Here is a 55,876-nt window from a genome sequence, read left to right as displayed (position 1 = left end):
TTGATGCGGTACTGGTAAGGGCTGGGAGCAGTAAAACCGCAGGGAGAATGAGCTTATATATGGACATCGCGCCTCCTTTTTACATCCCGTTAAGGGTAATAGGCCTTCCAATGGTATAGGATGAGATATAATAAGGCATATAAGATTAACTGTTAGGAAATAGGGTTCCAATTTAAGAAGAAAATGGAGATATATAAGGAATATCTTATAGAGAGATAGGTTTTTATTATCTTAAAAATTAATCGTGAGCTATATTTTTAATCATTTTTTAATGTGCCTTCTCTATATAGGCTTTGCTGGCCTTATGATGAATGGGTCAATTATTATTTTTAGGTCTTTATACCGTATAAGAGGCAATAGAGGCCAAAAGCTCGCTAGAGAGACTGTTTTGAGAAGGATTACCTGATGCAGCGTAGCGTTGTTTCGTCTTGCTCTGGAGCGGTAGGGGACCGGTTGCAGGATTTCATGACAGATATGCGCGCGCTTGCCGCAGGGGCGGCGGCTTTGTCATCGCAAGTGCAGCATGATGAGCGCGGTGAGGCACTTCGTACAGCCTCTTATAAGCGGGATAAGCTTATCTATCAGCAATCGCGAGAAATAGGGATGGGGATTGCTGCTATGGTGGCGTGCAGCATTGATAGTATGACGTGAGAGCCATGCGTTACGCTCTGGGTTATCGTGTGAGGCTTGTTGGCATCTGTCAGCAAGCCTTCTTTTTTAAAGGCTATTTCCATGAAAAAGACAAAAATAGCCATTTTTTCGTCTTTTTCGATTTGTATAGTCCTCCTCATAAAATCTTATAACGGTTCTTTTAAAAAGAGAGTTATTGACCAAATGTGAGAGCTGGTTATTAAAAGCACTTGCCGTGTGGTTTGTAACAATCTTTTAATAAGACGGGTAAGATAGGCTAAGCTAGAGTCGGACATAGGAGGGGGACAAATGACAGTGCAGACAACAAGTAATTTTATTGAGAAGGGGATTGGGCGACTTCTTGCACGCTTCCAGCAGGAGTTTTCATCATCTCAAACATTAAGTGATATTGTCGGTCAGGCAGAGCATTTGCGTGGCATGACGGAGACGCTACTAAGCCTTGCTCAACATTACCCAGAGCGGGCAAGCATCGTGCTGAATGTCCTCTCAGAGCTTGTGGATCTTGGGGTTATCCACGATATGACGAGCGCATCAGATGAGATTGTGCGTCTCGCACAGAAGATGACGGCCGTTCTGCCTACGGGGAAAAATGAAGGTAGGGACGCTTTTGCAGGTTTGGCGGCATTGGCAAGCCAGCAAGGCCGTGGGTTTACGGGCTCTCTGGGGAGCCATTTTGTACAAGGTATGTCCCCTGAGGTAAAAGAAAAGCCGGGCCAGTGGATTGCAAACCGCGATGAGCCTTATTGCGCGCCTGAAGAATCTATCTTCCGTGATGAAATTATTTGTCTGCATTGTGGTGGGGCGTTTAGCATGCTCAAACGTCATATTGAGCGGCAACATCGCCAAAGCCCCGAGGGGTATCGCCTTTATTGGGGTTTAGCAGCAGATTATCCCATGGCGTGTGAGAGTTATTCCACAATGAAGAAGCTAGAGGCTTCTCGTACCGGGCTTGGTCATTATGACCGCAAGAAGAAGAATCACCCTCACATCAAGGCCTAAAGGGTCCCTCCTCTTGAGAGTAAGATGTGCTGGCTAGCCAAGAAAAAGGGCGCGAGGTGGTAAAACACCCGCGCCCTTTTTATGGCCTATATGAGACGGTTTATTGCTTCATAGCGATTGTTTGCTGGAGCAATGTATCGGCTGTTGTGACGATTTTCGTGTTCGCACTGTAAGCTTCTTGCGCCACAATGAGGGCGGAGAGATCGCCTGTTAGGTTGGTTGTGGAGGCTTCCACAAAGCCTACAGCGAGGGAGCCTGTGCCATTCTCACCGACAAGGCCCGTTTGAGGGGTGCCAGAGCGTGATGTGGCAAGGTAAGCTTGGCCATCTACGGCTTGAAGGCCATTGACGTTGTTAAAGTTTGTCAAAGCGACTTTGCCGATAAGCTGCGTATAGCCGTTGTCAAATTGCGCCATGACAGAGCCATCGCTTTCAATCTCGGCACCGGTATAGGTGCCAGAGGTAATGCTATCATTTGTAAGAGTAGTAGCATCGCCGCCAAGGGATGTCCCAGTTGTGAGGGAGGCATTGCTGAGGTCAAGCGTGTAATTTGTACCATTGATGCTTAGAGACGTGGTAACGGGGCTGCCTTTGCTGACAGCTTGACCATCAAAGCTTTGGATGCTGCCATCTTTATTGAAGATGACAGAATGAGCCTGATCCATTTTTACAGGAGAGGTGGTGGTGGCATCATAAGGGTCCACCGCTTGGACAGACCATGTTTGTGGAGACGCTGAGGTTTGCGTCCATTTTACAGCCACAGGGACCTGCGAGGTGGTACTAGCATTAGTTTGCCCGTTTGTGCCGCCTGTGGTGGAGGCAGCTGTGCTGGCAACCATGAGGGGGGAGCTCATATAGCTTTGCATACTATCGGTTGTTGTCCCGATTGTTGTCGGGCTCATAGATAGTGTCGTGCCAGAGAGGCTAAGCGGGTTTGCCTGGTTGGTAGAGGCGGAGTTATTGGTTGTTACCATAGTGGTTCCGCTCGTCCCACCAATGGTGCCGAGGGCGAGATTGATGGTTTGTTCCACATTGTTGCCGTAGTGGGCCGTAATGGGGATTTCCGCCTTTGAGCCTACTGTTGATGAGCCAACCTCTTTACCTGTTTTCATATCGGTAATTGAGGCAAGAGAGCCGGAATGGTCGAATGTGACTTGATAATTATTGGGCGCGATGGTGCCTGTCCCATCTGCATCATAAGCAGAGACATTCCAAACAAGTGGGTTAGTGTCGCTTTGCTGCCATTGGATGGCTATTTTATGGGGGTTAGAGCTTGCATCATAGGTTGTGGTGGCAGCAGTTGTATAGCTTTGCGGTGTGTAGTTGGCGGGGTCCGCAGGGAGCTTACCTACCGCAGCGTTAAGGGTCATGGTTGTTGTCGCGGTTGGCTTAAAGCCAACATTGCTGACATTAAGTGGGCTGATAACATTGGTGAGCGAGCCAGTGGAATCAGTCATATAGCCGTCTAAATAATAGCCGGCAGGGTTAACAAGATACCCTTTTTTATCCTGCTGGAAGTCACCATTGCGCGTATAGAATTTTTGCTCGGAGAAATTGGTAACTCCGGCATTTGCTGCGCCTGCCCCGGTGGGTTTGGAGGTTACAAACATCCCCTTACCGGAAATATCTAAAGCCATGCCATTGGTGCTGTTGGTCGCCGTCCCGGCATTATCAACATGTTGCACTGTGATGGCCTGCACTGTGTTGGATTGCGCTTGGGAAGCGGAGTTCCCTGTGATGCTCCCTGCTACGAAATCCGCAAAGGAGGTTGTGTCCGCCTTATAGCCAACGGTCTGGCTGTTGGCGATGTTGTTACTAAGGTTGGTAAAGGCATCTGACTGGGCATTGATGCCGCTGACAGCCGTTGTGAGTGCATTAAACACACCAGACATGATTCTATCCTTGGTTCTGACGCATGAATTAAGGTTATTCTATGGCATAAATTAGACATGTCTTTCTATTCAAATCAAATATAACATGCTTATTTCATGAATAAGGCGTTACATAAAGGTTTTTTAAAGAGATGATGATGTCTCTGTAGGAAGCTGCGCGCGTGCGCCGGGGGTTTTAAGGCGCATCACATAGGCAATAATTGTAGCAACGGGCTTCCAAAACTCCTCGGGGATTTCACTATCAAGAGGGAGGCTGTGCAAAGAGCGTGCTAAAGGCGGGTTGGAGATAACGGGGATTCGCGCTTTGCGGGCAATATCGCGGATGCGAAAAGCCAGATCATCCATACCTTTAGCAACAATATGCGGGGCTGTGTTGCTGTTTTGGTCGTAAAGAATCGCTACGGCATAATGGGTAGGGTTGACGACAATAACGGTGGCCTCTTTCACAGCCTTCATCATCTGTCGGCGGGAGCGGCTTTGGCGTAGCTGCCTAAGGCGGGCCTTAATTTGCGGGTCCCCCTCCGTTTGTTTCATTTCATCTTTAATATCTTGCAAGCTCATCCGTAATTTGGCGAAGCGATGATAGCGCGTCCAGACCTCATCGAGCCCTGTGATGACGCATTGTATGGCCAGCACCATAAAACCCGCATAGACGAACCAAGATTTCATGGCATCAATAAGTTGATACGGCGTCCAGCGTTCTGTTTGTGGGGCTAAATCAACCGTTTGTAAGGCAACCTTGTAAAGGATAACGCCAAAGACGGCGAATTTAGCGATGGTTTTTAGCAACTCGATCAGATTATTCACACTGACGATTCGCTTGAGGCCTTTGAGCGGGGAGAGGCGGCTTATATCAGGCTGCAAACTTTGGGGGCGAAAGAGGAAACCCGTTTGTAACAACCCGCCGATTAAAATAGCACAGGCCCCTGTGCCCATAAGAGGGCCAATGAGGTGGAGGCCTGCTGTAAGAGCATGGAGGGTAAAGCCATAGAGGGCCGCGGGGTCCTGACCTACAAAGTCAAAATGAAGGAAGATGCCATTCATCTCCCGGATAAATTGCCGTGCTGCGTTAGGAATGGTCAGCGCAAAAACGAGCAAAAACGTGCCTAAGGCAACGAGGATGAGCAGCTCTTTCGATTGAGCAATATTGCCATCTTCGCGTGCTTTTTGGAGGCGTTTTTCTGTTGGGTCTTGGGTCTTTTCACCCCCGCCGCTGCCATTTTCTTCTGCCATATGATGTTAGGGGGTGGTTAGCCCAAGGCCGGGCAGGGTGGAGAGATAGAGCTGCATTTTCTCTGCCCATGTGCTGGTAAGGATTTGTATGAGTAAGGCTAGGAGCAAAATCCCCCCTAGAATCTGTGCGGGGATGGCAAGGGAATAGACTTGTATGGAGGGCATTAGCCGGTTAAGCACCCCCAGCATGGCAGGCCATAATGTCCCTATTAGAATATAAGGGGCGGCAAGTTGCATCCCGATGAGGAAGCTAACACTGACAATATGGGTTATATCTTTTGTCATATCCCCCACAAGGAGGGCGGTAAGATGCCCTGCTGGAAAGAGTGTATAAGAGCCAGAAATCGCAAAAAGAGGGAGGGCGTAGAGCCCTGTTGCAAAAAGGATGATGGGGGCCAAAGCATTGGTCATATGGCTGACGGCTGTGCTGGAAGCTCCTAATTGGCTATCAGTTTGGATGACGCTTGCCATCCCGGTAAAGACGGCGATAATTTGCCCCGCAATAGCGAGGGAAAGGCTCAGAAGCCGCGCCATCATGCCGAGGAAAAACCCACAAAGAAGTTCCCCTGCAATGAGCTTGAGCAACATAGAGGGCATACGCAACGCCTCGCCAGAGACGGCGATGAGTCGTTGCTGAATGACGGGTAAAAGGGCGATGGTTATCCCTAAGCATAGCCCTGCTCGGATACGGGCGGGGGCTCCCATTTCTCCAAGGCCAGGGGCGAGCATAACTACGGCACTAACACGGCAGAGGATGATGACAAATATGCCTGTTAGGATGGCGATAGAGCCATGAGGTGCGGCAAGGTCAGGCGAGCCAAAGAAATCGGCTAGGCTGTTCATTTAGATGCCCCCAGCCTTGATGAGTTGATCAAAAATCAGCTCTGCATAGGCATGGATGGTGGCGTGCATGAAGGAGGCTGTGAGTATCAGCGTTGCTGTTGCCGCAATGAATTTTGGTACAAAGGAGAGTGTAGCTTCGCTAATTTGTGTCATCGCTTGAAAGAGTGAGACACATAGCCCCGCTAATAGGGATGCCAATAGGGAGGGGGCCCCAAGTTTGACGGCAACAAGAAGTGTTTGACGCAGTATTTCCTGCACATCAACCGCGTGCCCCATTGGGTGCTCCCCTCGTAATTGGCTGTTATTGCCTAATAAGGCTTAAATGGACATCCGCATAACGTCTTGATAGGCGCTCACAAAGCGATCCCGTAATGTTGTGACGGTTTGCAAGGTGAGTTTTGCTTCTTCAACAGAGGCCACAACATCGGACATATTGCCTTTGCCAGAGAGGGCAAGGGCCGTTTGGCTCTCCGCTACTTTGCCTGTGTTAATGGCCCCTTTAATGGCAGTGCTTAAAACAGAGCTGAAGCTAGAGACAGCATCGCTTGTGTCGGCATCTGTCATGGGGGCAGCATTTTCTAAGCGGGTTGCTTGAGTAAGCTGTTGGGCACGACCATAGGCCTGCCCGGCATCAAAGCTTTGTGCTGTGGTGCTGGCAATGCTGGAAAGGGACATGGCCTTGGGAACACTCCTATAAATGAGAGAGGCTGCACCGTGAGGTACAAGGACTTCATGGGCTTTTGTAATGCTTGCTTAAAAATAATTCCATAATTTTCTCAAAAAATAAGGCAATTTTATGGCTTGTTAAAAGTTATATGCTTAATTGGCTTTGTTTTTGGGTTTTGATTCGCTATCAAAAGCCAATAGATGTGGTTCTAAACCCTAATGTAAGGATAAAATGATGTCAGAAGCGTCACTAGCCTCTCAGTTAGCGTCTTCTATGAAGATGCATACGGTTCAACAAGCGCGTGAGGCGCGTAAGGCGGTGCGGCCGCAAAATGCGGGGCGCGTACAAATCTCCTCCCAGCGTAGCAATGGGGCGCAAGCGTCTATGCAGCTTGATGCGACAGGGCAGGTGGTTCCCAGCGCAAAAGGCGTGCGTAAAAACTCCGCTACAGCCAGCTTTGCCAGCTTGTTGGGTTAAGGGCCTGTGAGGGCCGTGCGGACCGAATCGCGGCCGGGCGGGGAGAGGAATGCGTGAGCGGAATGATATGATGGGGGATTGCAGCACGATGATGCGCGCTGTTCGTAAGGCTGTGCGGCGGCTGCCCGTATTGGGATGGCGGACAGCTTGTTATGGTGCTGTGGGTATGCTCCTCATCGGGGGGTATGACGGTGGGAGCCGGAGGGTGCTGTTGGCATCATCGGCTTTTGCTGTGCCATCGTCCCCTCATGCACATTCGGCGCGCATCACTCGTGGGGCGAAGCATCAACGCAAAGCGGCTGCATCGCACCATGCTGAAAATGTCGCTAATAGTGAAACATTAGGGCAAATGCACATTAAGCCGGGGGATCCTTTATTGGATGAATTGCCCGCTGGCTGGGGTGTGCATGTGCTTGGCGTTGGTGGTCCACAGGGAGGAAAAGCTCCTAAAGAGAGTTCTACTCATTCTGTGAAGAAAGTGGCGCGTCCACCTCATACGATACAGCCAGCGGAGGTGACTGCCACCAAACCGGAGGGTCACCCAGCTGCTGCGGGAGCGGTGGGGCTTGCCGCAGGGGTAGGGGATGCGTCTGTTCCCTCTCAGGCAGTGGGGCATATACCGGCTGCAACAGCATCTTCACGCAATCGGATTCTTATCCCTGTACCGGGGCAGATGGGGATAGCGGCGTATCAAAGTGGGGACCGTCTCATCATTTTGGTGGATGGCCGCCACCTTATGGACATAGCGGCCCTGCGTGGGGATGGCATGTTTGCACAGTTGAGTGTGACGGCTTTACCCGATGTAACGATGATTACTCTGCCTGTGCCAGATACACGGGCTTTATATCTCTCGCAGCAAAGTAATGGCTGGGTGTTAGGTGATCAACCACCGCCTGCTGTTGATTATACCGATAGGCGTGAAATCAGCCCAACATTGCGTGAGGATGGTCTTTACTTCCCTATGCGGAAGCCGGGACGTGTTTTCTCGGTTGAAGACCCCGTCTCAAATACGCCCTTATTAGTAGGGACAACGGTTTTAGATGATGGTGGGATGCTCTCTTTACGGCGGGGAGTGGATTATGACGTATGGCCCTCTCTGGAGGGGATCGTCATTGCTCAGCATGATCCGCCACAGGTGACGATGAAGGCCGTTGCTAAAGGGGACCTCCTCCAACGTGCGGATGGTCGTCCTTTGTCGGATTTGGATCGTGCGATTTATGCCAGTGATGTAGATTTAAATTGGTTAGGGCTTAAAAATCTCACCCCAGCCCAAGCACGAGAGCGTTATCGCCATGCCTTAATCGCGGCGGCTGATTCCACACCGGGAGAGCGGTTTAAAAAACGGTTTGAGGCAGCACAAGCGGCGTTAGGGGTTGGAATCTTCCCCGAGGCACGGGCGATTATGGATGTCGCTTTGGAGGATGACCCGGAGGAAGCCTTTCGCCCGGATGTGCGCTTCTTTCTGGCAGCGACGGATTTGCTGACAGGCCAGATGAAAGGGGCCTCACAGCTCATGCAGCAATGGCCGGAGCAGGCTATACGCGCAACGAAGCTCTGGCAGGGGCTTTATGAAGCTCTAGCAGGGGGGAAGGATAGCGAGGCGGCTCATCTTCTTGCCCGCGATATGCCCCGTTTGATGAATTATCCAGAGCCGTTGCGGTCCTTCTTGCTGCCCATCGCGGCAGAAACCATCGCCCGCCATGGCGGCTCAGCAGAATGGCATGCTTTGGACCATCTGCCGGAGGGGAGTGCGTATCAATTTGCGAAGGCGGTGCGTGCGTTACGCTCTGGGCGTGAGGATGAGGCGATCCATCTCTTGGAGGATTTGTCTGTTGATAAAGACCCTATCGTGGCGGAAAAAGCGATGGAGGAAGGCATAGCCCTCAGCGTGCGTGATGGGCATATCGACTCTGAGAAAGCGGCGCGGCAATATGCTTCTCTCCTGCCTGATGCTCGCCTTGCAGGGCGTGATGGTGTGGTGAATATGTTGCGGGCTGGGGCGAATATTCGTGCAAAAAAATGGGAAGCCGCTTTGCAAGCCCTTAATCAAGTGGAGGATACACCACTTCAACAAGACCCGGCGCGTATACAGGCTCTTTTAGGCAAGGCTTTAACAGGCTTAATGCAGGACTTGCCTCATGGGGCATCGGCTGGGCAATCCCCACAGGATGAAGCGGCGTTGGTGCGTGGGGCTGCGCTCATGCGGGCTTATTTGCCAGACCTTTTGCCAAGTGACCAAAAAGGGACTTTGCAGCTTTCTTATGGCCAGCTTTTGGGGCGGTTAGGGTTAGCTGATAAAGCTGGTGAGGCCATGACAACGGCCATCCCTATGATAACTGACCCACAAAAGCGGGCAGCCGGTGGGGATATGTTGGCAGAGAATGAAATTAAGCGCGGCTTGTTTGATGAAGCCTCTGCCACATTAGCGCAAACGGCTCCTAACCCCATGCCCCCGCAGGAAGCGGCTGAGCGGAATCGCATTATGGCGCGTATGGCTGCGGCGTCTGGCAAGCCAGAAATCGCCCTTTATTTGCTCAGTGCCGACCAATCTTCTCAAGGGGCCGATATGCGGGCACGCTTGCATGAAAATCGGGAGGAGTGGCCTGCTGCAATAGCGGATTTGCGCGGCATGGTAGAGCATGACTTGCCAGAGCAAGGGGCCTTGGACGTATCGCAGCAGCTTTTGGCCTTACGTTTTGCCTCTGATGCGTCCCGTGCGGGGGATGTGGGTATGCTGAATTGGATTAAAAACCGCGTAGGTGAACGTCCTTTTGAGGGCGATGCAGGGCGTATGTTCCAACTGCTTGTCTCGCCAGAACAAGATTAGGAATGGCCTAAAGCGGATGGGGAAAGGATAGAGCGCGATGAGTAATATGATAACAGGGCCGGGGCAGGGCACGGATCTTCTCCACCTTGCGGAGCGGCGGATGAGTTGGCTGCAAAATCGTGAATCCGTGTTGGCAGGGAATGTCGCTAATGCCAACACGCCGCATTATAGCCCTAAAGATGTTACGCCGTTTCAGGGTGTGGTGAATGCGGCACATATGGTGGCGTTAAAGCGTACACAGCCGGGGCATATGCTAGGGCCAGCAGGGGAGAGCCACGCTAAGCGAGAAGGGGGGCGTGCCTCTTTGGATGGTAACCGTGTGGTTTTGGAAGATGAGCTAGGCAAAATTGCGCAAACAAGTGACCAGCAGCGTTTCGCGACAACCGTTTATGGCCGTTATATGGGCATGTACGGCATGGCTTTGGGCAGTTCTGGCGGGCAATAAGCCTTGCTTTATGGTTTTGTTTTGAGTGTGAGAGGGATGAGAGATGGATTTTTCTGATACAATTGGTGTTTCAGCCGCTGGGATGCGGGCACAAACAGCACGTTTGCGTGTTGCGGCGGAGAATCTTGCAAATGCTGAGACGACAGGAGCATCGCCGGGAGCGGACCCGTATCGCCGTAAAATTGTAACCTTTAAAGAATCGTTGGATCGTGCCAGTGGCGTTTCCAGCGTTGCGATACGTTCGGTTGGGGAGGATCAATCCGACTTCCAAATGCGGTACGACCCGGCCCATCCTGCGGCTAATGAGCAAGGCTATGTGAAGATGCCGAATGTGAGTTCCATTGTAGAGATTATGGATAGTCATGACGCTCAACATTCATATGAGGCTAATTTGAATGCCTTGCAGGTAACACGCGCTATGTTGACGCGCGCTATTAATGTCATGCGGGATTGAGGAAGCGGTGTTGTTTGCACTGCGCCGGGTATGAGGACGGATATTATGAGAGGACGTGCTAGGGCTGTGAAAAAACCGGGCTTTTCCCTTAGTAAGATTACAAATCTTGCCTCCTGTTTGATGACGGTCCTTTTGGCGTTGAATCTTCATTCTCTCGCGGCGCAGATTAGCCAGCCTAATACGGAGAAGGAGCCCCCAAAGAATGGTGCAGAGCTGGAGAAGAAGGGGGTAATAGCAGCCCGGAGTGATGGCGAGAAAACGCCCCTTCAGCCTACAGCAACGGGTGCAGTGCCGAAAAAGACGCATCCGACTACAGTGCGCGTTTATGTCAATAAATTACAGGGATGGACGCCGCTTAATGGTTTGGCAGAAGGGGACCCGGCCTCTGGAGAGAAAGATGAGGATGCGTTGGAGCCGCGTGTTAAAACGGCAGAGCAGGGGTTAAATGAGGAAATCTTGGCTCATCGTCAGGCGATGCAAGGGCAGGCAGAGGCTTTAAAGCAGCAACAAAAAAGCCTTGAAGCTGAGCAAAAAGAACTTGATGAGAAGTTGCAAGCGTTAGGGCGTAATGCTTCGGAACTATCTGCTGAGCAAGACCAACGCCGCCAAGATGTGGAGCATAGTATTGACCGGCTCGCGCGCATTTATGAGCAAATGTCCCCGCGTGATGCTGCCGCTATGTTTGATGTATTGGATATGCGCGTCATGGTCCCGGTAGCACAACATATGATACCGCGCCGTATTTCTGAAGTTATTGGAAATATGACGCCAGACCGGGCTAATGTTTTGTCACAATATTTAGCAGGTATTCGTAAATTAAGCCCTGATGCGATGAATCGTCTTAATAGTCCGGTGGATTGTAATATTGCTAAATGAGCTGTATTCTCCACAAATTAACAGGATCAAATAAAGTTAAAATGAGCTAATGGAAGGTAAATGGAAGCCTATATTATGTCTATTTTTTGATAAATAGCCTTCTTTTTGCTGATATTCTGCCTTATTTAAGGTTAAATTGTGGCATGGTCATAATTCATATGGCTATAATAAGGCTTATGTCTTGTAATTTCGCAGCCCGTTGGGGGATATTGGCCATGCTGAACGGGGATGAATCTTCTGGAGGGAAGGGAGGAGTCTGATGTTCAAATGGCTTTACAGAGATGCTTTGTTCCGCGTGCAAGTGCGTGTAGCGATGTTGGCGATTGAGTTTTATCTAGCGGTGCAGCTGCTTGTGGAGGGGGTGGGTTATCTCCAAAAGAAGCAGTTTGATAGTGTTGCATTTATTAATGTCGGTACGCTTGTTTTTGGCATGTTGCTAGTATGGGGCGTATGGCTTTTTCTTACAAAAGCTTTAACAGAGCCTGTAGAGCGTTTGATGGGTATGGGTGCCGCTTTAGATGAGGGCTACACACCAGATATTAGCCAATATGAAGGCCGTAAGAATTGTGTAGGGCGGCTTGGTAAGCTGCTTGCCTCTTTAGCGGTGAGTTTGCAGGAGCAAAAAGCGGCAGAAAAAGCGCATGGTGAAGCGGCTAATAAAGCCATGGAGGCCATGGAGGAGCTGCGTGAACGTGAGGTGCGAACTCATTCTGTTGTAGAGGAGCTAAACCGTGCTTTGCAACGATTAGCGCAAGGGGATCTCTCCATCCGCATCATGAGCGAGTTATTTAGTGGGGAGTTTGGCCCAGTGCGGGAGGCTTTTAATGGTTCTTTAGCGGGGTTAGGGGCGGCACTTTCGGCTGTGGCAGAAAGCTCCAATATGATTGCTAATGGGGCGAGCGAAATCTCCACAGCCTCTGATGACCTTGCAAAACGGACAGAGCGTCAGGCGGCGAGCCTTGGGCAGGTTACATCCTTTGTAAAATCTATCTCAGCGGGGTTTCAAACCACAGTGAGCAACTGCTCTTATGCTAGTAATGAGACTAGAGAGACGTTGCAGAAGGTTAAGACAGCCTCTACGGGGATGGAGCAGACTCGTGAGGCGATGAACTCTATCAAAACATCATCAGATGATATTGTGCAGATTACGCGCTCGGTGAGTGATATTGCGTTTAAAACCAATGTTCTTGCGTTGAATGCGAGCGTAGAGGCGGCGCGTGCTGGTGAGGCGGGCCGTGGTTTTGCAGTGGTTGCAAAAGAGGTGCAATCCCTAGCGGAGCAATCTGCCAAAGCGGCTGATATGATTCGTGATGTGTTAGAGACCGCTACAGCCCATGTGCAAGAGGGTGTACGCCTTGTTGCGCGGACAAGTGGGTTGCTTCAGGATGTTGAAGAAGGCACCGAGGCTCTGGCAGAGCGTGTTGAAGTGGTGACCCAAGCCACCGATGAGCAAGCGCGTAGTTTGGCGGAGGTTTCTGACGCGGTAAGCAGTATGGATGGCATGACCCAGCAAAATGCGGCGATGGTCGAGCAATCCACAGCGGCAAGCCATAATTTGACGACACAAGCCCTTAAATTGCGTGAAACATTAGCAACTTTCACAATCGGGGGGGGCACGGAGCATAGTGCGTTGTTAGGCCGCAGCCAGCTAAAGGCCTTGCCGCAAGAAGGAGCACCGGTCTTCTCGGCGGGAACGAAGCAAAAGGCAGCATCGCCTTTGTTGGCCAGCCGTCATGGTGAGATTCAGCAGGATGGAAAAATCTTACCAACACATTCTGATGATGAAGATGGTTGGGAACATTTCTAATGGTCGCGCTTATGGAGGGAGCTAGTCCCATAATCACCCTGCCGTCACGATTGGATACAAAAGCAGCGGATGGTTTAAAGCAGTTGCTTTTGGAGGGGCTGGCAGAGCATCAGGGGGGAGAAGCCCTCAGGCTGGATGCATCGCATGTGGAATATGTTGGCGGATTATGCGTGCGATTACTGCTCGCGAGTGGGCTGAAGGTTAGCGCGTGGTCTGACAAAGCAGAGGAAGCCTTCACGCTCTTTGGCGTCCGCGGCCAGCTTTTGGCGCATGAGGGGGCAGAGGAGGCTCATTATGGTGGATAATCAAGCTATCAGGGTGCTGACGGTTGATGATTCGCGCACTATGCAAGGCATGTTGCGGAAAGTCTTGGGGGATGCGGGGTATGATGTCATCCAAGGTGGTGATGGTGTGGAAGGGCTAGAGGCCCTCCAGCAGGCTAATCCAGCCCCACAAGCGATTATTACCGATATTAATATGCCGCGGATGGATGGTTTCCAATTTATCGAGGCGGTACGCGGGATAGAGGCATTTGCGCATCTTCCTATCATCTGCCTTACGACCGAAATTGATGAAGAAAAGAAACAGCGGGCGCGCTCCCTTGGGGCAACCGGGTGGATAGCAAAGCCGTTTAGTGCCGAGAAACTCGTCTGGGCTATAAAGCGTGTCACAGCGTAAGGGAGCATGGTTATGAGTGATGTCATGGATGATATCCTTAAAATCTTCTTTGAGGAATGTGATGAGCTCCTTCCTGAATTGGAAAGAGGCCTTAGCGAACTCTCAGAGGATGATGCTGACCCGGAGACAATTAACGCTATTTTCCGGGCGGTTCATTCCATTAAAGGCGGGGCGGCTTCATTTGGATTGGAGCGTCTTGTACGTTTTGCTCATGTTTATGAGAGCGCGTTAGATTGTTTGCGCTCCGGGCAGGTGAGGCCCGATTCTGCAACAGTGAAGACATTCTTCATAGCGATGGATGTGTTGAGCGATCTTGTTTCTGAATCAAAACAAACTGGCGAGAGAGTCGATAATCACCGTGTTGATGAGAATATCCATAAATTAGAGGAGATTATTGGGGCGCGACCAGAGGAGGAGCCTGTTGTAGAGCTGGAGGATTCTGCAGCTCTGGAAGGGTTTGTCCCCGTCACGGTAGATTTAGAGGCGTTTGATTTTGACGATCCTGCGGAGGAAGCCACCCCCCTAACAGAGACATTGCGAGTGAGTTTTCGTCCCCATGGGGAGCTGTATGAGCGCGGTGATGATGCGCGTAACTTATTATTAGGGTTAAAGAGCCTTTTGCCATCAGAGCAAGCGGCGGCTATGGTGGTGAGCTGTCAGCAACAAGATCTCCCCCCTTTAGCGGACCTTCCCGTAGATGAAGGTTGCCTTGGGTGGGAGGTGCATCTCCCTATTGGAGCTGAAGGTCCAACAGAGGCTGATGTGCATAATGTGTTCGACTGGGTGAGTGATGTATGTGACCTCACCATCAGCCGAGGAGAACAGCCTGTAGAAGATGAAATCTCTGATGAGGCTGAGTGTGTTGCGCCGATAGTCTTAGAGCCAGATTGTGCAAAGCCCCCCAAGGAGGAGCCTCATCCTGTACAGCCCGTACAAGAGGAAGGTCCTTCTACTTCACCCTCATCCAAACAGGGGCGTAAACAAGAGCAGCATGCGTCCATCCGTGTTGATACAGGTCGGATTGGTATGTTGATGGATATGGTAGGGGAGATGGTGATTGGTCAGGCCTCCCTAGAATCCGCCTTATCACAGCAAGGTGTTACACAAGATCAAGAGCTGGTGAAGCGACTAGCAGTTTTGAAGACCCTTACGCGGGATATTCAAGAGGCTGTTATGGCGATTCGCGCTCAGCCTGTTCGGCATGTCTTTCAGCGGATGCAACGTGTTGTACGGGAGGGAAGTGGCCTCGCGGGGAAAGATGTCCGTCTGATTTTGGAGGGTGAGGAGACGGAAATTGATCGGACGTTGATCGAAAATCTCACAGATCCACTAACCCACATGCTGCGTAATGCGATTGACCATGGGATTGAAGATAAAGAGACCCGGCAGGCGGCGGGTAAGCCAGCCCAAGGGACCATTAGGCTTTCAGCCCGTCATCGCTCTGGTCGGATTTTGATAGAGATTCAAGATGATGGGGGTGGGATTAATAGCCAGCGTGTTTTGCAGACAGCGATTAAACGCGGCATTGTTTCAGCACAGGCTGTTTTGGATGAGCATGAGATTAACGAGCTTATCTTTGCCCCCGGCTTCTCTACGGCTGATGCTGTTTCGGACCTTTCCGGCCGTGGGGTGGGGATGGATGTGGTTCGCCAAGCGATTCAGACCCTAGGAGGGCGGGTGATGATTAAAAGTACACCCGGGCAGGGGACGCTATTTACTTTGAGCCTACCGCTTACCCTCGCTGTATTGGATGGGATGTTGATAGAGTGTCGTGGTGCGGTGATGGTGGTGCCAGTCTCCTCCGTGGTGGAGCTCGTCACAGTGGATGTGAAGGAGGATATTTATCATCTGCCAGATGGGAGCCATGTTGTCTCGATTAGAACACGCTGTATCCCTCTGATTTATCTGGGTGATGAACTGACTCTCCCGCAGGATTATAGCGATGTGACTGGTCCTAACCATATGGGGCGGGCTGGTGAGGGTGATCAACTCATGGTCCTTGTGGTGGAAAATGAGGCCGGGGCCCGGGCAGCTTTGGTGGTAGATGGCGTGCGTGACCAAGCGCAAGTCGTCATCAAAAGCATCGAGAAGAATTACCGTCCCATCAAGGGGGTTTCTGCAGCAACAATCCTTGGGGATGGAAGTGTGGCGTTGATTTTAGACGTATCGACCTTAATTGTTTCTGCTACGAAACGTATTGATACGCGCGCCTTAGAAGTACTTGCTGAACATAATGCGTGAAGAATGACGCATCGGAAGAAAGGTGGAGAAAGATGCCCGTAACGACTAATAGACAAGCCCCCTCAAAAGAGACCGGGGTTGTGGCGCATGCTCCTACGGGAAAAGAGCAGATGATTATCTTCACTGTGGGGGAGCAGCGTTATTGTATTCCTATCCTCCGCATTCGCGAGATAAGGGAGTTTGAAGCCCCAACGTATTTGCCGCATTGCCCTGCTTATGTAGAGGGGGCCATTAATATTCGCGGGAATATCGTAACTGTTGTTAATCTCGCTCGTTATTTAGGGACAGAGATGCAAGAGGGGAATGAGCGGCGGGTTGTTATCATTATTGAGGATAGTACAAGCCGAACGACCTGCGGGCTGTTGGTTGATAGTGTAATTGGCATTACAGATATTATCTTAGATGAGATACAGCCCATCTCTGTTGATGGTGGTGCTGCGGAATTAAGCGGTCTTGTGAGTATTGATGAGCGTGTCATCCGTATTCTGCAATTAGATACATTATTAGCGCGCTTATTGGGGGCTAATCTTATCCATACAGATGGGGTGTCATGAGCGTCATGGACGTTCCAGATAGCTTTGCGTACTCCGCAACGGACTTTCACCGTGTGCAGGAGATTGCGCGTTTGGAGGCGGGGATTCATCTTCCTCATTCTAAGCGGAGCCTTGTGTTCTCCCGTGTGTCCCGCCGCATCCGTGCCACTGGCGGGGAGTCATTTCGCGATTATCTGGACTATGTGACCTCCCAAGCGGGTCGGGCAGAGCTACAAGAGTTAATCTGTGTTCTTACAACAAATGTGACGCAGTTCTTCCGGGAGAAGGCTCATTTTGAGCATCTGGAAACAGAGCTTTTGCCAAAATTAGGGGCTTCTTTACGCCAAGGGGGGCGGGGGCGGTTGTGGTCTGCGGCCTGCTCTACCGGGCAAGAGCCTTGGAGCATGGCTATGTCGGTCATGGCGCGTGTCCCTGATGCACCACGTTGGGATATGCGGATTCTTGCAACAGATATTAATCATGCTGTTGTGGAGACAGGACGTAAGGGAGAATACAGGGCAGAGGACCTCCAAGCTGTACCACAGCGTTGGCGGGAGACCTATATGCAGCAAGCCGGGGATGACACCTTCACTATGGGGGCAGATATTCGCCGGCTTGTGACGTTTCGGTCGCTTAATTTGAATCGAGCTTGGCCGTTTCATGGTCAGTTTGATGCTATTTTCTGCCGAAATGTAGTGATTTATTTTGATGACGAAACGCGCAATGCGCTTTGGAAACGTCTTGCCGAGCGGCTTGTTCCCGGTGGCTTTCTTTATGTGGGTCATTCCGAGCGGGTGGATTGTACAACCGCATGTCAGTTGGATGTTGTAGCCCCAACCATCTATAGAAAGAGGAATTAAGAGCATGAAGGAGCGCATCAAGGTCCTTATTGTTGATGATTCGCGGACCGCACGGGAGCTGATAAAACGCTCTTTTCTCAAATATCCAGAAATTGAGGTCATCGGCCTTGCGTCTAATCCGCTTGAGGCACGGGATATGATTATTGAGAATCAACCCGATGTTATTACGCTAGATATTGAAATGCCGGGGATGAATGGCCTTCAATTTTTAGAAAAGATTATGCGTCTGCGGCCTATTCCTGTTGTTATGGTCTCTAGCATGACGACAAAAGGGGCGAATACAGCGATTACGGCGTTACAAATGGGCGCGTTTGAATGTTTCCCCAAGCAAGATTGTGCTGGGGAGTCCTTTGCGGGGCTGGGGCAAATTGTTTTAGAGGCTGCACAGTCTCGCCCCGGTTTGTGGCATCAACGGGCTGAGAATCCTCTCTCGGCAAAACCGAGCATGGTAAAAATGCCGTTGCCTAAGGCGTGGCGTTTAAGCTTTGGCCTTGTGGGGATTGGTTCTTCCACCGGTGGGGTGGAAGCGGTGGAGGAGGTGTTAAAAGACCTCCCCGCGCATAGTCCGCCGCTTGTGGTATGCCAGCATATGCCGTCTCTTTACACAGCAAGCTTTGCCCAACGCTTAGACAGCATCATTCCTCAGCTCTCTATTGCAGAGGCGAAAGATGGCGAAGCCTTAACGCCAGGGATGGTGCGTATTGCCCCCGGTGGGAGCAAGCATCTCATTGTGGGGAAGGAAGGTACTCAATATGTAACGCGCTTAAGAGATGGTGCGCCGGTGGGCGGGCATCGTCCAGCGGTGGATAGTTTGTTTCATTCCATAGCGCAGGTTGTGGGGAAGAAAGCCTTGGGGATTATCCTTACAGGGATGGGGCGTGATGGGGCTGATGGCCTTTTAGCTATGCGTAAAGCGGGGGCTAGGACAATAGGGCAGGATAAGGCATCTTCTGTCGTTTATGGCATGCCGCGTGTTGCGGCAGAGTTGGGAGCTGTAGAGCATGAAGTGGCTTTGGGAGAGATTGCACGCTTTGCGATGGGGTTACAGTGAGGCTGTAAACCGGGCACGCTAAGGCATAATGCTATAGTTGCTTTTATGATTGATGATTTAATGGGCAGAAAGGGTTAGAAAATGCCGTCCGCATCTCAGATTCGAGCCTTAATTGTAGATGATCAAGCCTCTATTCGGCAGGTATTGGCCAGCCATATGGCAGAGATTGGCTTTAAAGGTGTTGTGCAACGTAAAGATGGCAAAGAAGCCTTAGAGTATTTAGAGGGCCACCCGGTTCATCTTGTTATTTCTGATTTTAACATGCCGGGTATGGATGGTTTAGCCTTATTAGAGGCTGTGCGCGCTAACCCGAAGACGTCTAAATTAGCTTTTATTATCCTTACAGGGGAGGCTAATGCGGGCCTAGTACAAAAGGCTGTGTCGGCAGGGGTCAATAACTTTCTAGCAAAGCCTTATACATTGGCAAAGCTGAAGGAAACGTTGGAAAAAGTCTTTGGGCCTATCAGGTGACATCGCCACTGAATATCATGACCTTGATACAAGGGGAGCTAGCGGTTTCGGATGATTCATCTGTCGTGTTTAGCACCTTGCTTGGTTCATGTATTTCGGTGTGCATGTATGACCCATATGCGGGGGTAGGAGGGATGAATCATTTTCTCTTACCGGGGGAGGATTGTGTCGGGTCAAGCTCTAGCACAGCGTATCTTTATGGGGTTAATGCCATGAATCACCTTATAGAGCGTCTGATAAAAGCGGGCTGTGTAAGAGAACGTCTTGAATGTAAGGCGTTTGGTGGGGCGTCGGTTTTGTCCGTAGCCAGTGATATCGGGCAAAAGAATGTTGATTTCTTATGGGATTATGTAAAGCGGACGCATCTGCACTGCGTTGCTTATAGTCTTGGCGGGCATAAAGTACGCCGTATCCGGTTTTGGCCTACAACGGGAAAAGTATTGCAGCATAAATGCTGATGTAAAATGAGCATATGGAGGCACGAGTATGAACAAAGGGACTATCATACAGGCAGCTGCCTTAGTGCAACGTCTAGCCATGGTGTTGGATGATAGTTGTCATAAACTATCTGATGTACAAGAGGCGGTCGCTCGTTACATTGCAACTGGGAACTTAAATGCAGAGCAAATGGAACGCCTGCAAGAACTTGACGCGTTAACGCAAGAGATAGAAGCCGTACGCTCTGTATTAAAGCGCATGGGATGTTCGATGGCTAATTTAGATAATTTAAATTATTCATCTGATTCTATTCTTAAAGATGTTCATCTTTCGCAGGTAAGACATATTTTAAATCATGGTAAAGCTTTGAATGATAAGGAAATTCATGGTGATGTTACACTCTTTTAACGCTATTTTATAGCATTATGTTTTAGGTGGGTACAGTATGTGTTTATGAAGGGATGAATAGGTCGAGGATTTCCTTCATCATTTCTCCTTAAAGCCGTTTGGTTGGGAGGGGATAGAGAGAGTGACGTGATTGGCATCATTGTAGCAACAGCTGATGGGGCTGTGTTTCAACAACAAGGCTATATGAGTGATGAGGCTGCGCGCTTTTTAGTGGGGTATCGCGAGGCTGCGGCGTTAGTAGGGTTTGGGGTGCGGATGCTGCCTGTTATTCTTACAGGGGCTTGGTCTTTCCCGGGGACAGAGCAGTTAGGGGAGGAGAAGCGATGCCTTGTAGGGCTGCATGATGGGAGCGGTAATGATGATATTTACCGGTCTGTGTTGCAGTATTACCCTATGGCATTGGATAGTGATGATGAGGTGGTTGTTTCCTTCATCGCGGTGGATAATTTTCAGCATTGCCCGGTAGAAGAAGCTTTTGATACAGGGCGATTGGCTGCGTGTTTTGATATTGCTGCATGGGCTGTTGATTCATTACCATACCGTCCAAGTACTGGTATTTATGATCTAACAAAGCATGATGTTAAAGCATTGTCACTTGGTGTTTGGGTTAATATTTTAGCGACATGGTTATCGCGTATAGGTATTTTCTCTAATGAGTTTTTAGAGAAAATACGTTTGGTTATTTGCAGATTTGTTATTGAGAAACTTGCTTGTATAAAAAAAGGGGCCACAGCTAATGTGGAAGCCTATATAAAAGAGCAGCCGGGTATTATGGCGCGATTGGTTGATATGATGGGACATTGTTCGGATGAGCGATTATCTTATTTGCCGATGGACCCAGAGGCATTATGCCGAGCTATTCTGGTGCGTTCGTTACGGTTTTTCCAAGCGGAGGGGGAGGAAAACGGTAAGGAAGGGCAGTAGTTTTTCCCACACTGTGACAAAGTAGTGACAAGTTATTCTTGATTATCTGCTCATATAGACGTGATTAATATTCTTTCATAAAATGCGCCTATCTTTTTAATGAGGCTGGCCGATAGGGAAGCGTTGACTATATGAGCGTATCTTTCTCAGCGTTATATCGTTGTTTTACTGCGACTTTTTGCTTCTGTGCGACTGCTTCGCCTTTATGGGCTGCGGGGGAGCCAGCAGCGTATGAGCATGCGCTTTCTTACTCTGCTCCCAAAGGTGTGTCGCCCGTGATGAAGGTAGCAGGTAAAACCATTCAGCCTGAGACAAAAGCGGGGCAAATGGAATATCTCTTTAAAAAAGGCGGTCAACATACCTCTCCGCCCTTGCATACAGCTCCCCCTCTGGCATCGGCTCAAGCACAGCGGGAAACGGCAGAGCATACAGCGCAGATTTTTATGCGTCATATGGGGATGAAGACGCAGCCTTATTCCAATTACCCTAAGGAGGAGTTTGGGGTTTTTGGGGAAAATGGAAAAGAATTGCTAGAGCGGGTGAATATCCCGTTGCATGAAGGTGACCCGGAGAGCAAATCTGGCCCACCTTTGCCCCACCCAGAGGCCTTGCTACCACAGATGAAGTGGAACCATTGGCTGCGGGATCGTGGCGTTGCTATTATGGTTGATACAACGAACGAGTTTGCCGGGGCGATTACCAGCCCGACTAAAGGATTGGGCTTAAAGCAGGGTTCCTCCAATGCGGGGCAATATAGTTTTGAAAATGATATTGATTGGTACAAATTAGCCGGTATTCGTGGCTTTGAGACGCATATTATTGGCGTGGGCCGTTATGGCATTTCCGCAAGTAAGATGTTTGGGGATAATACAAACCCCAGTCAGGAAATCTATGGCGGTGGCGGTAATGTCGTGTTCCATCTTGTCCATTTTTATGGGGAGGAAACATTATGGGGTGGGCGTCTGAATATTGCTATGGGGCGGATGTCTAGCAATACAGACTTTGCCAATAGCCCACTTTACTGTAACTTTATGAATAATGCCTTCTGCGGTAACCCGAAGGCTGTGACGGATAACTATGTGCGTTCCTCTTATCCGGGGACAAACTGGGCGGCGCGTATTCGGGCACGGCCAACAAATAGTACTTATATTCAGGTTGGTGTGTATTTCCCAGAGCGCGGCATTTACGGTGTGCAGGAGAACCGAACCGGTTTTAAGTTCAATGGCGCGATGATTAGTGGTGTCTTGACGCCTATTGAGTTCGGTTGGGAGCCAGAGTTCGGTAAAGCGCATTTATCTGGCCATTATAAAGTTGGTTTTGCGCCTGATACATCAGACCATTATCTCGGTGTGTATAATCCCCCTAACCGCCGTAATGCTGGACAAACGATGATGAGAATCCCGAATTGCCCGACCTGCAATGGCGTTGGGGATGCGGTGCCGGGGACAGGGATTCGCCGTAACTTCAACTGGGGTATGTGGTTCTTGGCCGACCAGATGATTATCCGCCATCCTACCAAAGATACGGTGGAAGGGGGTTTGATTGCCTTCTTTGATGCGTATTGGAACAAGCCAGATGTTGCCATGCGCGGTAAATTATACGCTTTTGGGTTGGTTGATACTGGCTTTTGGCGTGCGCGCCCGCTTGATACCGTGGGTGTATCTTTCTCTTATACAGGTTCTAGCCATTCCACACGGGCGGCGCAGCGTTTCCAGGTGGAGCATGGCATGGCTCCAGCGGCGGGCAGCCCTTATTATTCCTCTGGCGGGGCCCCGCTTATGTGGGGGTCTTATGGGGTGCAGCGTTGGGGGAGTACGCTGGAGGCCACATACCGTATCCATGTCATGCGGGGTGTGACCTTCGCGCCGGACTTCCAATATTACTTTAACCCCGGCATGCAGCGCGTTTTAAAAGACGCGGCGATGCTTGGCTTTAAATCACACGTTCAGTTCTTCTGAGGTTGCGTGTCTTGGCTTGTCTGTGAGGGTGGAGGGGTTGTGGCATCAACACGTGCCATCGCCTTACCCCGGACAAGCCAATAAGCTGCAGAAAGTGATAAAACAGCAGCGGAGAGGGCGAGCAGTTCGCGGACATTGACACCGTTAAGGTCCAGCACGATGAACTTACGTACCGCGGCCATCATGCCGATGAGCAAGACCGAACGCATACGAATCATTCCTTGGGATTCTGAACCCGGCAAGACGAGGATGGAGTGGCGGAACTCCAAAGCGATTAGCACTGTGAAAAAGAGGCCGAAGACTTCCTGCAATATAGCGGGGTCTGTAGGTTGTAAGCCTGCATGAAGCACCAGCTTTACAACGGCCACTACGACATGCAGCAACCCTAAGCAGGCGACAATGGTGATGCAGAGGGAGAGGATGAGCATAGCTCCCCCCTCAAAGAGATCAAATAAACGGGCAAGCCCGATGAAACCGGGGAAGGTGTTTTTCATGAAACGGCAAAAGCCTTTAATCTGTGTAGGGATGACGCCTATATTGGGCGATTATGTCATGTCATAACCATCATATTATGGCGAGGAAAGGCTTTATATCACAAGCAGAGGGAGCAAAATATGTTGGTTTGCTCTTTATTGCTGCTTTTAGAAAGAGCTAGATAGTGTGCGTGAAATAACGTAACGCTTATCGGGTATGTTTTTGGAGGTTAAGAGAATGAAACGTCTTTTACTATGTGCCACTCTGCTTCTGCCTTTATCTGCCCCGGTAGCGGCACACGCTGCGGATGTACAGCAGGTGGATATACAACATGCTGAAACGCAGCATCTTGTTGTGGGTATTGGTCTGAAACATTGTAAGTTCCACTTAAACAGCAAAGACCCTATGGCAAAGCCTTTGGTGTATAGCTGGGTGCAGGGTGCAATAACTGGCATTGATAACGCTATGGCCGCTGCAACGGGGAAAGAGCTGCTTATCAATAAGGTGACATCTAGCGATGTTATTATCTCTGTGTTTGATAGCGTCTGTCGCTCTAATCCCACAATGACGATTGAGGCCGCAGCGAATGAGACATATGGCAAATTGCTAAAGCGGTAACAGCATTAGTACGGCACAAACGGCACCTGTCTCCCCTATTTTTAAGGGGGGAGGCAGGTGCCAAGCGACTCTGATAAAATTGGCTTCTCGAAAAGTATGTTGGCTTTTATCCGGCCTTAGATACGCTTTATACGTTCCATAGGTCCTACGCGCTTAGCGCGATGCCATAAAAACCAGCAGAATGGTGGGGAATCATGGTGCCGGATGAGAGATTCGAACTCCCGGCCTTCGGTTTACAAAACCGCTGCACTACCACTGTGCTAATCCGGCGACGGAGGCTTCATCTCATTTTTGGAGAGTGAAATCAAGAGGGAAAATGCAAAAACGGAGAAATAGCCGCAGCTTTAAGGCAAAGCTTAATGTGCGGCGGGGCCTTGATGCTGGGTGAGATGCTCTGGCGGGGCGAGGACGGGGCCATTGGCGACAAAGCCGTACCCATCTGAGGAGAGGCCGCGATGAGCGACCTCTTGATGGGTGGTGCAGGCCGTAAGGCTAACGCACATCATAGTAAGGCTGATAACGAGGAGCCATTTATGAGGGGAATAAAGAGAGGCCATAAACTATGCTTTCAGAAGATGATGGGCGTTTTATACCAAAAAATGGATAACAACATCACGCCGCGTCATGGTGGCTGAGCTGATCCTTTAGGTGGCGGGCGATGGCTGTATAAGCCTGCGAGGCGGGGTTGTCAGGCTCGCGCAGGACGAGGGGGGTGCCTTCATCGGCACTGCATCGGATGTCGCGCAGCAAAGGAATCTCACCTAAAAAGGGGATGTTAAGGGCGTTTGCTTCTTCCTTTGCGCCCCCATGGCCAAAGAGGTCTGTTCGCTCATGGCAATGAGGGCAGCAGAAATAGGACATATTCTCAATCAACCCTAAAAGGGGCGTGCCTATTTTCTCAAATAATGTCACGCCACGGCGGGCATCTAGCAGGGCAATATCTTGGGGGGTTGAGACAATCACAGCCCCGCCCTTTTGTAGTTTGTCAGATAATTTCCGTGTGAGGGTGAGTTGCGCATCACCCGTACCGGGGGGGAGGTCCACAATGAGAACGTCTAACGCCCCCCACGAGACGTCGCTCATTAATTGAGTGAGGGCCCCCATGACCATGGGGCCACGCCAAATCATCGCTTGTTCTTTCTCAACAAGATAGCCGATGGACATGGTCTTAAGCCCCCAACGCTCAAGCGGGAGGAGCTTGCCATGGTCCACTATGGGTTTTTGGGTTTCACCTAACATATGCGGGAGGGAGGGGCCGTAAATATCGGCATCAAGCAAGCCGGTTTTCAGGCCCAGCCGCGCAAGGCTGCAAGCGAGATTGACGGCCGTGGTGGATTTACCAACTCCCCCTTTGCCAGAGGCCACAGCGATGACGGCTTTTACCTCTGGCAAGTATGCCTCTGGTGGGGCGGCATGATTTGTAGAGTCGGGTTTAGGGCGTTCACCTAAAGCGAGTGGGCGATGGCCACCTGTAGAAGGGGCCGCTTGTGATGGGCTGGTGGACGGTGAACGATGGGCTGTCAGAGATAATGTGAGTCGCTCGATAGCCGGATGATGCGTAATAGCGTCCTCAAAAGCTTGACGGTTTTTATGTAAAAGAGGCACGCCTTTTGCGGTGATGCGTAGAATGAGATGAGCATGGCCATGCTCTAAGGTTAGGGCCTCGATTGTGGCATGAGGGGCTAAATGATGGGCCTCAAGCAGTGTTGTGATGTGCTGCGTGAGGGTGGTTGTGTCGTCTTGAGCAGTCATGGGGCAAGGTCTCTCGTGCATAAAACTGCCTCATGAGGCAAAAAAACATAAACAAACGCGTTGGAAGGATGACGGCCAGCGCGTGGTGGGGTAGTTTCTATCACATGAGCCGATTCATGTATTCTTCTCTTCTTTCATCTTCGCGTGCATGGCTGTCTTGCATGGTGTCATGCGCACTCCTCTCTGGTGTGATGGTGCCGTCTCATAGGGCATGGGCACAAGGGGAGGCAGGGACGGAGGCCCCCGCTGCTACAGGGCCTATGACGACCGCGCAGGAGGCCGGGGCGGCACGCGCAGCGCATGAGGCGGCGATGATGCCCGGCTTTGCAGCCTTAACGGATAGGCTTTTGCCTGCGGTGGTGAATATTTCCGTCTCCAGCGTTATCCATGCTGATGAGCATCAGCCAGAAGGCCCCGATGGGAGTGCCCCCGCCGGGCCGCAATCCTCGCCTTTCCCCCTCGGTTCGCCCTTGGAGAAGTTTTTTCATGATTATCTCCATCATCGGCATGAGGATGGTAAGCCGGAGCGGCAGGTGCAGGCTTTAGGCTCAGGCTTTATTATCGACCCTTCCGGTGTGGTCGTGACGAATAATCATGTGATTGAGAATGCACAGCAAGTTAGCGTGACCCTCTCCGATGGGACGGAATATCCTGCGCGGATTGTAGGGCGGGATAGTAAAGAGGACCTCGCGGTGTTGCAGGTCACGGCGGATCGTCCTTTACCCTCTGTCCCGTTAGGCCGTAGTGATGAGGCCCGGATTGGTGATTGGGTCTTAGCCATTGGTAATCCTTTTGGGTTGAGCGGTACGGTGACAGCGGGGATTATCTCCTCGCGTAAGCGCAATGTGGACCATGGTTTGTATGATGATTTCATCCAGACTGATGCGGCTATTAACCATGGTAATTCTGGTGGGCCACTCTTTAACCTGAAAGGGGAAGTGATTGGCATTAATACGCTGATTTATGGGGGATCAGGCGGGGATTCGATTGGTATTGGCTTTGCCATCCCCGCTGATGATGCGCGTGGGATTATCGCCCAATTACGGCAGAGGGGTTATGTACGCCGGGGCTGGTTGGGCGTGCGGTATCAGGATGTTACGCGGACGATGGCAGAGGACCTCTCCTTCCATAAAGAGGGGGATTCAACGGGGAAGATGTGGGGAACAGGGGCCATTGTGGCAGAGGTTATGAAGGATGGCCCTGCTCAAAAGGCAGGGTTACAGGTTGGTGATATTCTCACCGCTCTAAACGGCCAACCTGTGACAGGCCAAACATTGCCACGCCTTGTTGCAGGGCATGAGCCGGAGGAGCATGTTCGTTTCACTCTATGGCGGCGTGGGGCGTATCAGGTGGTGGACTTCACGTTAGGGAAAAACCCGGAGGAGAAAGACCCGCTCCCCTCCGATACGCACCCGCCTGAGCATGCTGTAAAAACACTGCATGACCTCGGCTTGAAGCTCGGGGTTATCGACCAGACAGCCCGTACACAATATGAGCTGAGTGATAGTCAGCGCGGTGTATTGGTGTTGCGTGTGTTTGATGGCAGCCCTGCTGCGAGCCGTATGATGGCAGAGGGGAATGTGATTCTCCAAGTGGGGGAACAAGAGGTGAATACGCCAGATGCGTTACAACACGCCCTTGACCGCGCACGGGAGCTGAAACGGACGGATATTCTGCTGCTTGTGCAGGATAAAGAGGGCCTGCGCTGGGTGCCGCTCCCGCTGGGAGTCACGCCGTAACGTCGTGGCGGTTATAGACCGCGATCGCGTTTAATTTGGTCCCATGCGGCATTGATGCGCGCGATGCGCTCTTGCGCGGCTTTGCGCTGAGCGTCGGTCATGGGTTGTTGGGCGAGGCGGTCAGGGTGATATTCACGGATTAAGACGCGCCAACGGGTGCGGACCTCGCTATCACTGGCTTGTGCGCTAATGCCGAGGATGCGGTAACAATCCGCCGCGGAGGAGGTCGATGCAGCACGGGCTTGGCCTGTCTCTGCGCGTTCCCATACACGGGCGGAAAGGCGAAAGGCCCGATGAGTCCGGCGGAGAAAGTCTTGCTCTAAGGGGTGAAGTTCCGCCCCAGCGGGGAGGTCAGCTTTCGCAATCCGAAAGAGGACGGTCAGCAGGCTTTCTAGCGGTTCGGGCCTATCGGCAAAGGCACGGCCAAGCTCTTGGGCGTATAGTTCAAAATCATCTGTCCGTTCGCGGGCGCGGTCAAAAAGGAGGCCGACTTCCTTTTGATTCTCCGCTGGGAAGCGAAATGCCGCTTTAAATGCGTTAATTTCTGCCCGATTTACGGGGCCGTCAATTTTGGCCAATTTGGCCGAGAGGGTGACGACCCCCAGCCCGTAAAGCTGGTCTGTTTTACCAAAAAGAGCCGCGAGTTTTGCCGCTGTAAAAAAGGCAGCATTATGGGGGTCTGGCCGCCCTTGGGTGGGGAAGCGATCCCCCCATGTGCCAGAAGGCGGGGTGAGAATCTTATCCGTATCGGTAAGGTGCCCTAAAATCATCCCAAGAAGGCCACCGACCGGCCCGCCAGCGGCAAAACCGGCTACCCCACCAAACATCTTTCCCCAGAAAGCCATCGCCGCCTCCGTGATTCGAGCCAGGTCAGCTTATCATGGAGATTAGAGCAGCGGGAATAGGTAAGAGCGTATAATAGGCGTGATGAAAGCGCAGCGCGTTAGGGGGGTGTATGATGCTGGTGTTGGGCAAAACGTAAGGCGGAAAGGCGCAAGAGCGAGGCCAGTGATTGTTCTGGTGGGCGGTCTGTATCAAGCTTAGCGATAAAGGTAGCCAAGGGGCATTGGGCGTGGCGGGCCATGCTCTCCAGCACTTGCCAAAACTCTGCTTCTAAAGCGATGGAGGTCCTATGCCCATATAGGCTGAGGCTGCGTTTTTGGAGGCGATACGCTGTTGGGTTGTGCTGCATAAGAGGAGATAGTGACAGGTCGTGCCGTATGGGGGAAGGGGATTTTCTTGTCAGTTACGCGTAGGGACGCCATGATAGGGCTATGAGAGTCTTACAGCTTTTATCCTGCCTTATTATTATGATGGTTCACCCAGCTTATGCGGCGGCGGGTGTGCTCTCGGTCCCCGCATTATTTGAGTCGCTTAAAAGTGACCCTGTGCGGCTGGAGCTTTTCTTACGAGCCTTCCCCAAAGGGGCGGATTTGCATAATCATCTCTCTGGTGCGGTATATGCGGAGAGCTTTTTAAAATGGGCCGCGCAGGATGGGCTTTGTGTTTCGCTTACAGAGCAAACGATTCTATCTAAACCATGCCCCCATCCGGCAGCGGGGCAGATACAGGCGGCTTTGTTAGCGGATAATGCCGCAGCGTGGGATAAGATGGTCAATGCGCTTTCCATGCGGCATTATGTGCCAACGGGGGAGGATCGCTCCGGTCATGACCACTTCTTTGCGACCTTTTTGCGGTTTGCTGTGGTGGATCAGGCTCATCAAGGCGATATGTTGGCCGAGGCAGCCAATCAAGCCGCCCGTGACCATGTGCATTATGTAGAGCTACAAATTGCCCCGCTCTCCTTCCCCCTTTTAGGGGAGATGATGCACAAGGCCTCCTTACCGCCCCTTAAAAATACTGCTGATTTAAAAGCCGCTTATGAGGCTCTGCGTCCTGCGTTGGGCCAGATGGGCGCGCTCTCGCGTCAGGCTGTGGATGCGATGGAGGCCCGCGCCCATGCTGTGATGCAATGTGGCACCAGCCATGCCGCAGCTGGGTGTGGCGTGACGATACGTTATCATTATTCCATTTTACGCATTTTCCCTGCGCCTTTTGTATGGACGCAGCTTGTGGCTGCTTATGAGAGCGTTAAGCAGGATGCGCGTTTTGTGGGGGTGAATATCGTAGCCCCAGAGGATGACCCCATCGCCCTGCGTGATTACGACCTGCATATGCAGATGTTCCATTATCTCAATCAACGCTACCCCGGCACGCATTTGAGCCTTCATGCAGGGGAGGTAACACCGTCTCTCGTGCCTGCGGCGGATTTGGACCATCATATCCGTGAGGCGATTGAGGTCGCAGGGGCGGAGCGTATTGGCCATGGGGTGGATGTGCTGTGGGAGCGCGACCCGGTAGGGTTGCTGCATGAGATGGCAAAGCGGAAGATTTTAGTGGAGGTAAATCTCACCAGTAATGATGAGATTTTGTCCGTTAAGGGCGCGCGCCATCCTTTCCCGCTTTACCGTTATGCGGGTGTGCCTGTGGCCCTCTCCACCGATGATGAAGGCGTCTCGCGTAGTGATTTAACGCAAGATTATATGCGGGCCGTGCTGGCTTATCATCTGGATTATCCGACTCTTATTCAGCTTTCCCGCACGAGTTTGGAATATGGGTTCCTACCGGGGGAGAGCTTATGGGTAGGGCGGCAACCGGGGCAGATTGTGCCTTCCTGTGCAGGGGGTGGAGAGTGGGGGCGGGCTGATAATATCGCCTCTGATTGCACCCGCCTTCTACAGCGGAGTTTAAAGGCCAAGTTGCAATGGCAGTTAGAGGCGGCCTTTCACCACTTTGAGGCCGATATAATGGCAAATCCTTTATTGACTTCTACACCATAAGGGCCGTGTGATGATGAGAGGGAAGGCATGATCATGAGTTGTAGCAGGATGAGACGGTTTTGCGGCGTTATGCTAGCGGGCGTCATAGCTGGGGTAGGAATAGGGGTTAAAGCCCACGCGCAGGCCGCGCCGCTGGAGGTGCGCGTTGTGGTGGTGACGACCTTTGAGCTTGGGCAGGATAGAGGCGATATGCCGGGGGAGTTTCAACATTGGGTGGAGCGTTACCCGTTGGAGCAAAGCTTCCCTGCACCGGGGACGGAGCATGGTGTGCTGCGCTATAACGCGCAGGACCATGTGTTGGGGCTTGTAAGCGGGGAAGGCCCCAGCCATATGGCCGCCGCCATTACGGCTTTAGCGTTAGACCCTCGTTTTGACCTCCGTCATGCTTATTTCATATTAGCTGGGATTGCGGGGGTGAACCCATATAAAGCAAGCCTCGGCTCGGCCGCTTGGGCGCGTTATGTGGTCAATGGTGGGGCTGCACATCTTATTGATTCACGTGAAATACCAGCCGATTGGCCGGATGGCTTTACGCCTCTCCAAGGGCATGTACCTGATGAGTACCCCCGCCCGCCGCTTCATTCCATCGCGGGGGATATGGCGTATCAGTTACGGCCTTCTTTGGTGCAATGGGCGTATGAGCGCACAAAGGCCATCACTTTGCCCGATAACGCAGCCTTACAGGCCCATCGTCATGTTTATCAAGACTTTCCCGAGGCTCTAAAGCCCCCTCATGTGATGATAGGCGATACCATCTCTAGCGAGACTTATTGGCTCGGGGCGCGGATGAATCGTTGGGCAGAGCGGTGGGTGTCTTATTGGACGGACCATCAAGGGGAGATGGTGACAACAGCGGAGGAAGATATTGCCCTCTGCCAAGCTTTGGCCTTGCAAGCGAAAGCGGGCCGTGTGGATGCGCAGCGTATCCTTATCCTACGGACTGCCAGCAATTTTGATATGCCGCCCACCGCTGTTACCCCCGCGACGATGTTGGCCAATGCCGCGCATGAGGAAAATCTACCGGGCCTTCATGCCGCAACGGACGCCGCTTATCGTGTTGCCAGCCCCATTGTGCGGCACTTAGCGACAGATTGGGCCCGGTATAAGGAGCATGTCCCCTAACCTTAAAAGAGGGGGAGAGTTAATCTTGATGGTAGCGAGGCATGGGGTATTCCTCCTCGCTCCAATCGCCTTTGGCCCAGTTTTGGCGGAGTTCGGCTGCGGTTTGCTCTAATGTACCTGCTATAATTGCAGCGCGAATTTGGCGCATGAGCCGTTGATAATAGGCAAGATTATGAAGGGTGAGGAGCATCGGCCCTAACATCTCATTCGCGCGGAAAAGATGATGAAGATAAGCGCGGCTATAACGGCCTGCCATAGGGCTATCATCATCTGGCGAGATAGGCCGTGTATCTTCAGCAAAGCGAGCATTGCGGAGGTTCAATGTCCCGCGCTCGGTATAAGCGCGGGCAGTACGGCCAGCACGGGAGGGCATGACGCAATCGAACATATCGCAGCCACGCATAACGGCCCCTAAGAGGTCATCAGGCGTGCCAACACCCATGAGATAACGTGGTTGGTCCTCAGGGAGGAGGGGGGTTGTATAATCCAGCGTGGAGAACATCAGCTCTTGCCCTTCCCCCACGGCGAGGCCGCCAATCGCATAGCCCTCAAAGCCGATGTCACGCAGGGCGCGGGCGGATTCTGCGCGTAGGTCGGGCTCTGTCCCACCTTGGACAATGCCGAATTGCCCATAGCCGGGGCGGGCGATAAATGCCTCGCGGGAGCGCGCTGCCCATCGCATAGAACGCTGCATGGAGGCCGCTAGCACCTCTTTAGTAGCGGGGAGGGCAGGACATTCATCAAAGGCCATTGTGATGGTGGCATCTAGCTTATATTGGATGTCTGTCGAGCTTTCAGGCGTGAGGCGGTGGGCACTGCCATCAATATGGGAGCGGAAGGTCACGCCATCTTCATCCATCTTACGCAATGGCCCTAAGGACATGACTTGGAAGCCACCAGAATCGGTTAGGATAGGCCCTGGCCAATCCATCATGCGGTGTAAGCCCCCTAGGCGTTGTACGCGCTCTGCGGTGGGGCGGAGCATGAGGTGATAGGTATTGCCCAGCACAATACCAGCCCCGGTAGCCCGCACATTATCCATCGTAATGCCTTTGACCGTCCCGACCGTCCCAACAGGCATAAAGGTTGGGGTGGGGACACTGCCGTGGCGTGTGTGCAGCCACCCCGCTCTGGCTTGCCCAGATTGGGCTTCCTTTTGCCAATGCATATGCTCGGAGGCGGTAAGGGTTGGGCGAGGGGTGGAGAGTGTCATGGGGTGCGCTCCAATAAGCAAGCATCGCCGTAGGAGTAAAATCGTAATCCCTCGGTGATGGCGTAATGATAAGCGTGGCGCATAGTGTCCGTCCCTGCAAAGGCGCACACCAGCATAAAGAGGGTTGAGCGTGGTAGATGGAAGTTTGTGAGCAGCGCATCAACAGCGCGGAAGCGGTAGCCCGGCTTGATGAAAATGGATGTCTCCCCCTGCCAAGGGTGAATGAGTCCATGCTCATCAGCCGCACTCTCTAAGAGGCGGAGGCTTGTCGTTCCCACGGCGACAATACGGCCCCCACGGGCACGTGTCTCATTGATTCGTTGGGCCGTTTCTGGGGTGATATGCCCCCATTCAGCATGCATTTTATGCTCGGCAATGCTACTGCGAACAGGCAGGAATGTCCCCGCCCCGACATGGAGGGTGAGTGTTTCCTGCGCGATTCCTTTGGCAGTGAGGGCTTTTAAGACGTCATTGGTGAAGTGTAGTCCCGCCGTTGGGGCGGCTACAGCCCCACGAAAGCGGGAGAAAATAGTGCGATAATCATGCGCATCCGCCTCTGTAGGGCCATGAGGCCGAGCAATATAAGGTGGCAGGGCCAGAGCTGCGCGGCGTTCTAAAAACCTATCGAACGCATCCCCCTCAACTGAAAAACGAAGGGTAATCGCTCCATCGCCCTCATTGGTGAGGATGGTGGCGGTGACGGGGTCATTCTCAAAATGGAGTGTATCATGAGGGCGTAATTTACGCGCATTGCGGGCAAGCGCGTGCCATTGCCCCTCTGGTAAGATGCGGTCGAGCGTGATGCCAATGCGAGCCTCGCCCCGGCGGGCTTCCATCTTAGCAGGGATGACCTCTGTATTATTTGCGATGAGGAGGTCGCCCTCTTTTAGCAGGTCTGGGAGGTTATGGATGTGGTGGAGGGTGAGGCGGGCCTGCTTTGTTCCTGTAAGGGCGGGGGGCATGACGTGGAGGAGACGCGCTGCATCACGCGGGCGGGCGGGTTCGATCGCGATAGAGTCGCGCGGGAGGGTGAAGTCGTAGAGGGAGAGTTCGTCTGTCATGCGATGTGAAGAAAGCAGGGATGCTTAGCGAAAAGGGGGCCGAACGCCCCCTTATGTTGGAACATCATAATGTGCTGCGCTTTATTGGCGGCCAAGCTGATGTTTTAGCGCATCAATAAGAGCCTGCACCTTATAGCCGTGGCGTGTGAGGTAAGCGGTGTAATCGCTGCGCTGGGTCATCCGCATGCTTGCGCCCTCGCCGTAGAGGTCCACAACCTTGGGAGGCTCGCCATCAATAACGGCTGTCATCATTACAGAAGGATGATTGGGACGGCTAATTTGGAGCGTCACTTTCTGCCCTGCGGGGGAAGCGACATTATCGACCAAACGGAAGGAGATATTCTCATATTCTCCCATCCGGGCGGTTACAGCATTGAGCAGCACATCCTCAAACAACTCAAGATAAATCTTTTGCTGTTCTGGCGTGGCTTGCTGCCAGAAACGTCCTAGGCAGTACCGCCCAATCCCTTGCACATCTATATTCTGACGCAGGAGCGGGAGGAGGGCGTTGCGTTTTTTATCCAATGTCGTGTTACTATTCATAACAGCGACTAACTTCCCGCCAAAATCATTAACGAACGCACTTGCTTCCTCGCTGGAAGGTGCGGCGAATGCCAACATGGGGGCGAGAGCGAGTAGGCTGGCAGCTCCCAAAATGGTGCGGCGTGTAAGCTGACGGAGCATCATGTGTGGGGAATCCTTCTAAAAAGGGCTGTCCTTAGTGAGGACGGGATTGTCAGTACCAGTCAGGCGTTGTAGCGCGGTGATCGGCCTTTAGGGCATCAATCTGGCTCTGACGCTGCTGCTGCCATGCACTCCGCATGAAGGCGTAAGGGTCTAGGCTTTGATGTTCTAGCTGGTCGAGCTGGTCTGTATTATCGGCGAAGGTATTGAATGTGCCAAGGATGTTATAGCCCCAGTTGAAGCTGATAAGCCCATAACCGCTGGGCACATAGTTAATTGGTGTTAGCCCCTGACCCAGCGCATAGCCCGCCGCATCGCGGAAGCTGCTTGGCCCTAAGCCGGGGAGAAAGAGATACGGACCGGACTTGACCCCCCAGAGGGCAAGGACCATGCCGGGGTCTGTCTCATGCTGCTTATAGCCCAAATGTTTGGCAACGTCATAAAAGCCCGCCGTTGTCATATTTAGGAGGAAGCGCATAAACGCATCACCAGCGCGGCGGGGACGCCCTGCCCCAACATCGGAGAAGAAGACCGCAGGCTCCCGCCATGTTTCATTCAATGTCGCAACCGAGGTGCGGATGGGCTGGGGAACATGCTTCTGCCAGAAACGTCCAACCGGGCGCAGAGCTTTGTGATACACCCACATATTGATGTTGAACATCTTGCGGTTAAAAGGCTCAAACTTATCATTTGCAGCTTTATAGTCAGCTAACTCATCAGGGTCTTTAGGGGGCTTGGCGGTGCATCCTGCAAGAGACGATAAAGTAAGGCAGCCGACCAGTGTGAACAGGGCAGCTTTTTTGCCCTTGTGATGCTGCATTGTGCTGCCTTTGCACGCCATGTTGTTGCCGCTCCTGCTTCTTTTAAGGCCCGGCTATGGGAGGTATCTCCCCTATAGGTGGAAAGGGGAAATGCCCAAACGGGAACGGGCCGGGACTGTAACGCATTAAGACTCTTATCTATGGCAGGTTATAAAACCTGCGCCAAGTGAACATAGGTTACTTATTTGGCCTTGCCTACCCCTTTCGCATAGCAGAATTGTAATAGAAAAGAGGGTATTGCATTTTTGCATCGTTAAGCGTTGAGATGAGTGCCTACCTTGGTGTGGATTATCCCTCTGTCATAGGCGGAGCTGCTCAGGGTGGGTTTATCTTTTCTGGAGTGGGAGAAATTACATGCCCCGTTTTCTAAAAAGCCGTGGTTGGCTTTTATCGGCTAGTGCCTTAGCCGCCAGTGTGGCTCTGTCTGGTATGGCTGTGGCGCACCCTAAGGTTAGTGTGCAGGACTGGGGGCATCTTTCCGACAAGCAGAAAGTAAAAGCAGTCACCCTCAGCAATGATAACGGCGTAACGGTTACTTTGCTGACCTATGGTGCAACCATTCATAAAATGGATGTCCCCGATAAGAACGGCCATCTTGGTAATGTTGTGCTTGGCTTCCCTAATATTGGGGAATATGAGCGCAATAATGGAGACCCTCGCTTCGGGGCTGTGCTAGGCCGCGTGGCGAATCGTATTACTAATGGCTCCTTCACGCTGGAGGGGAAAACGTATCATACCCTCACTAATGAAGGGACAAATACCCTTCATGGTGGGCCTAACAGCTTTGCTCAGAAGCTTTGGACAATCGAGCGCAAAGGTGTTGATGCTGACGGTGCTTATGTGGAGTTTAAGGTGGTTAGCCCTGATGGTGACCAAGGCTTCCCCGGCACGTTGACAACACATGCGATTTATCGTCTGCGCTCCGATAATACGCTGAGCCTGCACTTCCAAGCGACAACGGATGCTCCGACTGTTGTGAATCTCTCCACACATAATTATTGGAACCTCAATGGTGAGGGATCTGGCGCTGTGGATGATGAGATTGTGCAGATGTATGCGGACCATTACCTCAAGACAGATGCACAATCCATTCCGACAGGTGAGCTTGCCGCTGTTGATGGCACACCGTTTGACTTCCGTCAGCCGCGCCGTGTTGGCGATGGCCTACGTCAGCCGCACCCGCAGATGCTGCCTCAAACAGGTTATGATAAATGCATGGTCCTTAATGGGCCGTCCAAAGCGGGTGATGTAGAGCGCGTTGTGGCCCGTGTGACAGACCCTCATTCTGGCCGTGTGATGGAAGTCTCCACCAACATGCCGGGGATGCAGTTCTATTCTTCAAACCATATTTACGGCACATATTATGGTCTGGCGGGTAAGACATATCGGCAGGGTGATGCGCTTGCTTTCGAGCCGGAGTTCTTCCCCAACAGCCCTAATACGCCGTCCTTCCCCAGCATTGAGCTAAAACCGGGGCAAACCTACGATTATTCCATGAGCTTCCATTTCTCTCATCAATAAGAGGGAAGGGGGCTTATCAGCTCACTGACTAAAAGAGAGGCTGGCGTGGTGTCCTCCATCACGTCAGTCTTTTTTGTTGGAGGAAAGAGCGCACAGCCTCATGGGGCGGTTTTTGGGGAGTCGTGAAATCTTATCCACATTTCTCCCATTGCAACACACAGGATGATGCCCCAACCTATCCCCGAAACTGGGGATAAGTGGGGGATGTTGTTTAGATTTGGTAATTTAAGAAGTCTTGGTCCATATCGCCAAAACGGACGATGCGGGCAGGGTTGCCTACAGCGGTAGAGCGTGGTGGGACATTGCCAAGCACAACCGAGGCAGCCCCAACGCGGGCATGAGCCCCAATCTCTAAATAGCCGAGTATTTTTGCCCCTGCCCCAATCATGCAGCCTTGCCGGATGACAGGGTGGCGTTGGCCGCTATTTTTCCCTGTTCCGCCGAGGGTAACATTCTGAAAAAGGGAGACGTCATCCTCAATGATGGTTGTCTCGCCTATGACGATGCCCGTGCCGTGATCGATGGTAATGCGTTGGCCAATTTGTGCTGCGGGATGGATATCGATGCCGAATTTCTCATTCACACGGCTTTGAAAGTGATAAGCGAGCGGCTTGCGGTCAACGCGCCAGAGGTGATGAGCAATGCGATGAGCTTGCAGAGCTTGAAAGCCTTTAAAAAAGAGAAAAGGCGTTACGAGGTCCGGGCATGCCGGGTCCCGTTGAAATGTGGCGACAATATCCGAAGCAGCGGCACGGGTAATGGTGGGGTCATCTTCTAATGTAGAGGTGATGAGGCGCATGAGCGTTGGCTCGGTCATGGCGCGGTCAGTCAGCTTTGTGCTGAGGAGCGAGGCTAAAGCAGAGGCAAAATCTCCATGATTACAAATATTCACCGCAAAGAGATCTTGGATGAGCGCATCAGAGCAGCAACACGCTTGTGCCTGCATGATAGCCCAAAACTCAGCTAAAAAGCGTGGCTCAGAGGAGGATTGTGGGAATGTGTCAAGAAAACCGGCCATAAAAGATATGCCTTTAGAATTATAAACCCATGGCGCGCCGGACAAACCCTTGCCGTAGGGTTGGGAGCCGCCGTAGGGCCATAAGCCCTGCATGGCGGGCATGGCGAATGAAAGGGACATCCGTGCTGAAAAGACGCTCCATCATGTCACATCCAGCGAGCATGGCAAGATTACCGGGGCGGCTTAGCTGTTGGTAACGCCGTAATAAGGAAGGGGAGCCGAGGTCCTCCCCATGGGCGAAGGCCTCCCCCAATAGCGCAACGATCGTGCGGACATCACGAAAGCCAAGATTCATCCCCTGCCCTGCAACAGGGTGCAAGCCATGGGCGGCATCTCCCGCTAAAATCAGCCGTGTGGCGTAATAGCGATGGGCATATTGGGAGGCGAGTGGGTAGGTCCAATGCGTGCCGATAAGCTCCAGTGATCCAAGCTCCTCGCCACAAAGCCGTTCTTTAATGAGATGGGCAAAATGATGTGGGGCAAGGCTCGTGAAATGGGCGATGCGTTCAGCGCGGTCGGTCCATACAATGGCGGAGCGGTGGGGGTGGCCTTCTATGCTGGGGAGGGGAAGGCGGGCAAAGGGGCCTTGAGGGAGGAAGTTCTCCAGCGCACTACCATGATGAGGCAGCGTATGAGCTAACACGTTGACAAGGGCCGTCTTATGATAAGGGATGCGCGTTAGGCCGATTCCGGCTTGTTGGCGTAAGCGGGATTGGCGTCCATCAGCCGCGATGACTAAAGCTGCGGAGACTGTTTCACCCGTTGAGAGCGTGATACGGGCTTCATCTTGCGTAAACTGGAACTGCCCTGTAGCGGGGGCGCGTACATCCAGCCCCGGTTGAGAAGTGAGGGTGCTAGCAATAGCAGCGAGGAGGTTATGTGCTTCGACCATCCAGCCAAAAGAGCGGTGGTCTGGGGCATCCTCCTCGGTAAAGCTTAGCCCATCAGCAAGAGTGCTGCGGGAGGCTGCGGGGACTCGCCCTTGGCTATCTGTGACATGGATGGTCGTAATTGCCTGCGGTGGTAGGGGCAGGGCCTGCCAGATACCAGCCTCTTCTAATAAAGGGCGGACACCCTCGGCTAGGGCATAGGCGCGACCATCAGGGTTTTGGTCTGGCGTGGGGGAGAGAGGTGCGCGCTCTAGGAGAAGGATGCGGAGGCCTTTTTGCGCCAATAAGCACGCTATTGTCGCCCCGATGGGGCCACCACCATTAATGCAGAGGTCGTAATCTGTACGCATAAGCCATGTATCCTTCCCGGCCTGCAAAGAGAGGGCTGGAGGCCCCTCCAAGAGGGTGGCTTTTTTGCCAGAGGGGCGGGTCTTTTGTGTCTAGCTCTATCTTTGACGAAAAGAAAGACTTGCAGAAATCGTTGTGAAGGTGGCACGATTTCATTCCAGTGTAGTAACAGACCAACGGTAGAAAAGGGCCAGAGGGGATGAAGCTTGTAACGGCAATTATCAAACCGTTCAAATTAGATGATGTACGCGAAGCCCTTGCAGAGCTGGGTGTGCATGGGCTGACTGTGACGGAGGTGCGCGGTTTTGGCCGGCAGAAGGGCCAGACAGAAATCTATCGTGGGGCTGAATATACTATTAGCTTCATCGCCAAAATTAAGCTGGAAACGGTTGTTTCTGATGAGCGTGTGCCAGAGATTATTGAGGCCATTACCGAAAAAGCCCGTACAGGCCGTATTGGTGACGGCAAGATTATGGTCACAAATGTGGAGCAGATGGTCCGTATCCGGACAGGCGAGACAGGCGAAGGAGCCCTCTAATGCGTGCGATTGATACAGGCGATACGTCATGGATGTTGGTCAGCACGGCTCTTGTCTTGCTGATGACGGTCCCCGGCTTAGCGTTGTTCTATGCGGGGATGGTGCGGCGGAAGAATGTCCTCTCCACTATGGTTCAGTCCTTTGGGATTTGCTGTATTGTGAGCATTGTGTGGATGGTCCTCGGCTATAGCCTAGCCTTCTCGACAGGGACGGCGTGGATTGGTGATGCCTCTCGCTTTTTCCTACGGGGGGTTGCATCGCAATTCCATCAAGGGACGGACGGAGCCTTTACCTTAGGGGCGGGGACTCCGGCAGAAACACCTATGACCATCCCCGAGAGCGTTTATCTGATGTATCAGATGACCTTTGCCATCATCACACCAGCCCTGCTGACAGGGGCTTTTGCGGAGCGTATCCGCTTTGCTGGGCTGTGTGTTTTTACGATTCTATGGTCGTTGCTGGTTTATGCGCCGGTGGCTCATTGGGTATGGAGCCCACTTGGCTGGGTCGCTGGGTTAGGGGCTGTGGACTTCGCCGGGGGTACAGTTGTTCACATCAATTCTGGTGTGGCCGGGTTGGTTTGTGCCTTGATGATTGGCCGCCGTTACGGGCTAAAGCGTGATGATATGTCCCCCTATAATCTGGCTTATGCGATTATCGGGGCCTCGCTGCTTTGGGTAGGCTGGTTTGGCTTTAATGCAGGCTCTGCCCTTGGGGCGAATGGTCGGGCCGGTATGGCGATGCTCACAACACAGGTCGCTGCCGCTGGCGGTGGTGTAGGCTGGATGCTGGTAGAATGGTGGCGTCATGGCAAACCGACAGCGTTGGGGATTATCTCTGGCGTGGTGGCAGGGCTTGTGGCGGTAACACCGGCCGCGGGCTTTGTCCTCCCCGGTGGGGCATTAGCGATTGGGCTGATTGCTGGTGGTGTGTGCTTCTATAGTGCTGCGGTATTAAAAACACGTTTGGGGTATGATGACAGCCTAGATGCTTTTGGTGTGCACGGCGTAGGGGGCATTGTTGGGGCTTTACTGACGGGCGTATTTGCTTATGGTCCGCTCTCTGCCACGGCCTCAAACCCAGTTGGAGTAAGTGGAAGTTGGGCGCAGTTAGGGCGGCAGGCTGAGGCTGTGGGTGTGACGATTATATGGTCTGTTATCCTAACAGCTATCATCTTCTGGCTCGTCGATAAGACGGTTGGTATGCGCGTTTCCTCTGATGAGGAGCAAATGGGGTTGGACCTTGCCCAACATGGCGAGCGGCTCAACTAAGCGCATATGGTAGCTTTGCCCTTGAGTTGGGGTGAGGCTGCTTGTGGAATTATGGTGAAAGAGTGGTATTATTTGCCCCTCATTTGTTAGTTCGTTGTAAGGATATGAATGTGATGAAGCTATCCGTTATGGGCCTCTCTATGATGGTGTGTTCCTTAATCGGGGGGAATGCTGCTTTGGCTGCCCCTGCTATTGAGGCAGGTAAGCCCTCCCTAGCTGCCTGTCATAAGGCGTTTAATAATGCTAAGGCCTCTGGGACATTAAACGGGCAGGATTATGTGGCTTTTAAGCAAGCTCATTGTACTGATACGTCTGCGCGCGCCGTTGCGCCAAGTGAGGCCAAAACGCCAGCCGCCGCTCCAGCCCTTGTTGGGAGTGGGGATGTGCTTTTCCCTCAGCGCATCGCGCCTGAGTTTTCCTCCTTATCGGAAGGGAAAGCGCGGATGAAGACCTGCCTCGCCCAATATAATGCCAATAAGAATAATGGCCGTAATGGTGGGTTGAAGTGGATTCAAAAAGGGGGCGGTTATTATTCCGCTTGTAATGCCCGGTTGAAGGGCGCGGCTCGATAAAAGATTGCCCTTTGTGTTAGGGAGAAAGCCCGCTTGCAGAAGCGGGCTTTTTTTTACGCCAGTACAGCTCCCGCCCAGCACCACCATGTTTTTGCAACGGGGTGTTGTGTGAGGTGACGGGCTGCCTCTTGGGCAGCGTGAGGAGTATCGAATAACGCAAAGCAGGTCGCACCAGAGCCGCTCATACGGTTAAAACGGACCTGTGGGAGTTGGGCTAGATGTTCCAAAACCGTGGCGATGATGGGTTCCTGAGCGATAGCATGGGGTTGGAGGTCGTTCTCCGTTCCATTTAGGAAGGTGACGAGGGCGTCTATCGTAGGCCATCCTTCTGTAGGAAAGGACAAAGCGGCGCGTGCGCGTGGTCCACCCGTTGCAGCGAGTCGTTTAAAGATAGTCGGAGTGGAAACGCTCACGCCGGGATTAACAAGCATGATGCCCATTTTGGGTAAAGCAGGGGCGGTGGTGAGGATTTCGCCAATGCCTTCCATGCGTGTTGCTTTTTGCTGCAAACAGACAGGAACATCCGCTCCCAGGGTTGGGGCAATAGCAACGGCGGCCTCTGATGAGAGGCCCCAATAGCGTGTCAGCAGTCGCAAGGCACAAGCGGCGTCGGCAGAGCCACCCCCAATGCCAGAGGCGATGGGGAGGTATTTATCAAGCTGTAAGAGAGCGGCAGGGAGGGCTTCTTTGTCTCCCTCATGATGCGCCCGCAGGGCTGTTGCAGCGCGGAGGACGAGGTTATTGCCATCAGCCTCCAGCCCTTTGGAAAAAGGCCCTTGGAGAATGAGGCTTTCGTTTTTTTGTGATGAAGGGGCCGCGCTGAGGGAAAGTTCATCCCCCGCGCCAGCAAAAATAGCAAGACTATCCAAAAGGTGATACCCATCATCACGGCGGCCCGTTACATGAAGGAAGAGATTGATTTTAGCGTGCGCTGTGTCTTGATGCAGCACCATGGCAGGGCATCCTCATTTTATTAAAGCCGGACAATTTGGTAGGGCCTTGTTACGGTTTATCAGGTCCGGGTGGGTGTTCATCTATGCGTGGTCTATGTAACAGATTAAGCCGCTATAAGCTATGAAGGTGGATGGTTGGGTAGCTGTGTTAGAATCGTATAGATAAAAAGAGAGTTTTTAGAGTTTCATGGTTGTGTCTTCGTTTTCATCTTCATCATACCCCGTGCAGGATGTATTAGCGGCTTTGCGTCTGCATCAAGAGTGGGGCGTGGATGAGCTGATAGAGGATGTGCCGTGGGCTATATGGCAAGAGGAGCCCGCCCGCCCCGCGATAGGGAGAGGGGGAGTGGCCCCTTCTTCGTCATCCGCAGAGCGGCTGACAGCCAAGCAGGAAACGCGTAGCCTCCAAGAGGCACAGGCTGCGCTTGCTAAGGCAGAAGACCCCGAGGCGTTATTGCAAGCAGGCCGTCATATACCCGGCGTGACGCTTGCACGGACAGCCAAGCATCATCTCGGGCTTCATCTGGTCAAGGACGCGCCTTTTTTATTGATTGGGGATGTCCCAAATGAGGATGAGGACCGCCATGGCACGCTCTTTGCGGGGGAGATGGGGCGACTATTAGAGCGCATTTTGGCCTCTATTGGGATGAAGCGTGAGCAGCTCTCATGTGTGCCTGCGATTCCGTGGCGGCCACCGGGGGGGCAGCGTGTTTCTCAGCGGGAATTAGAGCTTTGTGTGCCTATTTTGCATCGGGCGATTGCTTTAGCGCAGCCTTCACGCATTGTGACGATGGGGGCAACGCCTGCATGGATGTTGCTACGCCAAGAAGTACGGCTTAGCCAGTTGCGGGGGCGATGGCATGAGGTGATGATTCCCTCTATGGCTGCGCCGATCCCTCTTTTACCGCTCTGGCATCCTGCTCAATTAGGAGATAATGCAGGGCGGCGGCGGCATCTTTGGGCGGATATTCTTTTACTGGAGGAGACTCTTCAGAAAGAGAAGGTAAGGTGAAGATTAGCGAGTCGTTTATATGAATAAAAGATTAACGGCCACATCTAACAAAATGGTAAAGGGAAGTCTCATAAATTGGGGAACTATGCAAAAAGAGAAAGAAATTGCTGGTTTCTTTACTAGTGTATGCCTATCTTGGGGAAGACGCTGGGAGCGTTGGCTTTATTTTCAAGGGTTGTCAGTGAAGAAAAAGCGCGTTACGCCCCGGCATTATGCGATGGATATTTCCAGGTGGGTCTAGCGCAGTAAGATGTGGCGTTCTATTGAGCGTGGCATTGCTGGCTGGTCACACTGTTTTTCCGGCGCAGGGGCAGGGTATGTCTCTTCCGTCCCACGTGCCGGAGCATTTTGAAGGTGAGCGTCATGGCGCATCACCTCACCCTATAGGGGAAGCTTCTTTGCCGCGGCCATTGCCTGCGGCTGTTGCGGAGCGTTATCGGGCCCTCTTTACTGCCGTGCGGGAAGGGGATGTTACGCGTTTAGAGGCATTAAATTACGCCTCTGGCCCAGATAGCACAGCGGAGCGTTTGCTCCTGCCCGATTATCTGGCCGAGCGTTATCTTAGCACTATCTTTCATCCCTCTGTGGCAGAGCTGAGTAGCTGGTTGCAGCATTATGCCTCTTTGCCCGATGCGCCTTTTATCCAACGTAAATTAGATGATATGCGTCGCGGGGGTGATGCTTCCACCACGGCGGATCTACCCAGTGGGTATGATAATGTAGCGGACCTTCATCGGGTGGAGAAAGCCGTACCTTTCTCTCAAACATTGGTGCGTAACAGCCGTTTAGACCGTGCGTTAATGGATGAAGCCTCCCAAGGCGTGGCAGGCGCACAGCGGGCGGTGGCCCAGCTAAAATCTACCCCCGGGATGACAGCATCTTACGCGGCCCAGTTGCATGGCGAGATAGCGATGCAGTTGCTCAGCCAAGGGGAGACGCGTAGCGCATTGCGTATTGGCGCAAATGGTTTGGATGTAGGGCATTATAAAGTCGGGTTCCCTGCTTTTGTCGCTGGGTTAGCGGCATGGCGCGAGGGTTATACCGATGCCGCGTATGATTTGTTTGAAAATGCCGCCAATGCAGAGCAAACCGATGGTGAGATTCAGGCTGCGGCTTCTTTTTGGGCGGGTCGCGTAGCGGAGAGGCAGGGGAAAGCCAGCCTTTATCACACATGGTTGCACCGGGCCTCTACACAAAGTGAGAGTTTTTACGGCCTGTTAGCGGGGCGTATGCTGCATGATGACCATACAGCAGAGACAGCTCTCTCGGGTGTATTATCCCATATTGGCTTGGCAGGTGCGGCTCAAACCTCCTTGAGTGAGGTGGATATTAATGTGGTTTCTTCTATGGAGGAGGGGCCGCATTTCTTCGCGTTGCTACAGGTTGGGGAGCAAGGACGGGCAGAAATGCTCGCCCGCCAGATGTGGCAGGATGCCCTTGTGGACCCTGTAAGGGCGCATTCTTTGCAACTTGTTGTGCAAAAAGCAGGGATGTTGGCTTTAGCAGAGCAGATGCAGCATGCTTTAGAGCGGTTGGATCATAATGAGTTAAAAGAAGTGCTCGGCCCCCTCCCAGAGCTGCACCCTTATAATGGCTTTCGTCTTTCTTCGGCTCTTGTTTACGCTGTAGCGCGTATGGAGTCGAACTTTGATGCTTCTGCGGCTTCCTCTGCGGGGGCGTATGGGATGATGCAGGTACGCCCTGTCACGGCGGGGGTGGTGAATGAGCAATATCATCTCCCACAAGCGGTCCCTACCTCTGCGGGGGGGCGGTTTTATCAGGAGATGCAAAGGCGTCTGCGTGAGCCGGGGTATAATTTAGAGGTCGGGCAGCTTTATATGCTCTATCTTGCCCGGAATATCGGGCAAAATGAGCCGAATAATGAAGCGTCCTTACTAAAGGTTTTGGCCTCTTATAATGCAGGCCCGCAAGCCATTAACCGCTGGCAGAGTGGGCAAAGAGGCTTGCAAGACCCGCTTATGTTCATCGAATGCCTCCCCAGCCCGGAGACACGGCGTTATGTGCGGAATGTTTTGACCAATGATTGGGTCTATGGCCGCCGCCTGCACGTAGCGACACCTTCTCTTATAGCCCTTGCGGCGGGTCATTGGCCGAGTTTTAGAGAGGAAGAGGAGGAGCATGACTCGCCGAGTTAGGCGCGGCGTCTATGCAAAGTGAGGTATTTTAAAAAGCCCAGAGAGGAGTTTTGTGCATGACAGTGCAAGGCTTCATCTGGGTTTTTTGTAGAGAAAACCCCCAAAAATCACTCTTTTTATAATATTGCCTTGTGTTGGGTGCTGGGGAGATGGTCAGTTCGTGCATGGGGGGTGGCTTGCCCGTTGGGGCGTCTTTCCTTACATAAAGGTGGTGCGATGCTTCCCTTTTGTTGGGGAAGCAAGCGGATGATAATATGATACCGTGTCTCTCAGGGGGAATTATCCGTCTGTCTGTGGGGTGTCCAGCCGAACAGCGAGTGCTTCAATGTCTCTGAATTCCGTTGTTGAGAGTGTAACGTCCAGAATTATCGAGCGGTCCAAGACGTCCCGCCGTCGTTACCTCACTCTTATGGAGCGTAACCGTGAAAAAGGTGTAGACCGGTCCCGGCTTACATGCGGGAACCTGGCCCATGCCGTTGCTGCCTCCAGTGCTGCTGATAAGCAGGAGCTGGTTTTTGAGCAGCGTGCTAATTTGGGCATTATTACAACTTATAACGATATGCTTTCTGCCCATGAGCCTTATGCTCATTACCCGGAGCAGATGAAGCTTTTTGCACGTGAGGTTGGGGCTACAGCACAGGTTGCTGGTGGGGCCCCGGCGATGTGCGATGGTGTCACGCAAGGCCAAGAGGGGATGGACCTCTCCCTTTTCTCGCGTGATGTAATTGCACAATCCACCGCCGTAGGGCTGAGCCATGGTATGTATGATGCTGTAGCTCTGCTTGGTATTTGTGATAAAATTGTTCCTGGCTTGTTGATGGGTGCGCTGCGCTTTGGTCATCTACCGGGCATGTTGATCCCCTCTGGCCCGATGATCTCTGGCCTGCCGAACAAGGAAAAAGTCCGGGTTCGTCAGCTTTATGTTCAAGGGAAAATTGGCAAAGATGAGCTGATGAAGGCCGAGATGGCCTCTTATCATGCTGAGGGGACCTGTACCTTCTACGGGACAGCCAATACCAACCAGATGATGGCCGAGTTCCTTGGGCTTATGATGCCGGATTCGTCCTTCATCCCTGTTGATACGCCACTGCGTCAGGCTGTGACCCGTGCCGGGGTCCATCGTTTGGTGGAGATTAGCACAAAGGGTAAGACCCCACGCCCAATGGCCGAGGTCGTCAATGAGAAGGCCATCGTGAACGCCATTGTTGGTCTGATGGCTACAGGTGGGTCCACCAACCATACGATCCACATCCCCGCCGTGGCGCGTGCTGCGGGTATTATCGTTAATTGGGAAGACTTCTCCGACCTTTCTGCTGCGGTGCCAACCTTGTGTAAGGTGTATCCAAGCGGTCCTTCCGATGTGAACAAGTTTAACGAGGTTGGCGGTTTGCCGACTGTCATTGCTGAACTAGCCGATGCTGGCTTGATCCATCGTGATATTCCCACTGTCTCTGAGAATGGGTTGGAGGATTACGCCAAACGCGCTCTGCTAGGCAATGACAAGAATGTTGTTTACACCCCTGCCAAGCCATCCAGCGATGTTGAGATTCTTCGCGGTGTGAAGGACCCATTCCACCCAGTTGGGGGGATTCAGTTGCTTCAGGGTAATCTGGGTCGCGGCGTGTATAAATCCAGTGCTGTGGCGGATAACCTGCTGACCATTGAGGCCCCGGCCCGCGTCTTTAACTCCCAAACGGCGGTGAAGGAAGCGCAAAAGGCTGGTGAGTTGCATCGGGATGTTGTGGTTGTGGTGATTGGCCAAGGCCCGCGCGGCAATGGCATGCCAGAGCTGCATAACTTGATCCCCTCCCTCGGTGTGGAGCTGGACCAAGGCTTTAAGGTGGCATTGGTTACAGATGGCCGTCTCTCTGGTGCGAGTGGTAAGGTCCCCGCTGTGGTGCATGTTGGGCCGGAGGCGCAGGTTGGCGGCCCGCTGGCTAAGGTGCGCGATGGCGATATGATCCGCGTTTGTGCCCGTACAGGGCAGTTGGAAGCTCTGGTGGATGAGAAGGAATGGAACGCACGTACGCCGACCAAACCGCATCGCGCCACAGCTGGCACAGGTCGCGAGCTGTTTGCCCTCATGCGTGAGGTGGCACCGTCCGCCGAGCAGGGGGCCTCGCCGATGCAGTTCATGATGGATCGTGAGCTGGATGAAATCGGTGATGATGTTGAGAAAGGAACCGAGGTATGAGCTACATCAAAAGACTGGATGCGGTGATGGACCGCAGCCCGATTATGCCTGTTCTGGTTGTTGAGGATGTGGCTACGGCCCGCCCGATTGCTGAGGCCTTGGTCGCTGGTGGTATCTCCACCCTTGAGGTGACATTGCGCACACCAGCTGCTTTGGAGGTCATCTCTGAGATGTCCAAAGTGGAAGGGGCGTTGGTCGGTGCTGGTACGGTGCTGAACCCTAAGCAGATGGACCAGGCTATGAAGGCTGGTGCAAAATTCATGGTCAGCCCCGGCATCACACCGGCTTTGGTGAAGGAAGCGTTGGACCGTGACGTACCGTTCCTCCCCGGTACAGCCAATGCTAGCGACATCATGATGGGTTTGGACCTAGGGCTACGCCGCTTTAAGTTCTTCCCTGCTATGACTAATGGCGGCATCCCGGCATTAAAGGGGCTTTCCGCTGTGTTTGGTAGCTTGGGCGTGCGCTTCTGTCCTACAGGGGGCATTACCGAGGCTACATATAAGGACTGGTTGGCCCTGCCGACAGTCGCTTGCGTTGGTGGCTCTTGGTTGACCGCTGGCAATGCTTCCGCTGAGGAAGTAGCGAAGCGGACAAAGGCTTTGGGCTTGCGCTAAGCTTTAGCCCTTCTCGTCTGAGACGTTAAGGCAAAGCGGGACCATGCGGCTTATGGCTGTGTGGTCCCGTTTTTTATGGGAAAAGCTTGTTGTTTTTAAGTAACAGACTGGTCGGATAATTTCAAAAACATTAGGCTCTTTATTAAGTGATATGCCAATCTCTGATAGAGGTTTGACCTCTTGGTCAGGAGGATTGGTTGCAGGCTATTCGTGCCCATATGACATCTATCATCGGTCTCGCTGGCGTTTTGCTGGTAGCGGTGATGACAACGTTAAATGAGCAAGTCTCCCTCCAAGGTCTTGGTGATATTATGGGGGGGATGGGCCTTAGCCGGGACCCGTCCCGGTGGTTTGTTAGCCTCTATACCTCCGCACAGGTGATTGGGGCAGGGCTCTCCCCATGGATGGCTATTACGTTTAGCTTGCGCCGTTGGGCTTTGTTTGTGCTGGCCCTTGCTTTAAGCAGCATTGTGCCGATGACTTTTTGCACGATGCCCATAGCCGTTTATAGTTTGCGCAGCGTGCAGGGTTTGGCTGGTGGATTTGCCATCCCTTTGCTGATGTTCTCCATCTTGCGGATTCTGCCTTTTCATCTGCGGGCTTATGGGCTGGTGGCTTATACGCTTGTCTCCACCTGTTTTCCTTATCTCGGTACAGCTTTGGCCGGGATATGGACGGATTTTTTCAGTTGGCGGTTTATTTTCTTGCAAGCTATCCCGCTAGGCGCGTTAGCGGGGGCATGTATTTGGTATGGTATGCCTGTTACGGAGCCACAACATCATCGCTTAAAGCGGTTTAATGGTTATGGCTTGCTATTTTTCGTTATGGCCGCTTGGTGCCTAACAACGGTGCTGTCCCTTGGTGATTGGCTGGACTGGTTCAATTCATCCCTTATTTGTGTCTTGAGTGTGATTGGTGTCGCAGCCATCCCCCTTTTGGTGTGGAATGAATGGCGGCACCCTTTGCCTTTTTTTCGCTTTCAACTTCTCAGTCGGAATAATTATTTCTACGGGGTAGGGGGGATTAGCCTCTTTGTGGTGATTTCACTCTCTGCCTCGGCTGTGCCTTTGCAGTTTCTGACAAAGATAGTGGGCTACCGGCCGGAGCAAAGCTATCTCATCACCTTAGAAGTCGCAGCGGTGGAGATATTGGTCGCGCCTTTTGTGGGGTATTTGCTCAATAGGCGGGAGGTGGATTGTCGCATCATCGGCTTTAGCGGCATGGTTTGCATGTTCATCGCCTGTTGTGGGGATTCCCTCGTTACCTCCGTATGGCAACGGCCGGAGTTTTATCTCTGGCAGTTTTTGCAAGGCATAGGCGGGGTGATGGTGTTGGCCTCCCTGTTGATGATGTCCACCAATGCCGTTGTGGCAGAAGAATCACCTTTTGCCGTTGCGTTGGTGAATATGCCGCGTGCCTTCATGATGGTGGGGGGCACATGGTTGGTGGATTTAGTGACGCGGTGGCGCGGTGGCCTGCATGAGGGCCGCTTGGCAGACCGCTTGGGCCAATATCGATACGCGCTTGTGCAAGGTAGTAGCCCTTTATTGCAAAGCCCTACGCCTTTTTTACCAGATGGAACACCGCGTTATCGCGGGAGTATGGCGTATCTTAAACAGCAATTTCATCATCAAGCCACTGTGCTGACGTTATCGGATTTATTCTGCGTTTTGGCAGCATTGTTAGTGGTGTTGATGGTCTTTATCCTCATTGTGCCTGTGCGAACTTATCCACCATGGGTTGTATTTGCACCACGAGTTGTGACATCGCCAGAGCAGCCAGAGGCCCAGCGTGGGGAAGGGGTGGAAGAAGAATGACACAACAAGCAGCAGAACATCATAGCCATAAGCAGCAAGGGCGTTTTTTGGGGCAACGCTGGCCGGTCTGGTTAGCGGGGGGGATTCTGGCTCTTTTTGTGGGTGTGATTCTGGCGATTGTGTTCATCCCTGCTGCACGCGTATGGACGAATGATGCGTATGTGACGGCACATTATAGCGTTATCGCCCCGCGTGTACCGGGGCAGGTTGTGGCTGTGGCAGTGGATGATAACCAGAGTGTTCATGCAGGGGATGTGCTGGTCCAGCTCGACCCACGTGATTATCAAACTACATTAGACCAAGCCCGCGCGACCGAGGCGCATGACCGTGCGGTGGTGTTGGATGCTGCTGCTACTGTAGCGCGTCAACCCGCTTTGATTGCCGAGGCTCAAGCGCATGTGGCGCAATTAACCGCGCAGTTGATTTTCGCCCGGCAGAATGCAACCCGTTATGCCCATTTGGCGCGTAATGGTGCGGGGAGCCGCGAGCAGGGCGAGCGCACACGGGCAAGTTTGGATGAGCTGGCAGCGTCCCTTCAAGCCGCGCAAGCGCAATATGCCGCAGCCCAAGCGCAGCTACGTGTGTTGGAGGCTGTGCAGGATTCAGCACGCCGCCAAGTGGAGGTGGACCATGCACGGGTGCATCAAGCAGAGTTGAACCTCTCTTACACCACCATTCGTGCGCCTTTTGATGGCATGGTTGGGGAACGCACCGTTCAGGTGGGAAATTACGTTCCCAATGGGGCGGCGTTGATGGCCCTTGTGCCGATGGACCAACTTTGGATTGAGGCAAATTATCGGGAGTTAGCCCTCCAGCATATGCGCCCCGGCCAGAAGGCCCGCATCCATGTTGATGCTTATGATATTGACCTTGAGGGCGTCGTGGATAGTGTCCCGCCTGCCTCTGGAGCGGCTTTTGCGCCTTTGGCACCAGAAAATGCTACGGGTAATTTTACAAAGATTGTCCAACGTCTGCCGGTGAAAATTACCCTTCTTCCCGGTCAGCCTCATGCACGGCTATTGCGGATGGGGCTTTCGGTCGAGACAACGGTGGAGACGCATTTAGCCAATATTGTGCAGGCTCAAAAGCGGCTTGACCGTGGGGTGACAGATAAATGAGGCAGCGTAGTTTTTGGCTTTTAATAGGCCTATTAGGGCTGGGTGGGTGCATCCGTGTGGGGGCGGATTATAAAACCCCAAAAGAGACGGATCAACCTAGTGGCTGGGAGAAAGCGGCTGATGTGCATGAGGCACGGACGCGCGGTTTTATTCATGCAGGGGATGTGGATACGACATGGTGGCAGCAATGGCACGACCCTGTTTTAAATAAATTGGTCGAGCGGCTTTCGCGCGATAATTTGGATATTCGGCAAGCGGCCACGCGGGTGCTTCAAGCTCGTGGGGAGCTTAAAGTAGTCGCCTCGGAAGGGGTGCCGAGCCTAAATTGGGCAGGCTCTTATACATGGACGCAGCAGAGCACCCACGGTTTTCTCACCCTCGCTCAGCCTGCACCGGGGGCGAATTTGCAATATCAGCAATATGCCAATGTTGGCTCAGCCTCGTGGGATATGGATTTATTTGGCCGTATTCGCCGCCTTGTAGAGGCAGGTAAAGCCCGCGTGGTGGAGCAGCAAGCCTATGCGCGTGGGGTGGCGTTGGGACGGCTGGCCGACCTCGTGGAGGCTTATTTGCGCCTTCGTGCTGTGCAGGCACAGATTCACCTTACAGAGCAACATCAAGCCCTTGTGCGGCACGACCTTGCCCTTGTGTTAGCACGGCAGACAGAAGGAGCCGCGAATGACTTGGAGGTCGCGCAGGCGCGTGGGCAGGTGGAGCAAACCGATAGTGCTTTACCCCCTTTACGGGAGATGCAAGCGGCATTGATTAACACGATTGGCGTGATGCTTGCTTTGCCGCCTCGTGCGTTGGAGGGGGAGTTACTGCCTATACGACCGCAGCTGGACCTCCCTGTTTCGGTCGGGGTTGGGGTGCCATCCAGCCTCGCCCAACGGAGGCCGGATATTATGATGGCTGATGCACGGCTCCATGCCGCTACAGCAGAGGTGGGAGCAGCAAAAGCGGCCTTTTATCCTGATATTAATCTAGCGGGTAATTTAGGAACACAAAGCCTCTCTGCGGGGGATTTCTTCATGCCGGGGGCGAAATATTTTACCCTTGGTCCTACTGTCAATGTACCGATTTTTGAGGGGGGACGTTTACGCGGCACCTTGGCTTTGCGTAAGGCGGAGCAGCAGGAGATAGCCCTTGCTTACCGGCAAACAGTCTTAGAGGCATGGCGGGATGTTGATGATGCAATTACCCGTATGGCGCAACTCCAGCTACGGTATCAGCATATCATGGAGCTTGTTCGTCAGAATCGTAAAGCCTATGAGGCAGCACGGCTGCAATATCGGGATGGTGCGGTGCCTTTCTTAGAGGTGGACCGCGCGGAATCCATGTTGCTTTCCAGCCAAGTGGTGGAGGCAGAACTCCATATGCAAACAGCGTTAGCCGCCGTGGGCCTCTATCGTGCTTTGGGTGGTGGATGGCAAACGATGATGGCGACAACAGAGCAGCGCATGATAGGTAATCATGCGCATGAGAGCCAGATTGAACATCAAGAATAACCCTTAAAGAGGCTTTTTAGCGCGGATGGTTCTGAATCTATCTTGCACAGGAGGGAGGGGGGCGATATGCCAAAACCATGACTGATACACGCTTCTCCCCTCGTCGTGCCCTTCTTTCTGTCTCCGATAAGACTGGGTTAGTTGAACTCGCTCATGCCCTCATCGCAAAGGGGGTGGAAATCCTCTCGACAGGAGGGTCCGCTCGCACATTGCGCGATGCTGGCCTGCCGGTGAAGGAGGTCTCCGACCATACAGGCTTCCCCGAGATTTTGGATGGCCGTGTTAAGACGCTCGTACCGTGGATTCATGGTGGTATTCTTGGCCGCCGGGATAAGGCAGAGCATCAAGCGCAAATGCAGGAACATGGGATTGCCCCGATTGATTTGGTTTGTGTCAATCTTTACCCATTTGCAGCGACTGTCGCTTCCGGCGCGGATGAAGAACAATGTGTCGAGAATATTGATATTGGCGGCCCGGCTATGGTGCGCGCGGCGGCGAAGAATTTTGCCTCTGTAGCGATTTTAACAAGCCCAACCCAATATGAAGCGTTTTTAAACGCCCTAGCGCAAGGGGGGACAACCCTAGCAGAACGCCGGGCATGGGCTGCTGCGGCTTATACCCATACAGCAGCATATGATGGGATGATTGCTGCATGGTTCACCCAGCAGGATGATGAGGCGAGCAAAATAAATGGCGTGAGCTTACCGCCTGTTCTTACCCTCTCTGGCCAGCGTGATACGCTTTTGCGTTACGGTGAGAATCCTCATCAAGCAGCAGCGTTTTATCGGGATGGTAGTACGCGGCCGGGTCTTGCTACAGCACGGCAGATTCAGGGGAAGGCTCTAAGCTATAATAACCTGAATGATACTGATGCCGCTTTTGAGGCTGTAGCAGAGTTTGAAGCCCCTACAGTGGTGATTGTGAAGCATGCAAACCCTTGCGGTGTTGCGTCCGCTGGGAGTGTTGTGGAGGCATGGAAGGCCGCCTTACGCTGTGACCCAGTCTCTGCCTTTGGGGGGATTGTCGCGTTGAACCGGACGCTAGATGAAGCAACAGCGGAGCAGATTAGTGCCATCTTTACCGAGGTGATTGTCGCCCCAGATGCAGAGGAAGGGGCAAAGGCTATTCTTGCGAAGAAGAAGAATCTTCGTCTCTTGCTGACAGGTGGCGTGCCAGAGGCACAAGCACCGGGGCTGTCCTTCCGCTCGGTTTCGGGTGGGTTCTTAGCTCAGAGCCGGGATAATGGTCATGTTACGGAGGATATGCTGAAGGTCGTCACCAAGCGTCAGCCAAGCAAGGCGGAGATGGCGGACCTCCTTTTTGCCTTCCGCGTTGCCAAACATGTGAAGTCTAATGCCGTGATTTATGTGAAGGATCAGGCTACGGTTGGCATTGGTGCGGGGCAGATGTCCCGTGTGGATAGTGCGCGTATTGCAGCGCGTAAAAGTGAGGATGCCGCACACGCTGCGGGGGAGACTGATGCTTTGACAAAAGGCTCTGTTGCTGCTTCTGATGCCTTCTTCCCCTTTGCTGATGGGCTAGAGAGTGTGGTAGCAGCCGGGGCTACGGCGGTGATTCAGCCTGGTGGTTCCATCCGTGACCAAGAGGTGATTGATGCTGCTGATAAAGCAGGGATTGCGATGGTCTTTACGGGTATGCGGCATTTTAGGCACTAAGGAGCATGTGATGATCGCTCGTTTTTCTGCATTTTTTGTCATCATGATGGGCTTACTCGGCATGATGCCGGCTTTCGCCCATGCTGCGGAATGTCAGTATGATGTGCGGCCCTTGCCTGTTTTTACAGGGACAGTAAGCCGCATTACGGGCGATGGCGTGCTTTTTACCGATGGGCGTGCAGTCGTCATGCCGGAATCTCTTTTGCCTTTTGTACGGCTGGATAAAGAGGTGAAGTTGCATGGTCTGCTCAGCCTTGATGGGCATAAGATTTGGATGCTGGCCCTTTATGATAAAGAGCAGCTTATTTGCCCATCCGCGTTGGATGTCCGCAAAGGGGCTTATCCCGGCTCCCCTGCTTATGATGTCATTGAGCATAAGAGTGGTGAATCCCCCTGAGTGCCTCTATGAATATTGCCTTTGTCGCAGCGGGGACGGACGCCGCGCAGGAAGCCCTCACGCGCTTTACGGAGCGTTATGGCAATGTCCCGTTAGAGCAAGCTGAAGTTCTCGTCTGCTTAGGCGGCGATGGCTTCATGCTGGAGACATTATTGCAAATTATTGGGCGTAATATCCCTGTCTTTGGTATGAATTACGGGACGGTTGGTTTTTTGATGAACCATCCAGAGGAGGATCAGCTTCCTCAACGTCTAGCTTATGCCCAACATACGGAGATCGCCCCGCTGCATATGTGGGCGCGCACCACAGCGGGTGAGATGCATGAGGGTGTCGGCTTTAATGATGTGTTCCTTTACCGGGAAACACGCCAGACGGTTCATATCGGTATAGAGGTTGATGGCCGCGTGCGGATGCCGCGCCTAACCTGTGATGGCGTTATTCTGGCTACCCCAGCGGGATCAACTGCTTATAATCGTTCTGCTCATGGGCCGATTATTCCTTTAGGGGCGGAGCTTTTATCCCTTACACCAATATCGCCTTTTCAGCCGCGCCATTGGCGGGGGGCGTTATTGCCAGCGGATGTAACTGTACGCTTTACTTTGGCAGATACCAAAAAACGCCCCGCCTCTGCTGTTGCCGGGCCGGAGGAAATACGCGATGTGGAGGAGGTTATTGTCCGGTTAGACCAAGAGAAAAAAGTTACTCTACTGTTCGACCCTGACCATAGCCTATCGGAACGGATTATTGCCGAACAATTTGCTGAATAAATTGTACATAATCAAGAATAATGTTGTGAGATTTTATTTAATGGATAGTTTTTAATGGCAGGACTCGTTATAGTTATTCAATATGTTCTGTTTAGGTAATGATTCCGTTGGAGAGATAAAATGCGTGGAACAATTCTGAATTATGATATTCGCATTGGTGAAGGGCTGATTAGCGGTGATGATGGCAAGCGTTATACGTTTAAGGGAAGCAGCTTTGGCTCTGACAATGTTTTTTTAAAAAACGGAGTCGCTGTGGATTTTGAAGTAGAGAATGATGAGGCACTCTCTATTTTTGTCGTACCAGGAACAGGCCAGATATCAACAAATGATATTTTCGAGGGGATTGGCGGTAAGTCTAAAATGGTTGCCGGGCTTCTTGCTCTCTTTGTGGGTGGGTTTGGTGTCCATAAGTTCTATTTAGGTTATAAACGAGCAGGCATTATTATG

General features: G+C 52.5%; 56 protein-coding genes and 1 tRNA gene (2 of these 57 cut by a window edge). 38 read left to right on the top strand and 19 right to left on the bottom strand.

The features are described 5' to 3' along the window. Positions 1 to 67: the start of a hypothetical protein gene (locus tag GM557_RS07340; protein ID WP_155573699.1), read on the bottom strand. Its footprint begins 344 nt before the window's first position; only the first 67 of its 411 coding nucleotides appear in the window; it begins with the start codon at positions 65 to 67; its stop codon lies off the left edge, out of view. A gap of 338 nt (positions 68 to 405) precedes the next feature. Between GM557_RS07340 and GM557_RS07335 the strand changes: the two genes are divergently transcribed. Then, entirely contained in the window at positions 406 to 651 is a 246-nt protein-coding gene (locus GM557_RS07335) for a hypothetical protein (RefSeq protein WP_155573698.1), read from the top strand. Positions 652 to 939: 288 nt separating this feature from the next. Further along, positions 940 to 1,650, top strand: a complete 711-nt coding sequence (locus GM557_RS07330; RefSeq protein WP_155573697.1) for a MucR family transcriptional regulator — start codon at positions 940 to 942, stop codon at positions 1,648 to 1,650. Positions 1,651 to 1,750: 100 nt separating this feature from the next. Here the strand turns inward: GM557_RS07330 and GM557_RS07325 are convergent, their stop codons facing one another. The 5 genes from GM557_RS07325 to GM557_RS07305 all read right to left on the bottom strand — a co-directional run bounded on the left by GM557_RS07325 (position 1,751) and on the right by GM557_RS07305 (position 6,292). Next, on the bottom strand, positions 1,751 to 3,541 hold the full coding sequence (locus GM557_RS07325) for a flagellar hook-basal body complex protein (RefSeq protein ID WP_155573696.1): 1,791 nt from the start codon (positions 3,539 to 3,541) through the stop codon (positions 1,751 to 1,753). Between the two features lie 123 nt (positions 3,542 to 3,664). Then, positions 3,665 to 4,774 (bottom strand): flagellar biosynthesis protein FlhB, encoded by a 1,110-nt coding sequence (locus tag GM557_RS07320; protein WP_155573695.1) that lies wholly within the window; start codon positions 4,772 to 4,774, stop codon positions 3,665 to 3,667. Positions 4,775 to 4,780: 6 nt separating this feature from the next. Then, positions 4,781 to 5,617 (bottom strand): flagellar biosynthetic protein FliR, encoded by an 837-nt coding sequence (locus GM557_RS07315; RefSeq protein WP_155573694.1) that lies wholly within the window; start codon positions 5,615 to 5,617, stop codon positions 4,781 to 4,783. Further along, positions 5,618 to 5,893, bottom strand: coding sequence for an EscS/YscS/HrcS family type III secretion system export apparatus protein (locus GM557_RS07310; RefSeq protein WP_099026900.1), 276 nt, complete (start codon positions 5,891 to 5,893; stop codon positions 5,618 to 5,620). It abuts the gene before it with no gap. A 42-nt stretch (positions 5,894 to 5,935) separates the two neighbouring features. After that, complete coding sequence (locus GM557_RS07305) at positions 5,936 to 6,292, bottom strand: flagellar hook-basal body complex protein FliE (RefSeq protein ID WP_155573693.1); 357 nt, start codon at positions 6,290 to 6,292, stop codon at positions 5,936 to 5,938. A gap of 223 nt (positions 6,293 to 6,515) precedes the next feature. Between GM557_RS07305 and GM557_RS07300 the strand changes: the two genes are divergently transcribed. The 17 genes from GM557_RS07300 (at position 6,516) to GM557_RS07220 (ending at position 22,732) form a co-directional block, all read left to right on the top strand. Further along, positions 6,516 to 6,761 carry a hypothetical protein gene (locus GM557_RS07300; RefSeq protein ID WP_155573692.1) on the top strand — a complete coding sequence of 82 codons (246 nt, stop codon included), beginning with the start codon at positions 6,516 to 6,518 and terminating at the stop codon, positions 6,759 to 6,761. A 49-nt stretch (positions 6,762 to 6,810) separates the two neighbouring features. Beyond that, entirely contained in the window at positions 6,811 to 9,588 is a 2,778-nt protein-coding gene (locus GM557_RS07295) for a hypothetical protein (protein ID WP_155573691.1), read from the top strand. 37 nt (positions 9,589 to 9,625) lie between these two features. Then, positions 9,626 to 10,033, top strand: coding sequence for a flagellar biosynthesis protein FlgB (locus GM557_RS07290; RefSeq protein ID WP_155573690.1), 408 nt, complete (start codon positions 9,626 to 9,628; stop codon positions 10,031 to 10,033). 43 nt (positions 10,034 to 10,076) lie between these two features. Beyond that, positions 10,077 to 10,487, top strand: coding sequence for a flagellar basal body rod protein FlgC (flgC, locus tag GM557_RS07285; protein ID WP_155573689.1), 411 nt, complete (start codon positions 10,077 to 10,079; stop codon positions 10,485 to 10,487). Between the two features lie 45 nt (positions 10,488 to 10,532). Beyond that, on the top strand, positions 10,533 to 11,363 hold the full coding sequence (locus tag GM557_RS07280) for a MotE family protein (protein ID WP_155573688.1): 831 nt from the start codon (positions 10,533 to 10,535) through the stop codon (positions 11,361 to 11,363). A 259-nt stretch (positions 11,364 to 11,622) separates the two neighbouring features. Further along, positions 11,623 to 13,170, top strand: coding sequence for a methyl-accepting chemotaxis protein (locus GM557_RS07275; RefSeq protein ID WP_155573687.1), 1,548 nt, complete (start codon positions 11,623 to 11,625; stop codon positions 13,168 to 13,170). After that, on the top strand, positions 13,170 to 13,475 hold the full coding sequence (locus tag GM557_RS07270) for an STAS domain-containing protein (RefSeq protein ID WP_155573686.1): 306 nt from the start codon (positions 13,170 to 13,172) through the stop codon (positions 13,473 to 13,475). The genes GM557_RS07275 and GM557_RS07270 overlap by 1 nt, the downstream gene beginning before the upstream one ends. After that, entirely contained in the window at positions 13,465 to 13,848 is a 384-nt protein-coding gene (locus GM557_RS07265) for a response regulator (protein WP_155573685.1), read from the top strand. The genes GM557_RS07270 and GM557_RS07265 overlap by 11 nt, the downstream gene beginning before the upstream one ends. 12 nt (positions 13,849 to 13,860) lie before the next feature. Then, positions 13,861 to 16,089 (top strand): chemotaxis protein CheA, encoded by a 2,229-nt coding sequence (locus tag GM557_RS07260; protein WP_155573684.1) that lies wholly within the window; start codon positions 13,861 to 13,863, stop codon positions 16,087 to 16,089. A 32-nt stretch (positions 16,090 to 16,121) separates the two neighbouring features. Then, positions 16,122 to 16,643: a chemotaxis protein CheW gene (locus GM557_RS07255; RefSeq protein WP_155573683.1), complete on the top strand. Its 522-nt coding sequence runs from the start codon at positions 16,122 to 16,124 to the stop codon at positions 16,641 to 16,643. Between the two features lie 5 nt (positions 16,644 to 16,648). Then, positions 16,649 to 17,482, top strand: coding sequence for a protein-glutamate O-methyltransferase CheR (locus GM557_RS07250; protein ID WP_155579578.1), 834 nt, complete (start codon positions 16,649 to 16,651; stop codon positions 17,480 to 17,482). Between the two features lie 4 nt (positions 17,483 to 17,486). Then, positions 17,487 to 18,533, top strand: coding sequence for a chemotaxis response regulator protein-glutamate methylesterase (locus GM557_RS07245; RefSeq protein ID WP_155573681.1), 1,047 nt, complete (start codon positions 17,487 to 17,489; stop codon positions 18,531 to 18,533). Positions 18,534 to 18,614: 81 nt separating this feature from the next. Continuing rightward, positions 18,615 to 19,004 (top strand): response regulator, encoded by a 390-nt coding sequence (locus GM557_RS07240; RefSeq protein ID WP_155573680.1) that lies wholly within the window; start codon positions 18,615 to 18,617, stop codon positions 19,002 to 19,004. Positions 19,005 to 19,138: 134 nt separating this feature from the next. Then, on the top strand, positions 19,139 to 19,462 hold the full coding sequence (locus GM557_RS07235) for a chemotaxis protein CheD (protein WP_230873313.1): 324 nt from the start codon (positions 19,139 to 19,141) through the stop codon (positions 19,460 to 19,462). Between the two features lie 28 nt (positions 19,463 to 19,490). Further along, the gene (locus GM557_RS07230) at positions 19,491 to 19,850 is read left to right on the top strand and encodes a hypothetical protein (RefSeq protein ID WP_155573679.1); all 360 of its coding nucleotides are present in this window, start codon (positions 19,491 to 19,493) and stop codon (positions 19,848 to 19,850) included. Between the two features lie 126 nt (positions 19,851 to 19,976). Further along, on the top strand, positions 19,977 to 20,774 hold the full coding sequence (locus tag GM557_RS07225) for a hypothetical protein (protein ID WP_155573678.1): 798 nt from the start codon (positions 19,977 to 19,979) through the stop codon (positions 20,772 to 20,774). Positions 20,775 to 20,905: 131 nt separating this feature from the next. Further along, a complete protein-coding gene (locus tag GM557_RS07220) occupies positions 20,906 to 22,732 on the top strand; it encodes a carbohydrate porin (protein WP_230873312.1) in 1,827 nt (608 codons plus the stop codon). Here GM557_RS07220 and GM557_RS07215 read toward each other — a convergent pair. Continuing rightward, positions 22,720 to 23,226: a phosphate-starvation-inducible PsiE family protein gene (locus GM557_RS07215; RefSeq protein ID WP_155573677.1), complete on the bottom strand. Its 507-nt coding sequence runs from the start codon at positions 23,224 to 23,226 to the stop codon at positions 22,720 to 22,722. The genes GM557_RS07220 and GM557_RS07215 overlap by 13 nt on opposite strands. A gap of 217 nt (positions 23,227 to 23,443) precedes the next feature. On the opposite strand from GM557_RS07215, the gene GM557_RS07210 reads away from it, so the two are divergent. Then, the gene (locus GM557_RS07210; RefSeq protein WP_155573676.1) at positions 23,444 to 23,824 is read left to right on the top strand and encodes a hypothetical protein; all 381 of its coding nucleotides are present in this window, start codon (positions 23,444 to 23,446) and stop codon (positions 23,822 to 23,824) included. A gap of 195 nt (positions 23,825 to 24,019) precedes the next feature. Here GM557_RS07210 and GM557_RS07205 read toward each other — a convergent pair. The 3 genes from GM557_RS07205 to GM557_RS07195 all read right to left on the bottom strand — a co-directional run bounded on the left by GM557_RS07205 (position 24,020) and on the right by GM557_RS07195 (position 25,576). After that, a tRNA-Thr gene (locus GM557_RS07205) sits at positions 24,020 to 24,094 on the bottom strand. An 86-nt stretch (positions 24,095 to 24,180) separates the two neighbouring features. After that, the gene (locus GM557_RS07200; RefSeq protein ID WP_155573675.1) at positions 24,181 to 24,381 is read right to left on the bottom strand and encodes a hypothetical protein; all 201 of its coding nucleotides are present in this window, start codon (positions 24,379 to 24,381) and stop codon (positions 24,181 to 24,183) included. A gap of 55 nt (positions 24,382 to 24,436) precedes the next feature. Then, positions 24,437 to 25,576, bottom strand: a complete 1,140-nt coding sequence (locus GM557_RS07195; RefSeq protein ID WP_155573674.1) for an Mrp/NBP35 family ATP-binding protein — start codon at positions 25,574 to 25,576, stop codon at positions 24,437 to 24,439. Positions 25,577 to 25,737: 161 nt separating this feature from the next. Between GM557_RS07195 and GM557_RS07190 the strand changes: the two genes are divergently transcribed. After that, positions 25,738 to 27,315: a Do family serine endopeptidase gene (locus GM557_RS07190; protein WP_230880642.1), complete on the top strand. Its 1,578-nt coding sequence runs from the start codon at positions 25,738 to 25,740 to the stop codon at positions 27,313 to 27,315. An 11-nt stretch (positions 27,316 to 27,326) separates the two neighbouring features. Here GM557_RS07190 and GM557_RS07185 read toward each other — a convergent pair whose 3' ends face one another. Together GM557_RS07185 and GM557_RS07180 are read right to left on the bottom strand one after the other, a co-directional pair. Next, complete coding sequence (locus GM557_RS07185) at positions 27,327 to 28,160, bottom strand: TerB family tellurite resistance protein (protein WP_155573672.1); 834 nt, start codon at positions 28,158 to 28,160, stop codon at positions 27,327 to 27,329. Positions 28,161 to 28,258: 98 nt separating this feature from the next. Further along, positions 28,259 to 28,507, bottom strand: a complete 249-nt coding sequence (locus GM557_RS07180) for a ribbon-helix-helix domain-containing protein (protein WP_099026877.1) — start codon at positions 28,505 to 28,507, stop codon at positions 28,259 to 28,261. 82 nt (positions 28,508 to 28,589) lie between these two features. Here GM557_RS07180 and GM557_RS07175 point away from each other — a divergent pair, with 82 nt between their 5' ends. Both GM557_RS07175 and GM557_RS07170 read left to right on the top strand, forming a co-directional pair. Next, positions 28,590 to 30,155: an adenosine deaminase gene (locus GM557_RS07175; protein WP_230880641.1), complete on the top strand. Its 1,566-nt coding sequence runs from the start codon at positions 28,590 to 28,592 to the stop codon at positions 30,153 to 30,155. 48 nt (positions 30,156 to 30,203) lie between these two features. Continuing rightward, the gene (locus tag GM557_RS07170) at positions 30,204 to 31,277 is read left to right on the top strand and encodes a purine nucleoside permease (RefSeq protein ID WP_155573671.1); all 1,074 of its coding nucleotides are present in this window, start codon (positions 30,204 to 30,206) and stop codon (positions 31,275 to 31,277) included. Between the two features lie 19 nt (positions 31,278 to 31,296). Here the strand turns inward: GM557_RS07170 and tgt are convergent, their stop codons facing one another. The 4 genes from tgt to GM557_RS07150 all read right to left on the bottom strand — a co-directional run bounded on the left by tgt (position 31,297) and on the right by GM557_RS07150 (position 35,055). After that, complete coding sequence (tgt, locus tag GM557_RS07165; protein ID WP_155573751.1) at positions 31,297 to 32,445, bottom strand: tRNA guanosine(34) transglycosylase Tgt; 1,149 nt, start codon at positions 32,443 to 32,445, stop codon at positions 31,297 to 31,299. Between the two features lie 41 nt (positions 32,446 to 32,486). Next, positions 32,487 to 33,551: a tRNA preQ1(34) S-adenosylmethionine ribosyltransferase-isomerase QueA gene (queA, locus tag GM557_RS07160; protein ID WP_155573670.1), complete on the bottom strand. Its 1,065-nt coding sequence runs from the start codon at positions 33,549 to 33,551 to the stop codon at positions 32,487 to 32,489. A gap of 81 nt (positions 33,552 to 33,632) precedes the next feature. Continuing rightward, positions 33,633 to 34,238, bottom strand: a complete 606-nt coding sequence (locus GM557_RS07155; protein WP_230873309.1) for a phospholipid-binding protein MlaC — start codon at positions 34,236 to 34,238, stop codon at positions 33,633 to 33,635. A gap of 49 nt (positions 34,239 to 34,287) precedes the next feature. Then, the gene (locus GM557_RS07150) at positions 34,288 to 35,055 is read right to left on the bottom strand and encodes a VacJ family lipoprotein (RefSeq protein WP_155573749.1); all 768 of its coding nucleotides are present in this window, start codon (positions 35,053 to 35,055) and stop codon (positions 34,288 to 34,290) included. 355 nt (positions 35,056 to 35,410) lie between these two features. Here GM557_RS07150 and GM557_RS07145 point away from each other — a divergent pair, with 355 nt between their 5' ends. Continuing rightward, positions 35,411 to 36,577: an aldose epimerase family protein gene (locus tag GM557_RS07145; protein ID WP_155573669.1), complete on the top strand. Its 1,167-nt coding sequence runs from the start codon at positions 35,411 to 35,413 to the stop codon at positions 36,575 to 36,577. 211 nt (positions 36,578 to 36,788) lie between these two features. On the opposite strand, the gene cysE is transcribed toward GM557_RS07145, so the two are convergent. Beyond that, the gene (gene cysE, locus GM557_RS07140; RefSeq protein ID WP_155573748.1) at positions 36,789 to 37,523 is read right to left on the bottom strand and encodes a serine O-acetyltransferase; all 735 of its coding nucleotides are present in this window, start codon (positions 37,521 to 37,523) and stop codon (positions 36,789 to 36,791) included. A gap of 91 nt (positions 37,524 to 37,614) precedes the next feature. Continuing rightward, positions 37,615 to 38,835: an FAD-dependent monooxygenase gene (locus GM557_RS07135; protein ID WP_155573668.1), complete on the bottom strand. Its 1,221-nt coding sequence runs from the start codon at positions 38,833 to 38,835 to the stop codon at positions 37,615 to 37,617. Positions 38,836 to 39,032: 197 nt separating this feature from the next. On the opposite strand from GM557_RS07135, the gene GM557_RS07130 reads away from it, so the two are divergent. The 3 genes from GM557_RS07130 (at position 39,033) to GM557_RS07120 (ending at position 41,214) form a co-directional block, all read left to right on the top strand. Continuing rightward, the gene (locus tag GM557_RS07130; RefSeq protein ID WP_155573667.1) at positions 39,033 to 39,371 is read left to right on the top strand and encodes a P-II family nitrogen regulator; all 339 of its coding nucleotides are present in this window, start codon (positions 39,033 to 39,035) and stop codon (positions 39,369 to 39,371) included. Then, entirely contained in the window at positions 39,371 to 40,642 is a 1,272-nt protein-coding gene (locus GM557_RS07125) for an ammonium transporter (protein ID WP_155573666.1), read from the top strand. Before GM557_RS07130 ends, GM557_RS07125 begins: the two co-directional genes overlap by 1 nt. Positions 40,643 to 40,755: 113 nt before the next feature. Then, positions 40,756 to 41,214, top strand: a complete 459-nt coding sequence (locus GM557_RS07120; RefSeq protein ID WP_196424623.1) for a hypothetical protein — start codon at positions 40,756 to 40,758, stop codon at positions 41,212 to 41,214. Positions 41,215 to 41,267: 53 nt separating this feature from the next. Here the strand turns inward: GM557_RS07120 and GM557_RS07115 are convergent, their stop codons facing one another. Then, positions 41,268 to 42,167 (bottom strand): 4-(cytidine 5'-diphospho)-2-C-methyl-D-erythritol kinase, encoded by a 900-nt coding sequence (locus GM557_RS07115; RefSeq protein WP_155573665.1) that lies wholly within the window; start codon positions 42,165 to 42,167, stop codon positions 41,268 to 41,270. 187 nt (positions 42,168 to 42,354) lie between these two features. Between GM557_RS07115 and GM557_RS07110 the strand changes: the two genes are divergently transcribed. The 11 genes from GM557_RS07110 to GM557_RS07060 all read left to right on the top strand — a co-directional run. Next, on the top strand, positions 42,355 to 43,179 hold the full coding sequence (locus GM557_RS07110) for a uracil-DNA glycosylase (RefSeq protein WP_155573664.1): 825 nt from the start codon (positions 42,355 to 42,357) through the stop codon (positions 43,177 to 43,179). A gap of 317 nt (positions 43,180 to 43,496) precedes the next feature. Further along, positions 43,497 to 45,335, top strand: coding sequence for a transglycosylase SLT domain-containing protein (locus tag GM557_RS07105; RefSeq protein WP_196424617.1), 1,839 nt, complete (start codon positions 43,497 to 43,499; stop codon positions 45,333 to 45,335). A 325-nt stretch (positions 45,336 to 45,660) separates the two neighbouring features. Beyond that, on the top strand, positions 45,661 to 47,529 hold the full coding sequence (edd, locus tag GM557_RS07100) for a phosphogluconate dehydratase (protein ID WP_155573662.1): 1,869 nt from the start codon (positions 45,661 to 45,663) through the stop codon (positions 47,527 to 47,529). Next, the gene (gene eda / locus GM557_RS07095; protein ID WP_099026863.1) at positions 47,526 to 48,146 is read left to right on the top strand and encodes a bifunctional 4-hydroxy-2-oxoglutarate aldolase/2-dehydro-3-deoxy-phosphogluconate aldolase; all 621 of its coding nucleotides are present in this window, start codon (positions 47,526 to 47,528) and stop codon (positions 48,144 to 48,146) included. The genes edd and eda overlap by 4 nt, the downstream gene beginning before the upstream one ends. A gap of 197 nt (positions 48,147 to 48,343) precedes the next feature. Beyond that, positions 48,344 to 49,963: an MFS transporter gene (locus tag GM557_RS07090; protein WP_230873308.1), complete on the top strand. Its 1,620-nt coding sequence runs from the start codon at positions 48,344 to 48,346 to the stop codon at positions 49,961 to 49,963. Next, entirely contained in the window at positions 49,960 to 51,081 is a 1,122-nt protein-coding gene (locus GM557_RS07085; protein ID WP_155573661.1) for an HlyD family secretion protein, read from the top strand. The genes GM557_RS07090 and GM557_RS07085 overlap by 4 nt, the downstream gene beginning before the upstream one ends. Next, entirely contained in the window at positions 51,078 to 52,589 is a 1,512-nt protein-coding gene (locus GM557_RS07080) for an efflux transporter outer membrane subunit (protein ID WP_099026861.1), read from the top strand. The genes GM557_RS07085 and GM557_RS07080 overlap by 4 nt, the downstream gene beginning before the upstream one ends. Positions 52,590 to 52,666: 77 nt before the next feature. Continuing rightward, positions 52,667 to 54,265, top strand: a complete 1,599-nt coding sequence (gene purH / locus GM557_RS07075; RefSeq protein WP_155573660.1) for a bifunctional phosphoribosylaminoimidazolecarboxamide formyltransferase/IMP cyclohydrolase — start codon at positions 52,667 to 52,669, stop codon at positions 54,263 to 54,265. A gap of 10 nt (positions 54,266 to 54,275) precedes the next feature. Beyond that, complete coding sequence (locus GM557_RS07070) at positions 54,276 to 54,662, top strand: hypothetical protein (RefSeq protein ID WP_155573659.1); 387 nt, start codon at positions 54,276 to 54,278, stop codon at positions 54,660 to 54,662. Positions 54,663 to 54,670: 8 nt separating this feature from the next. Next, positions 54,671 to 55,429 carry an NAD kinase gene (locus GM557_RS07065; protein ID WP_099026858.1) on the top strand — a complete coding sequence of 253 codons (759 nt, stop codon included), beginning with the start codon at positions 54,671 to 54,673 and terminating at the stop codon, positions 55,427 to 55,429. A 120-nt stretch (positions 55,430 to 55,549) separates the two neighbouring features. Continuing rightward, positions 55,550 to 55,876 carry the 5' portion of a TM2 domain-containing protein gene (locus GM557_RS07060; RefSeq protein ID WP_155573658.1) on the top strand. The gene runs 150 nt beyond the window's last position, so 327 of the gene's 477 nt are visible here — the first part of the coding sequence; it begins with the start codon at positions 55,550 to 55,552; its stop codon lies beyond the right edge, outside the window.

This window comes from Bombella sp. ESL0385, from assembly GCF_009725755.1.
Taxonomy (GTDB): Bacteria; Pseudomonadota; Alphaproteobacteria; order Acetobacterales; family Acetobacteraceae; genus Bombella; species Bombella pollinis.
This window is presented reverse-complemented; position numbering and strand designations above follow the sequence as displayed.

What these genes read in the sequence shown, in the direction of transcription:
- GM557_RS07335 (WP_155573698.1), top strand. Translation starts at nt 406, where the DNA reads ATGCAGCGTAGCGTTGTTTCGTCTTGCTCTGGAGCGGTAGGGGACCGG.
- GM557_RS07330 (WP_155573697.1), top strand. Translation starts at nt 940, where the DNA reads ATGACAGTGCAGACAACAAGTAATTTTATTGAGAAGGGGATTGGGCGA.
- GM557_RS07325 (WP_155573696.1), bottom strand. Translation starts at nt 3,541, where the DNA reads ATGTCTGGTGTGTTTAATGCACTCACAACGGCTGTCAGCGGCATCAAT.
- GM557_RS07320 (WP_155573695.1), bottom strand. Translation starts at nt 4,774, where the DNA reads ATGGCAGAAGAAAATGGCAGCGGCGGGGGTGAAAAGACCCAAGACCCA.
- GM557_RS07315 (WP_155573694.1), bottom strand. Translation starts at nt 5,617, where the DNA reads ATGAACAGCCTAGCCGATTTCTTTGGCTCGCCTGACCTTGCCGCACCT.
- GM557_RS07310 (WP_099026900.1), bottom strand. Translation starts at nt 5,893, where the DNA reads ATGGGGCACGCGGTTGATGTGCAGGAAATACTGCGTCAAACACTTCTT.
- GM557_RS07305 (WP_155573693.1), bottom strand. Translation starts at nt 6,292, where the DNA reads ATGTCCCTTTCCAGCATTGCCAGCACCACAGCACAAAGCTTTGATGCC.
- GM557_RS07300 (WP_155573692.1), top strand. Translation starts at nt 6,516, where the DNA reads ATGATGTCAGAAGCGTCACTAGCCTCTCAGTTAGCGTCTTCTATGAAG.
- GM557_RS07295 (WP_155573691.1), top strand. Translation starts at nt 6,811, where the DNA reads ATGCGTGAGCGGAATGATATGATGGGGGATTGCAGCACGATGATGCGC.
- GM557_RS07290 (WP_155573690.1), top strand. Translation starts at nt 9,626, where the DNA reads ATGAGTAATATGATAACAGGGCCGGGGCAGGGCACGGATCTTCTCCAC.
- flgC (WP_155573689.1), top strand. Translation starts at nt 10,077, where the DNA reads ATGGATTTTTCTGATACAATTGGTGTTTCAGCCGCTGGGATGCGGGCA.
- GM557_RS07280 (WP_155573688.1), top strand. Translation starts at nt 10,533, where the DNA reads ATGAGAGGACGTGCTAGGGCTGTGAAAAAACCGGGCTTTTCCCTTAGT.
- GM557_RS07275 (WP_155573687.1), top strand. Translation starts at nt 11,623, where the DNA reads ATGTTCAAATGGCTTTACAGAGATGCTTTGTTCCGCGTGCAAGTGCGT.
- GM557_RS07270 (WP_155573686.1), top strand. Translation starts at nt 13,170, where the DNA reads ATGGTCGCGCTTATGGAGGGAGCTAGTCCCATAATCACCCTGCCGTCA.
- GM557_RS07265 (WP_155573685.1), top strand. Translation starts at nt 13,465, where the DNA reads ATGGTGGATAATCAAGCTATCAGGGTGCTGACGGTTGATGATTCGCGC.
- GM557_RS07260 (WP_155573684.1), top strand. Translation starts at nt 13,861, where the DNA reads ATGAGTGATGTCATGGATGATATCCTTAAAATCTTCTTTGAGGAATGT.
- GM557_RS07255 (WP_155573683.1), top strand. Translation starts at nt 16,122, where the DNA reads ATGCCCGTAACGACTAATAGACAAGCCCCCTCAAAAGAGACCGGGGTT.
- GM557_RS07250 (WP_155579578.1), top strand. Translation starts at nt 16,649, where the DNA reads ATGGACGTTCCAGATAGCTTTGCGTACTCCGCAACGGACTTTCACCGT.
- GM557_RS07245 (WP_155573681.1), top strand. Translation starts at nt 17,487, where the DNA reads ATGAAGGAGCGCATCAAGGTCCTTATTGTTGATGATTCGCGGACCGCA.
- GM557_RS07240 (WP_155573680.1), top strand. Translation starts at nt 18,615, where the DNA reads ATGCCGTCCGCATCTCAGATTCGAGCCTTAATTGTAGATGATCAAGCC.
- GM557_RS07235 (WP_230873313.1), top strand. Translation starts at nt 19,139, where the DNA reads ATGAATCATTTTCTCTTACCGGGGGAGGATTGTGTCGGGTCAAGCTCT.
- GM557_RS07230 (WP_155573679.1), top strand. Translation starts at nt 19,491, where the DNA reads ATGAACAAAGGGACTATCATACAGGCAGCTGCCTTAGTGCAACGTCTA.
- GM557_RS07220 (WP_230873312.1), top strand. Translation starts at nt 20,906, where the DNA reads ATGAGCGTATCTTTCTCAGCGTTATATCGTTGTTTTACTGCGACTTTT.
- GM557_RS07215 (WP_155573677.1), bottom strand. Translation starts at nt 23,226, where the DNA reads ATGAAAAACACCTTCCCCGGTTTCATCGGGCTTGCCCGTTTATTTGAT.
- GM557_RS07210 (WP_155573676.1), top strand. Translation starts at nt 23,444, where the DNA reads ATGAAACGTCTTTTACTATGTGCCACTCTGCTTCTGCCTTTATCTGCC.
- GM557_RS07200 (WP_155573675.1), bottom strand. Translation starts at nt 24,381, where the DNA reads ATGGCCTCTCTTTATTCCCCTCATAAATGGCTCCTCGTTATCAGCCTT.
- GM557_RS07195 (WP_155573674.1), bottom strand. Translation starts at nt 25,576, where the DNA reads ATGACTGCTCAAGACGACACAACCACCCTCACGCAGCACATCACAACA.
- GM557_RS07190 (WP_230880642.1), top strand. Translation starts at nt 25,738, where the DNA reads ATGGTGTCATGCGCACTCCTCTCTGGTGTGATGGTGCCGTCTCATAGG.
- GM557_RS07185 (WP_155573672.1), bottom strand. Translation starts at nt 28,160, where the DNA reads ATGGCTTTCTGGGGAAAGATGTTTGGTGGGGTAGCCGGTTTTGCCGCT.
- GM557_RS07180 (WP_099026877.1), bottom strand. Translation starts at nt 28,507, where the DNA reads ATGCAGCACAACCCAACAGCGTATCGCCTCCAAAAACGCAGCCTCAGC.
- GM557_RS07175 (WP_230880641.1), top strand. Translation starts at nt 28,590, where the DNA reads ATGAGAGTCTTACAGCTTTTATCCTGCCTTATTATTATGATGGTTCAC.
- GM557_RS07170 (WP_155573671.1), top strand. Translation starts at nt 30,204, where the DNA reads ATGAGACGGTTTTGCGGCGTTATGCTAGCGGGCGTCATAGCTGGGGTA.
- tgt (WP_155573751.1), bottom strand. Translation starts at nt 32,445, where the DNA reads ATGCATTGGCAAAAGGAAGCCCAATCTGGGCAAGCCAGAGCGGGGTGG.
- queA (WP_155573670.1), bottom strand. Translation starts at nt 33,551, where the DNA reads ATGACAGACGAACTCTCCCTCTACGACTTCACCCTCCCGCGCGACTCT.
- GM557_RS07155 (WP_230873309.1), bottom strand. Translation starts at nt 34,238, where the DNA reads ATGATGCTCCGTCAGCTTACACGCCGCACCATTTTGGGAGCTGCCAGC.
- GM557_RS07150 (WP_155573749.1), bottom strand. Translation starts at nt 35,055, where the DNA reads ATGCAGCATCACAAGGGCAAAAAAGCTGCCCTGTTCACACTGGTCGGC.
- GM557_RS07145 (WP_155573669.1), top strand. Translation starts at nt 35,411, where the DNA reads ATGCCCCGTTTTCTAAAAAGCCGTGGTTGGCTTTTATCGGCTAGTGCC.
- cysE (WP_155573748.1), bottom strand. Translation starts at nt 37,523, where the DNA reads ATGCAGGCACAAGCGTGTTGCTGCTCTGATGCGCTCATCCAAGATCTC.
- GM557_RS07135 (WP_155573668.1), bottom strand. Translation starts at nt 38,835, where the DNA reads ATGCGTACAGATTACGACCTCTGCATTAATGGTGGTGGCCCCATCGGG.
- GM557_RS07130 (WP_155573667.1), top strand. Translation starts at nt 39,033, where the DNA reads ATGAAGCTTGTAACGGCAATTATCAAACCGTTCAAATTAGATGATGTA.
- GM557_RS07125 (WP_155573666.1), top strand. Translation starts at nt 39,371, where the DNA reads ATGCGTGCGATTGATACAGGCGATACGTCATGGATGTTGGTCAGCACG.
- GM557_RS07120 (WP_196424623.1), top strand. Translation starts at nt 40,756, where the DNA reads ATGAAGCTATCCGTTATGGGCCTCTCTATGATGGTGTGTTCCTTAATC.
- GM557_RS07115 (WP_155573665.1), bottom strand. Translation starts at nt 42,167, where the DNA reads ATGGTGCTGCATCAAGACACAGCGCACGCTAAAATCAATCTCTTCCTT.
- GM557_RS07110 (WP_155573664.1), top strand. Translation starts at nt 42,355, where the DNA reads ATGGTTGTGTCTTCGTTTTCATCTTCATCATACCCCGTGCAGGATGTA.
- GM557_RS07105 (WP_196424617.1), top strand. Translation starts at nt 43,497, where the DNA reads ATGTCTCTTCCGTCCCACGTGCCGGAGCATTTTGAAGGTGAGCGTCAT.
- edd (WP_155573662.1), top strand. Translation starts at nt 45,661, where the DNA reads ATGTCTCTGAATTCCGTTGTTGAGAGTGTAACGTCCAGAATTATCGAG.
- eda (WP_099026863.1), top strand. Translation starts at nt 47,526, where the DNA reads ATGAGCTACATCAAAAGACTGGATGCGGTGATGGACCGCAGCCCGATT.
- GM557_RS07085 (WP_155573661.1), top strand. Translation starts at nt 49,960, where the DNA reads ATGACACAACAAGCAGCAGAACATCATAGCCATAAGCAGCAAGGGCGT.
- GM557_RS07080 (WP_099026861.1), top strand. Translation starts at nt 51,078, where the DNA reads ATGAGGCAGCGTAGTTTTTGGCTTTTAATAGGCCTATTAGGGCTGGGT.
- purH (WP_155573660.1), top strand. Translation starts at nt 52,667, where the DNA reads ATGACTGATACACGCTTCTCCCCTCGTCGTGCCCTTCTTTCTGTCTCC.
- GM557_RS07070 (WP_155573659.1), top strand. Translation starts at nt 54,276, where the DNA reads ATGATCGCTCGTTTTTCTGCATTTTTTGTCATCATGATGGGCTTACTC.
- GM557_RS07065 (WP_099026858.1), top strand. Translation starts at nt 54,671, where the DNA reads ATGAATATTGCCTTTGTCGCAGCGGGGACGGACGCCGCGCAGGAAGCC.